This is a genomic window from Roseovarius sp. EC-HK134, assembly GCF_902498815.1.
Classification (GTDB): domain Bacteria; phylum Pseudomonadota; class Alphaproteobacteria; order Rhodobacterales; family Rhodobacteraceae; genus Roseovarius; species Roseovarius mucosus_A.
Genome location: NZ_LR701544.1, coordinates 2364161 through 2420809, shown reverse-complemented (window position 1 = coordinate 2420809; position 56649 = coordinate 2364161). Strand labels below are relative to the sequence as shown.

Annotated in this window: 54 protein-coding genes, 2 tRNA genes, 1 pseudogene and 2 riboswitches (1 of these 59 running past the window's edge); of the genes and pseudogenes, 29 read left to right on the top strand and 28 right to left on the bottom strand. The window is 61.2% G+C overall.

Going from position 1 to position 56649, the window contains the following annotated elements; translation table 11 throughout:
* The 5 genes and pseudogenes from GC127_RS15585 to accC form a co-directional block, all read left to right on the top strand.
* Positions 1-184 carry the final stretch of a DMT family transporter gene (locus GC127_RS15585; RefSeq protein ID WP_151978929.1) on the top strand. 845 nt of this gene lie to the left of the window's left edge, so the window shows 184 of its 1029 coding nt (coding positions 846-1029); its start codon lies off the left edge, out of view; its stop codon occupies positions 182-184.
* Complete coding sequence (locus GC127_RS15580; protein WP_151978928.1) at positions 181-1086, top strand: DMT family transporter; 906 nt, start codon at positions 181-183, stop codon at positions 1084-1086. Before GC127_RS15585 ends, GC127_RS15580 begins: the two co-directional genes overlap by 4 nt.
* Before the next feature lie 103 nt (positions 1087-1189).
* Positions 1190-1456 (top strand): glycine zipper 2TM domain-containing protein, encoded by a 267-nt coding sequence (locus GC127_RS15575; RefSeq protein WP_081508319.1) that lies wholly within the window; start codon positions 1190-1192, stop codon positions 1454-1456.
* Between the two features lie 111 nt (positions 1457-1567).
* A pseudogene (locus GC127_RS15570) lies at positions 1568-1846 on the top strand (acetyl-CoA carboxylase biotin carboxyl carrier protein subunit); the annotation flags it as partial.
* An 11-nt stretch (positions 1847-1857) separates the two neighbouring features.
* Entirely contained in the window at positions 1858-3207 is a 1350-nt protein-coding gene (accC, locus tag GC127_RS15565) for an acetyl-CoA carboxylase biotin carboxylase subunit (protein ID WP_151978927.1), read from the top strand.
* A 111-nt stretch (positions 3208-3318) separates the two neighbouring features.
* Here accC and GC127_RS15560 read toward each other — a convergent pair whose 3' ends face one another.
* Complete coding sequence (locus GC127_RS15560) at positions 3319-4521, bottom strand: alanine--glyoxylate aminotransferase family protein (protein WP_151978926.1); 1203 nt, start codon at positions 4519-4521, stop codon at positions 3319-3321.
* A 167-nt stretch (positions 4522-4688) separates the two neighbouring features.
* Positions 4689-5372 carry a TIGR04283 family arsenosugar biosynthesis glycosyltransferase gene (locus GC127_RS15555; RefSeq protein ID WP_151978925.1) on the bottom strand — a complete coding sequence of 228 codons (684 nt, stop codon included), beginning with the start codon at positions 5370-5372 and terminating at the stop codon, positions 4689-4691.
* Between the two features lie 64 nt (positions 5373-5436).
* On the opposite strand from GC127_RS15555, the gene GC127_RS15550 reads away from it, so the two are divergent.
* Positions 5437-6183: a folate-binding protein YgfZ gene (locus tag GC127_RS15550; protein WP_151978924.1), complete on the top strand. Its 747-nt coding sequence runs from the start codon at positions 5437-5439 to the stop codon at positions 6181-6183.
* A 51-nt stretch (positions 6184-6234) separates the two neighbouring features.
* Here the strand turns inward: GC127_RS15550 and GC127_RS15545 are convergent.
* The 3 genes from GC127_RS15545 to lepA all read right to left on the bottom strand — a co-directional run bounded on the left by GC127_RS15545 (position 6235) and on the right by lepA (position 8748).
* Positions 6235-6309: transfer RNA gene (locus GC127_RS15545), tRNA-Val, on the bottom strand.
* Between the two features lie 19 nt (positions 6310-6328).
* On the bottom strand, positions 6329-6856 hold the full coding sequence (locus GC127_RS15540) for an HU family DNA-binding protein (RefSeq protein WP_151978923.1): 528 nt from the start codon (positions 6854-6856) through the stop codon (positions 6329-6331).
* A gap of 92 nt (positions 6857-6948) precedes the next feature.
* Positions 6949-8748: a translation elongation factor 4 gene (gene lepA, locus GC127_RS15535; protein WP_008281952.1), complete on the bottom strand. Its 1800-nt coding sequence runs from the start codon at positions 8746-8748 to the stop codon at positions 6949-6951.
* A gap of 164 nt (positions 8749-8912) precedes the next feature.
* Here lepA and GC127_RS15530 point away from each other — a divergent pair, with 164 nt between their 5' ends.
* Entirely contained in the window at positions 8913-9422 is a 510-nt protein-coding gene (locus GC127_RS15530) for an alkylphosphonate utilization protein (RefSeq protein ID WP_081508297.1), read from the top strand.
* A gap of 3 nt (positions 9423-9425) precedes the next feature.
* On the opposite strand, the gene GC127_RS15525 is transcribed toward GC127_RS15530, so the two are convergent.
* On the bottom strand, positions 9426-10214 hold the full coding sequence (locus GC127_RS15525) for a crotonase/enoyl-CoA hydratase family protein (protein ID WP_151978922.1): 789 nt from the start codon (positions 10212-10214) through the stop codon (positions 9426-9428).
* A 108-nt stretch (positions 10215-10322) separates the two neighbouring features.
* On the opposite strand from GC127_RS15525, the gene GC127_RS15520 reads away from it, so the two are divergent.
* Positions 10323-11435, top strand: a complete 1113-nt coding sequence (locus tag GC127_RS15520) for a pyridoxal phosphate-dependent aminotransferase (RefSeq protein ID WP_151978921.1) — start codon at positions 10323-10325, stop codon at positions 11433-11435.
* 15 nt (positions 11436-11450) lie between these two features.
* On the opposite strand, the gene GC127_RS15515 is transcribed toward GC127_RS15520, so the two are convergent.
* From GC127_RS15515 to GC127_RS15500, 4 genes are read right to left on the bottom strand one after another with little or no spacing between them, the layout of a single operon-like run.
* Positions 11451-12107 carry a DUF3726 domain-containing protein gene (locus GC127_RS15515; RefSeq protein WP_151978920.1) on the bottom strand — a complete coding sequence of 219 codons (657 nt, stop codon included), beginning with the start codon at positions 12105-12107 and terminating at the stop codon, positions 11451-11453.
* Entirely contained in the window at positions 12104-13759 is a 1656-nt protein-coding gene (locus GC127_RS15510; protein WP_151979797.1) for a hypothetical protein, read from the bottom strand. The genes GC127_RS15515 and GC127_RS15510 overlap by 4 nt, the downstream gene beginning before the upstream one ends.
* Positions 13760-13779: 20 nt before the next feature.
* Complete coding sequence (locus tag GC127_RS15505) at positions 13780-14769, bottom strand: membrane dipeptidase (RefSeq protein WP_151978919.1); 990 nt, start codon at positions 14767-14769, stop codon at positions 13780-13782.
* Entirely contained in the window at positions 14766-16220 is a 1455-nt protein-coding gene (locus tag GC127_RS15500; protein ID WP_151979791.1) for an aldehyde dehydrogenase family protein, read from the bottom strand. Before GC127_RS15500 ends, GC127_RS15505 begins: the two co-directional genes overlap by 4 nt.
* Positions 16221-16359: 139 nt before the next feature.
* Here GC127_RS15500 and GC127_RS15495 point away from each other — a divergent pair, with 139 nt between their 5' ends.
* Positions 16360-17265, top strand: a complete 906-nt coding sequence (locus GC127_RS15495; RefSeq protein ID WP_151978918.1) for a LysR family transcriptional regulator — start codon at positions 16360-16362, stop codon at positions 17263-17265.
* Positions 17266-17276: 11 nt separating this feature from the next.
* Here GC127_RS15495 and GC127_RS15490 read toward each other — a convergent pair whose 3' ends face one another.
* Positions 17277-17963, bottom strand: coding sequence for an arylesterase (locus GC127_RS15490; RefSeq protein ID WP_081508291.1), 687 nt, complete (start codon positions 17961-17963; stop codon positions 17277-17279).
* Here GC127_RS15490 and GC127_RS15485 point away from each other — a divergent pair.
* The 4 genes from GC127_RS15485 (at position 17962) to GC127_RS15470 (ending at position 24042) form a co-directional block, all read left to right on the top strand.
* Positions 17962-18639, top strand: a complete 678-nt coding sequence (locus tag GC127_RS15485) for an ABC transporter ATP-binding protein (protein WP_008281941.1) — start codon at positions 17962-17964, stop codon at positions 18637-18639. The genes GC127_RS15490 and GC127_RS15485 overlap by 2 nt on opposite strands.
* Positions 18636-21158: an ABC transporter permease gene (locus GC127_RS15480; RefSeq protein WP_151978917.1), complete on the top strand. Its 2523-nt coding sequence runs from the start codon at positions 18636-18638 to the stop codon at positions 21156-21158. Before GC127_RS15485 ends, GC127_RS15480 begins: the two co-directional genes overlap by 4 nt.
* A gap of 137 nt (positions 21159-21295) precedes the next feature.
* Positions 21296-22162, top strand: coding sequence for an inositol monophosphatase (locus tag GC127_RS15475; RefSeq protein ID WP_151978916.1), 867 nt, complete (start codon positions 21296-21298; stop codon positions 22160-22162).
* Positions 22163-22254: 92 nt separating this feature from the next.
* Positions 22255-24042: a LuxR C-terminal-related transcriptional regulator gene (locus GC127_RS15470; protein WP_008281938.1), complete on the top strand. Its 1788-nt coding sequence runs from the start codon at positions 22255-22257 to the stop codon at positions 24040-24042.
* A 231-nt stretch (positions 24043-24273) separates the two neighbouring features.
* On the opposite strand, the gene gcvP is transcribed toward GC127_RS15470, so the two are convergent.
* The 4 genes from gcvP to GC127_RS15450 all read right to left on the bottom strand — a co-directional run bounded on the left by gcvP (position 24274) and on the right by GC127_RS15450 (position 29487).
* A complete protein-coding gene (gene gcvP / locus GC127_RS15465) occupies positions 24274-27123 on the bottom strand; it encodes an aminomethyl-transferring glycine dehydrogenase (RefSeq protein ID WP_151978915.1) in 2850 nt (949 codons plus the stop codon).
* Positions 27124-27245: 122 nt separating this feature from the next.
* Entirely contained in the window at positions 27246-27605 is a 360-nt protein-coding gene (gene gcvH / locus GC127_RS15460; RefSeq protein WP_008281921.1) for a glycine cleavage system protein GcvH, read from the bottom strand.
* Between the two features lie 20 nt (positions 27606-27625).
* The gene (gene gcvT / locus GC127_RS15455; protein ID WP_151978914.1) at positions 27626-28750 is read right to left on the bottom strand and encodes a glycine cleavage system aminomethyltransferase GcvT; all 1125 of its coding nucleotides are present in this window, start codon (positions 28748-28750) and stop codon (positions 27626-27628) included.
* 166 nt (positions 28751-28916) lie between these two features.
* A riboswitch (glycine riboswitch) is annotated at positions 28917-29003 on the bottom strand.
* 31 nt (positions 29004-29034) lie between these two features.
* Positions 29035-29487 (bottom strand): Rrf2 family transcriptional regulator, encoded by a 453-nt coding sequence (locus GC127_RS15450; RefSeq protein ID WP_008281919.1) that lies wholly within the window; start codon positions 29485-29487, stop codon positions 29035-29037.
* 89 nt (positions 29488-29576) lie between these two features.
* Between GC127_RS15450 and GC127_RS15445 the strand changes: the two genes are divergently transcribed.
* Together GC127_RS15445 and GC127_RS15440 are read left to right on the top strand one after the other, a co-directional pair.
* Positions 29577-30149, top strand: a complete 573-nt coding sequence (locus GC127_RS15445; RefSeq protein WP_254700244.1) for a gamma-glutamylcyclotransferase family protein — start codon at positions 29577-29579, stop codon at positions 30147-30149.
* A 13-nt stretch (positions 30150-30162) separates the two neighbouring features.
* Positions 30163-31425: a DUF2254 domain-containing protein gene (locus GC127_RS15440; RefSeq protein ID WP_151978912.1), complete on the top strand. Its 1263-nt coding sequence runs from the start codon at positions 30163-30165 to the stop codon at positions 31423-31425.
* Here the strand turns inward: GC127_RS15440 and gltX are convergent.
* On the bottom strand, positions 31409-32734 hold the full coding sequence (gltX, locus tag GC127_RS15435; RefSeq protein ID WP_151978911.1) for a glutamate--tRNA ligase: 1326 nt from the start codon (positions 32732-32734) through the stop codon (positions 31409-31411). The two genes, GC127_RS15440 and gltX, sit on opposite strands and share 17 nt — an antisense overlap.
* A 262-nt stretch (positions 32735-32996) precedes the next feature.
* Here gltX and GC127_RS15430 point away from each other — a divergent pair, with 262 nt between their 5' ends.
* Together GC127_RS15430 and GC127_RS15425 are read left to right on the top strand one after the other, a co-directional pair.
* Positions 32997-33917 (top strand): MBL fold metallo-hydrolase, encoded by a 921-nt coding sequence (locus GC127_RS15430; RefSeq protein WP_151978910.1) that lies wholly within the window; start codon positions 32997-32999, stop codon positions 33915-33917.
* A 54-nt stretch (positions 33918-33971) separates the two neighbouring features.
* On the top strand, positions 33972-34367 hold the full coding sequence (locus GC127_RS15425) for a metallopeptidase family protein (protein WP_081508281.1): 396 nt from the start codon (positions 33972-33974) through the stop codon (positions 34365-34367).
* Between the two features lie 226 nt (positions 34368-34593).
* Here GC127_RS15425 and GC127_RS15420 read toward each other — a convergent pair.
* Positions 34594-34680 (bottom strand) — tRNA-Leu (locus tag GC127_RS15420).
* Positions 34681-34780: 100 nt separating this feature from the next.
* Positions 34781-36124, bottom strand: a complete 1344-nt coding sequence (locus tag GC127_RS15415; RefSeq protein WP_151978909.1) for a peptidoglycan-binding domain-containing protein — start codon at positions 36122-36124, stop codon at positions 34781-34783.
* Positions 36125-36205: 81 nt separating this feature from the next.
* Here GC127_RS15415 and lipB point away from each other — a divergent pair, with 81 nt between their 5' ends.
* Both lipB and GC127_RS15405 read left to right on the top strand, forming a co-directional pair.
* A complete protein-coding gene (lipB, locus tag GC127_RS15410) occupies positions 36206-36889 on the top strand; it encodes a lipoyl(octanoyl) transferase LipB (RefSeq protein ID WP_008281912.1) in 684 nt (227 codons plus the stop codon).
* A gap of 96 nt (positions 36890-36985) precedes the next feature.
* Entirely contained in the window at positions 36986-37375 is a 390-nt protein-coding gene (locus GC127_RS15405) for a cytochrome c family protein (RefSeq protein WP_008281911.1), read from the top strand.
* Positions 37376-37440: 65 nt separating this feature from the next.
* Here GC127_RS15405 and arsB read toward each other — a convergent pair whose 3' ends face one another.
* From arsB to GC127_RS15385, 4 genes are read right to left on the bottom strand one after another with little or no spacing between them, the layout of a single operon-like run.
* Positions 37441-38448, bottom strand: a complete 1008-nt coding sequence (arsB, locus tag GC127_RS15400) for an ACR3 family arsenite efflux transporter (RefSeq protein WP_081508279.1) — start codon at positions 38446-38448, stop codon at positions 37441-37443.
* Positions 38445-39707 (bottom strand): organoarsenical effux MFS transporter ArsJ, encoded by a 1263-nt coding sequence (arsJ, locus tag GC127_RS15395; RefSeq protein ID WP_151978908.1) that lies wholly within the window; start codon positions 39705-39707, stop codon positions 38445-38447. The genes arsB and arsJ overlap by 4 nt, the downstream gene beginning before the upstream one ends.
* Positions 39704-40702, bottom strand: coding sequence for an ArsJ-associated glyceraldehyde-3-phosphate dehydrogenase (locus tag GC127_RS15390; protein ID WP_151978907.1), 999 nt, complete (start codon positions 40700-40702; stop codon positions 39704-39706). The genes arsJ and GC127_RS15390 overlap by 4 nt, the downstream gene beginning before the upstream one ends.
* Positions 40699-41538, bottom strand: coding sequence for a helix-turn-helix domain-containing protein (locus GC127_RS15385; protein WP_151978906.1), 840 nt, complete (start codon positions 41536-41538; stop codon positions 40699-40701). The genes GC127_RS15390 and GC127_RS15385 overlap by 4 nt, the downstream gene beginning before the upstream one ends.
* Before the next feature lie 248 nt (positions 41539-41786).
* Here GC127_RS15385 and GC127_RS23255 point away from each other — a divergent pair, with 248 nt between their 5' ends.
* The 4 genes from GC127_RS23255 (at position 41787) to GC127_RS15365 (ending at position 44491) form a co-directional block, all read left to right on the top strand.
* The gene (locus GC127_RS23255) at positions 41787-42056 is read left to right on the top strand and encodes a toxin-activating lysine-acyltransferase (RefSeq protein WP_254700132.1); all 270 of its coding nucleotides are present in this window, start codon (positions 41787-41789) and stop codon (positions 42054-42056) included.
* A gap of 524 nt (positions 42057-42580) precedes the next feature.
* Positions 42581-43435, top strand: a complete 855-nt coding sequence (locus GC127_RS15375) for a hypothetical protein (protein WP_151978905.1) — start codon at positions 42581-42583, stop codon at positions 43433-43435.
* A 238-nt stretch (positions 43436-43673) separates the two neighbouring features.
* A complete protein-coding gene (locus tag GC127_RS15370) occupies positions 43674-44084 on the top strand; it encodes a toxin-activating lysine-acyltransferase (protein WP_151978904.1) in 411 nt (136 codons plus the stop codon).
* The gene (locus GC127_RS15365) at positions 44081-44491 is read left to right on the top strand and encodes a hypothetical protein (RefSeq protein ID WP_151978903.1); all 411 of its coding nucleotides are present in this window, start codon (positions 44081-44083) and stop codon (positions 44489-44491) included. Before GC127_RS15370 ends, GC127_RS15365 begins: the two co-directional genes overlap by 4 nt.
* 184 nt (positions 44492-44675) lie before the next feature.
* Here the strand turns inward: GC127_RS15365 and ettA are convergent, their stop codons facing one another.
* Positions 44676-46331, bottom strand: a complete 1656-nt coding sequence (gene ettA, locus GC127_RS15360; RefSeq protein WP_008280334.1) for an energy-dependent translational throttle protein EttA — start codon at positions 46329-46331, stop codon at positions 44676-44678.
* A 151-nt stretch (positions 46332-46482) separates the two neighbouring features.
* On the opposite strand from ettA, the gene GC127_RS15355 reads away from it, so the two are divergent.
* Both GC127_RS15355 and dacB read left to right on the top strand, forming a co-directional pair.
* Positions 46483-47094, top strand: a complete 612-nt coding sequence (locus tag GC127_RS15355) for a nicotinate-nucleotide adenylyltransferase (protein ID WP_151978902.1) — start codon at positions 46483-46485, stop codon at positions 47092-47094.
* 58 nt (positions 47095-47152) lie between these two features.
* Positions 47153-48652 carry a D-alanyl-D-alanine carboxypeptidase/D-alanyl-D-alanine-endopeptidase gene (gene dacB, locus GC127_RS15350; protein ID WP_151978901.1) on the top strand — a complete coding sequence of 500 codons (1500 nt, stop codon included), beginning with the start codon at positions 47153-47155 and terminating at the stop codon, positions 48650-48652.
* 5 nt (positions 48653-48657) lie between these two features.
* Here the strand turns inward: dacB and GC127_RS15345 are convergent, their stop codons facing one another.
* Together GC127_RS15345 and GC127_RS15340 are read right to left on the bottom strand one after the other, a co-directional pair.
* On the bottom strand, positions 48658-49317 hold the full coding sequence (locus tag GC127_RS15345; protein WP_151978900.1) for a glutathione S-transferase N-terminal domain-containing protein: 660 nt from the start codon (positions 49315-49317) through the stop codon (positions 48658-48660).
* A gap of 28 nt (positions 49318-49345) precedes the next feature.
* Positions 49346-50287 (bottom strand): alpha/beta hydrolase, encoded by a 942-nt coding sequence (locus GC127_RS15340; RefSeq protein ID WP_151978899.1) that lies wholly within the window; start codon positions 50285-50287, stop codon positions 49346-49348.
* A 113-nt stretch (positions 50288-50400) separates the two neighbouring features.
* A riboswitch (SAM riboswitch) is annotated at positions 50401-50477 on the top strand.
* A 56-nt stretch (positions 50478-50533) separates the two neighbouring features.
* Here GC127_RS15340 and metZ point away from each other — a divergent pair.
* The 4 genes from metZ to GC127_RS15320 all read left to right on the top strand — a co-directional run bounded on the left by metZ (position 50534) and on the right by GC127_RS15320 (position 54065).
* Positions 50534-51718 (top strand): O-succinylhomoserine sulfhydrylase, encoded by a 1185-nt coding sequence (gene metZ / locus GC127_RS15335; RefSeq protein WP_008280329.1) that lies wholly within the window; start codon positions 50534-50536, stop codon positions 51716-51718.
* A 138-nt stretch (positions 51719-51856) separates the two neighbouring features.
* Positions 51857-52957: a GTP cyclohydrolase FolE2 gene (folE2, locus tag GC127_RS15330; protein WP_008280328.1), complete on the top strand. Its 1101-nt coding sequence runs from the start codon at positions 51857-51859 to the stop codon at positions 52955-52957.
* A 167-nt stretch (positions 52958-53124) separates the two neighbouring features.
* Complete coding sequence (locus tag GC127_RS15325) at positions 53125-53721, top strand: hypothetical protein (protein ID WP_008280327.1); 597 nt, start codon at positions 53125-53127, stop codon at positions 53719-53721.
* Between the two features lie 122 nt (positions 53722-53843).
* Complete coding sequence (locus tag GC127_RS15320; RefSeq protein ID WP_008280326.1) at positions 53844-54065, top strand: hypothetical protein; 222 nt, start codon at positions 53844-53846, stop codon at positions 54063-54065.
* A 34-nt stretch (positions 54066-54099) separates the two neighbouring features.
* Here GC127_RS15320 and GC127_RS15315 read toward each other — a convergent pair whose 3' ends face one another.
* From GC127_RS15315 to ftsY, 3 genes are all read right to left on the bottom strand, one after another.
* Positions 54100-54711: an inner membrane-spanning protein YciB gene (locus GC127_RS15315; protein ID WP_081508268.1), complete on the bottom strand. Its 612-nt coding sequence runs from the start codon at positions 54709-54711 to the stop codon at positions 54100-54102.
* Positions 54712-54752: 41 nt separating this feature from the next.
* Positions 54753-55655: an EamA family transporter gene (locus GC127_RS15310; RefSeq protein ID WP_081508267.1), complete on the bottom strand. Its 903-nt coding sequence runs from the start codon at positions 55653-55655 to the stop codon at positions 54753-54755.
* A gap of 76 nt (positions 55656-55731) precedes the next feature.
* Positions 55732-56649, bottom strand: a 918-nt coding sequence (gene ftsY / locus GC127_RS15305) for a signal recognition particle-docking protein FtsY (protein WP_151992579.1), incomplete at its 5' end; no start/stop codon positions are given.

Genomic DNA, 56649 nt, shown 5'->3' with positions numbered 1-56649 from the left:
TGAAGTGCCCGCGCTGAATACGCTGGCAGGCATGGTGATCATCACCGCCTCTGGTCTGTACCTTGGATGGCGCGAACTACGAGCCTCGCGTCATAGTGATGCCACGCCGGTCACGGCCGAGGCGATCTTTGCGCCCGGCAGCCCTCTGCCGCCACAGATTCCCGAGGAAGAAACCAGCCGATGACCACTGTCACGATCCAACCTGAACGCGATATGCGTGGCTATGTCCTTGTTTTTCTTGCAGGGCTGGTCTGGTCTACCGTTGGCTTGGGCATTCGCTTGATTGACGAAGCACAGGTCTGGCAAATTCTGTTTTACCGCTCCGCGTCGATGACCCTGCTGCTCTATGTGGTGATCCGATTGCGCACCGGGCAAGATGCACTGCGTCTTGCGCTACAGATGGGCTGGCCGGGGGTGATTGGTGGGCTGTCGCTGGTGGCGGCCTATACCGGCGCAATCTTTGCCATTCAGACCACCTCTGTCGCCAATGCGATGATGCTCTTTGCCTGCTCGCCGCTTTTGGCTGCGATCCTCGGGCGGGTGGTCCTGCGCGAATATGTGCGCCCGCAAACTTGGGTGGCTATCGTGGTGGCGGCCTGTGGCATTGCGGTCATGGTTTGGGACAAGTTCGGGGGAGCGGCGCTTGTGGGCAATCTGGCCGCCATCGGATCGGCAGTAGGGTTTGCGACCTTCACCATCACCCTGCGGTGGGGCAAGGCAACCGAGATGATGCCGGCGATCTTTCTCTCGGGGCTTTTCGGCATGGCGCTCATGGCGGCGATTTGTTTCTGGCTGGGGTTATCGCTGCGGATATCCAGTGCGGATACGGCGCTTTCACTGGGTATGGGGGTGTTTCAGGTGGGGCTGGGGCTGATCCTTTACACGATTGGCTCGCGCACAGTGCCTGCCGCTGAACTCACGCTTTTGTCGCTGGCCGAGGTGGTGCTGGGGCCGGTCTGGGTCTGGCTGATACTGGGCGAGACGGCGACAACCAACACTTTGATCGGTGGAACGATCCTTTTGGGGGCGATTGCGGGCAATGCCTTGTCCGGGGCGCGGTGCAGGCCGCCGCCACCCATGCTCTGATCGGCAATCCGCTGCCGATACGGGTTCGTCTGATGGAACAAAACCCATCCCCCTGCGTTATCTTGGACAATGTGTTTGAACCAAGAACGGAAAGGGAAAGAACATGAACCGCAGTCTCATTCTTGCCAGCGTCACCAGCCTTGCCTTGGCAGGCTGCATGGAGGGCGTCAGTGACCGCGAACTGGTCGGCGGTGCCGCAGGTGCCGCTGGTGGTGCCTTGCTCGCCTCGGCCTTTGATGCCGATTCCGGCTGGACTGTCGTCTCGGCGCTCGCTGGGGCGGCGGCGGGCACGTTGGTGGCGCGCAACACCGCGCGCAATCAATGCGCCTATTCCAACGGCGATGGCACCTATCGCACCGTACCGTGTTAACAACCGAGGCGGCGGGCGTTCTGCCCCCGCGTAGAGATTGTGACGCCTGACCGGTGTCACATCGCCCCGGCCCCCCGCGCCGGGGCGATGTGACACCGGTCAGGCGCTACCGCCCCGGCCGCGGCCGCCCCCGCCGCCGAAGACCCGGCAAGCCACCCCGGCGCAGTCACCTCGCCGATGGTTGGGACGGTCTATATGCAGGCTGAACCGGGTGCCCCCGCCTTTGTCAGCGTAGGCACGCAGGTGTCCGAGGGCGACACGCTCTTGATCATCGAGGCGATGAAGACGATGAACCATATTCCCGCCCCGCGCGGCGGCACCGTCAAACGCATCCTAATCGAAGACGGCGCAGCGGTCGAATATGGCGCGCCTCTGATGATCATCGAATAAGGCCGCGTGCAATGTTCGAGAAAATCCTGATCGCCAACCGGGGCGAAATTGCCCTTCGCGTGATCCGCGCCGCCCGTGAGATGGGGATCAAGACCGTCGCCGTGCATTCCACCGCCGACGCCGACGCCATGCATGTGCGCATGGCAGATGAATCCGTCTGCATCGGCCCGCCCGCCTCTTCCGAAAGTTATTTGTCGATTCCGTCGATTATTGCCGCCTGTGAGGTGACGGGGGCGCAAGCGATCCATCCGGGCTATGGCTTTTTGTCAGAGAACGCCAATTTCGTGCAGATTGTCGAGGATCACGGCCTGACCTTCATCGGCCCATCTGCTGAACATATCCGCATCATGGGCGACAAGATCACCGCCAAGGATACGATGAAGGCGCTTGGCGTGCCCTGCGTGCCCGGCTCTGAGGGCGGTGTTGCCAATCTCAAGCAAGCGCAGGCGCTCTGCGCCGAGATCGGTTTTCCGGTCATCGTCAAGGCCACAGCCGGTGGCGGCGGGCGTGGCATGAAGGTGGCGCAAAGCGCCGCCGAGTTGGAAAAGGCCTTTCTCACAGCACGTTCCGAGGCAAAGGCAGCCTTTGGCAATGACGAGGTCTATATCGAGAAATACCTGACCACGCCGCGCCATATCGAAATTCAGGTGTTCGGCGATGGCAAGGGCGGCGCAGTGCATCTGGGAGAGCGCGACTGCTCGTTGCAGCGTCGGCACCAAAAGGTGCTGGAAGAAGCCCCCGGCCCCTGTATCACCGCCGAGGAGCGCGCCCGTATCGGCAAAATCTGTGCCGATGCCTGCGCGAATATCCAGTATCGCGGTGCAGGCACTATCGAGTTTCTCTATGAAAAGGGTGAGTTCTTCTTCATCGAAATGAATACGCGGTTGCAGGTCGAACATCCCGTGACCGAGGCGATCTTTGGCGTGGACCTTGTGCAGGAACAAATTCGCGTGGCCGAAGGCATGCCGATGTCCTTTACTCAGGACGATCTGATCATCAACGGCCACGCCATAGAGGTGCGTATCAACGCTGAGAAGCTACCTGATTTCGCACCGCGTCCGGGCCGGATCACCCAATTTCACGCGCCCGGCGGTTTGGGCGTGCGGATGGATTCGGCGCTCTACGATGGCTACAAGATACCGCCCTATTACGACAGCTTGATTGCCAAGCTGATCGTGCATGGCAAGGACCGGCACAGCGCCTTGCGCCGTCTGGCCCGGGCGCTTGGCGAGTTGATCGTGGATGGCGTCGACACTACCGTTCCGCTCTTTCACGCGCTACTGCAAGAAGATGATATCCAGTCCGGAAATTACAATATCCATTGGCTGGAACATTGGCTGGAAACAAATCTGAGGGATTGAGGGCGCGGCACGCGCCGCCGCGCAACGCACATCCGCCCCCTCGGGCGGGCGCTGCGCGGCTCATCGTTTGGGGCCAAACTCAGCGCAAGACCTGCCGCTGCGAACCGCCCCCTAGCTCTTCCCTGAAATCACCCGTGCTGCCGCCTCAAGTCCGCCCGCGCCATGCGGAATATCAAGCGCAGTCAATCCTGCCTCGATTGAACCCAACGCACCCAAAACCATATGGGCGTTCACGTGTCCCATATGGCCTATGCGAAAAAATCCATGCCACGCCGGATCACCCGGTTCTGCCATTCCAAGGCCAATCCCAAGCGTTACGCCTGCATAGTCTTGGACCCAAGACCGCAGGCGTGACCCATGCGGTGCCCCGATCCGAAGCGCTGTCACGGCGCGGCTGCGCAGAGCGGGATCACTGATGTTAAGCTCAAGCGGCCCGCTCTGCCCCCATGTCTCACAGGCGGCCCAGATGGCACGGGCCAGCGTTTCATGGCGGGCCCAAACCGCCTCGATGCCGCCCTCAGCCGCGATCAAGTCAAGCGCCGCGCGCAGGCCGTAAAGATGATGCGTCGGGGCTGTGCCGCCGAAGTATTGATAGAACATCTGCGGATCGGCGCGATGGGTCCAATCCCAATAGCGACTGACCAGCGGCAACCGCTTTCGCGCCTCCGCCGCCTTGTCCGAGAAGAACACAAACGCCAGACCGGGCGGCACCATCAGCCCCTTTTGGCTGCCTGCTACCATCACGTCGACGCCCCATGCGTCCATCTCGAACCGGTCACAGGCGAGAGAAGCAATACAATCAGCCATGAGGAGCGCAGGATGCCCAGCCGCATCCAGGGCCGCCCGCACTCCGGCGATGTCATTGAGCACCGAGGTCGAGGTATCGACATGGGTCGCCAGAACCGCCTTGATTTCGTGACGCGCATCGGTGCGCAGCGCCTCTTCCAGACGGTTAAGATCAATGGGTGAGCGCTTGCCGAAATCGAGCATGTCGACGGCGATGCCCTGCCCCTGCGCCACCTCGGCCCAGCCATGCCCAAACCGCCCCGTGGCCGGCACAAGCACGCGGTCGCCGGGGTGCAGCGTATTGGCCAATGCCGCCTCCCACGCCCCATGCCCGTTTGAGATATAGATCGTCGCATGTTGGCGCGTCCGCGCCACGGCACGCAGATCCGGAATAAGACTCGCCGTCATCTCAATCAGATCGCCCTCGTAGATATTCGGGGCAGCACGATGCATGGCCCGCAACACCTCTTCGGGCATGACCGAGGGACCGGGAATGGCCAGATAGGCGCGACCGTGGGCGAGGCTCATTTGGGGGGATCTCCTGCTTCTTCGCGCCGCACCTTACGCCCTTGGCACGCGGCGTCAATCGCGGCAACGCTTGCTTGGCCCTGTGCGGCGGCGGCGTTTCAACGCCCCACCTCAGCAAGAAAATCCAAAATTTCTTGTATGTGGGAAACTATAGATTTCCTGCGCGTCTAGCGCTTGCGCCGATACGCCTTGGCCAGCTGCACGGGGTCCGTCCCGCAGAGATAGCGGATCAGCGTCCAGAGATTGCGCGCCCCCCGCCGCACCCACCCCTCGCGCCGATACCGCGCCGAAGAGGTTGTCACAGCCAAGGGCATCACCGAGATGCGCCCTTTCAGTGCGCGCGCCATGGCCACATCCTCCATCAGCGGTATATCTGCGTATCCGCCTGCCACGTCATAGGTCGCGCGCGGGATCAACAGCGCCTGATCTCCGTAGGGCAGGCCCAACACCCGGCTGCGCAGATTGGCCCAGCCAGCAACCAGCTGAGGCATAGGCCCGGTTGCATCGAACGACAGCCGAAAGGCAGCGGGCCCGCCTTGTTCAAATTGCGCGCTGACGGCATTTGCCCATCCGGCAGGCAAGACCGTATCGGCATGCAAGAACAGCAACCAGCCCCCACCGGCCAAGTGTGCCCCGCGGCGCAATTGGCCGCCGCGGGATGCGGCCCCCTTCACGACAACCGCCCCGGTGGCCTCGGCAATTTGCAACGTGGCATCGTCCGATCCGCCATCACTGATAATCAACTCTCGGATCAAGCCCGCCTCAAGCCCTTCCATCAGCGCGGCAAGGCACGCAGGTAGAACCGAAGCAGCGTTGAGTGTCGGAATCACCACCGAGAGTGCTGCGCGCATGATGACCCCTGTTGTGTCTGTTCTCGTGACCTATATTACAGGCGTACAACACGGGGGAAGAGGCATGACGCGCCGTATTCTGGAGATCACCGGCAAAGACGCCCTGCAATTTTTGCAGGGCCTTGTCACAAACGACCTGCAAAAATTGGATCATGGGCTCGTCTATGCTGCGATCCTGACACCGCAGGGCAAATATCTGGCGGATTTTTTGCTGTCGCGTCACGACGATGCGATCCGGCTTGATGTTGACGCAAGCCTTGCCCCGATGCTTTTGCAGCGGTTGACGATGTATAAACTGCGCGCCGACGTGACGATTAAAGAAACCGATCTCAAGGTGCGGCGGGGCACAGGCCCGGCTCCGCTTGGCGCACTCGTAGACCCGCGCCATGCCGATTTGGGGTGGCGTCTTTATGGCGAAACCGGCGGCGACGATGGCAGCGATTTCGACAGAATTCGCGTGGCGCATTGTATTCCCGAAACCGGGATTGAGCTGACCCCCGACACCTTTATTCTAGAGGCCGGGTTTGAACGCCTCAATGGTGTGGATTTCCGCAAGGGCTGCTACGTCGGTCAAGAGGTCACGGCCCGGATGAAACACAAGACAGAATTGCGCAAGGGTCTGACACTTGTGGCGGTGCATGGCGCGGCCCCTATTGGGAGCGAAATCTTCACCCCTGAAGGCAAGGCTGCAGGCACGCTTTATACACAGTCGGGCGGTCGCGGCATCGCCTATCTACGCCTCGACCGTGCAGCGGCAGGAATGACCTCTGGCGAGGCGCGCGTTGATCCCTTGTCGATCCCTATGCAATAGGGCCGGGGATCACCGCCAACACCCTGTTTCACATCACAAAATAGGAGATAATGGTGGGTGATAAGGGATTTGAACCCCTGACATCTTCGATGTGAACGAAGCGCTCTACCACTGAGCTAATCACCCGCCGTGGGGGCTTTTAGCGTCACTCTTCGCCCTGTGCAACACCCTCTTTCATATCTTCGTCACTGTCGTCGTCGTCAGCTTCGGTGTCGGGTCCGGCACCGGGTTTCGCTTGTCGGATTTTGGCGATGATGATGCGGGCATTGGCCATGTCACGCACCCGGTTGATTTTGATCTTGCCCAGGGGCGGCAGGTTGATTTCGCGGCCCTCCGCCAGAACTTCGCCCAAGACTTCTAGCACCGCCTCGACCACGGGCTTGGCATTCTTTTTCTTGATGTCACCCTTGGCCAGAACCTTGTCGATCAGTTCCTGCTTTTTCAACTCCGGCCCGCTGTCTGCCGGGATAGCCTCGGCGACGGCCAAGGTGATGACATTTCCGGTGTCGGTCCCGGCGCTCACAGTCTCGGCCACAACCGCGATCTCCGCCTCGGGCGCAACCTCCTGAGGTGGGGCGACCTTTCGGGCAGTCCGGGGTTTGGCCGCACCAGTCTTGGTCGTGGTTCGGGTCGTCGTCTTGCGCGGGCTCTTGGTTTTGGCCTTGGTCGTCATGATGCGCCTCTATTGTTTCGCTGCTGGAAACACGCTAGCGCGCGGCGCGGCGTAACGCCAGTAAGAGTTGCACCGCGTCGCAGATAGCCTGCTTAGCTGTCCATCTTGAGTGCGGAAATGAACGCCTCTTGCGGGATGTCCACCTTGCCGAATTGGCGCATCTTCTTTTTGCCGGCCTTCTGCTTTTCCAAGAGCTTCTTTTTCCGCGTGGCGTCGCCACCATAGCATTTGGCGGTCACATCCTTGCGCAACGCCGAGAGCGTCTCGCGGGCGATCACCTTGCCGCCGATGGCCGCCTGTATGGGGATCTTGAACATGTGGCGCGGGATCAGATCCTTGAGCTTTTCGCACATCGCCCGCCCGCGCATTTCAGCGCGGTCACGGTGGACCATCATCGAGAGGGCATCCACAGGTTCGTCATTCACGAGAACCTGCATCTTGACCAGACTATCCTCACGATACCCTTCAAGGTGATAGTCAAAGGATGCATAGCCCTTGGTCACGGATTTCAGCCGGTCGTAAAAATCAAACACGACCTCGTTGAGCGGCAAGTCATAGACAACCATCGCCCGCGCCCCGGCATAGGTCAGATCCATCTGGATACCGCGCCGGTCCTGACAAAGTTTAAGCACATCGCCAAGGTATTCATCCGGCACCAGAATCGTCGCCTTGATGCGCGGCTCTTCGATATGACCCACATAGGTCAGATCGGGCATATCGGCAGGGTTATGCAGATCGCGCCGCGATCCGTCCTTCATGTAGAGGTGATAGATCACGGACGGGGCCGTGGTGATCAACTCGATATTGTATTCCCGCTCGATCCGGTCGCGGATCACTTCGAGGTGCAAGAGCCCGAGAAAGCCACAGCGAAACCCAAAGCCAAGCGCCGCCGATGTTTCCATCTCGTAGCTGAAGGAGGCGTCATTCAGCGCCAGCTTCTCGATTGCGTCGCGCAGATCCTCGAACTCGTTGGAATCTACAGGGAAAAGCCCGCAGAACACCACCGGCACAGAGGGCTTGAACCCCGGCAAGGCCTTGTCGCACGGGCGTTTTTCATGGGTGATGGTATCGCCCACCTTGGTATCGCGCACCTGCTTGATCGACGCGGTGATAAAGCCGATTTCGCCGGGTCCAAGGCTCTCGACCTTTTCCATCTGCGGGCGGAATACGCCGATCCGCTCGACATTATAGGTGGCCTCGGTCTGTATCATATGGATACGGTCGCCGCGTTTCATGCGTCCGTCCATGATCCGCACCAGAACGACCACGCCCAGATAGGCATCATACCAGCTATCCACCAGCATCGCCTTCAACGGTGCATTCTCATCGCCTTTCGGCGCGGGCAGATGTTTGACGATAGCCTCGAGCGTTTCAGCGATGCCAACACCAGTTTTTGCCGACACGCGAATGGCGCCGCTTGCGTCAATGCCAATCACATCCTCGATCTGCTCGGCCACCCGGTCGCACTCGGACGCAGGCAAGTCGATCTTGTTGAGAATGGGGACAATTTCGTGACCTGCGTCAATCGCCTGATAGACGTTCGCCAGCGTCTGTGCCTCGACGCCTTGCGTGCTGTCCACCACCAAAAGACTGCCCTCGACCGCGCGCATGCTGCGGCTGACCTCATAGGCGAAATCCACATGTCCGGGCGTGTCGATCAGATTGAGCACATAAAGCTCGCCATTCTGCGCCTTGTAGTCGATGCGCACCGTATTGGCCTTGATCGTGATCCCCCGCTCGCGCTCGATGTCCATGGCATCCAGCATCTGCGCCTTCATATCACGGTCCTGCACCGTGCCGGTCGATTGGATCAACCGGTCAGCAAGGGTGGATTTGCCGTGGTCGATATGGGCCACGATCGAAAAATTGCGGATGTGAGCAAGGTCTGTCATAGCTTTGGCATATGTATGGGAATAGGCGTTTGGTCAAGGTGGGATGATGTGCCCAAACACGCGCAAATGCAGCCCCGCAACAGCGACGGTGCAGTCTAGGCTTTTTTCCCGTCAGTTCGGGGGCTAAGGGATCACAGCCCTCTCTTGAACCGGAGTTTCCCGTTATGCCTTGCGCCCTTTGTGCCGCCGATGCCCCGCTTCGTCCTTATGCCGTGTCGGGCGGGCCTGAGGCGGCCAGTGTCGATCTCTGCGCTCTTTGCGCCGATCAGATCGACGGCACGCTTGAGCCCGAGCATTGGCGCTGTCTTGCCTCGTCGATGTGGTCCGAGGATACCCCGGTTCAAGTTCTCGCGGCGCGCATCTTGGCCCGCCTCTCTGATCACGATTGGGCGCGGGATTTGGTCGATCAACTTTGGCTTGATGAGGACACCCGCGCATGGGTGGACAACCTGCCCCAAGATAGCGGGCATCGCGACAGTAACGGCGTGCCATTGGCGCAGGGCGATACCGTTGTTCTGATCAAGGATCTGCCGGTCAAGGGGGCCAATTTCACCGCCAAACGCGGCACGGCAGTGCGCGGCATTTCCCTTGTTCTTGACAACCCGGCCCATATCGAAGGCCGGGTCGAAGGGCAGCGTATCGTGATCCTGACCGAGTTCGTGAAGAAGCGCTGAGCGCTACCCCCGAAACACAGGCGCGCGCGCCGCCAGATTGGCCGAAATCTGCTCCATCTGATCCGGCTTGCCAATCAGGGCCGCCTGCTCGCGGCTCTCAGCCATCAGAATTGCGGCCTCATCGGCCCCGCTCTCGGCCACACCGATCAGGCGCTTTGCGGCGCGAATAGCCGAGGGGCTGCGGCCCGCAATCTCAGTTGCCAGATCTTGCGCCGCCGCCAGCGGATCGTCCGCCAGTTCCGTGACCAGCCCCCAGGCCAAAGCCTGCGTCGCCGAAATCGGCCGCGCCGTATAGGTCATGCGCCGGATCACATCAGAGCCGGTCAAGTGCGGAAGGAGCGCCATGCCGCCCATATCGGGGATCAGTCCCCATTTCATCTCCATGATCGCAAGCTCTGTATCGGGTGCCGCAATCCGGATATCCGCCCCAAGCGCAAGCTGAAAGCCCGCGCCAAAAACAACCCCATGCAACGCCGCGATAACCGGCACCGGCACCTGCCGCCAGACCATCGCCACCGCTTGAAAGAGATTGCCCGTGCCATGGCTGCGCGGCAGGATCAGCCCCTCTGGATCCCCCGCCGCCAATTGCGCAAAGCTCATCACATCAAGGCCGGCACAAAATGCCTTGCCCTCGCCGGACAACACCACGGCACGAATATCTGCCTCAATCAGCGCCTGCCCTGCGGCCACGATTGCCTCGGCCATGGCAGGATCAAGCGCATTGCGTTTATCCGCGCGGGTCAGCGTCACATGTGCGATGTGATCCCTGATCTCGGTCGTGACTCGGACCATGGCCATTCCTCCCTTTTGCGCCATGAAACACCACTCCCCTTGCTCAGACCAGCACTACGTCGCGGCACACCCTTGCAAGGCGGCGCGGCATCCCTTTAACTGCACGCCATGACATATCCGCGCTATACCCCCTTGATCGAGAGCCTGCCCGCATCTGTCCCCTTTGTCGGGCCAGAGGAACAGGAACGCCAACGCGGCGCGCCATTTGCCGCGCGCCTCGGGGCCAATGAAAATCTCTTTGGCCCCTCACCCCATGCGCTCACCGCGATCCGGGCCGAGGCCGAGAATGTTTGGAAATATGGCGACCCCACCAGCCATGATCTGCGCGCAGCGCTTGCCGATCACATGGGCGTAGCGCTTGAGAACGTGCTGGTGGGCGAGGGCATAGACGGTCTTTTGGGCAATCTCGTGCGCCTGCTGATTGGCCCCGGCGATGCGGTCGTCACCTCTGACGGGGCTTATCCCACCTTCAACTACCATGTGACTGGGTTTGGCGGGGCGCTGCACAAAGTGCCCTACCGCGATGATCACGAAGATTTACCCGCGTTGATCGCCCGCGCGCATGAGGTCGGAGCGAAATTGATCTATTTCGCCAATCCCGACAATCCGATGGGCACTTGGGTGCCGGGTGCGGATGTGACCGCAGCGCTCGACACCCTGCCCGACGGCTGCATTCTGTGCCTGGACGAGGCCTATGTTGAATTCGCACCCGAAGGCACGGCAGCCGATATTGCCCCCGACGATCCCCGCGTCATCCGCATGCGGACATTCTCCAAGGCCTATGGCATGGCCGGGGCCCGCATCGGCTATGCGGTAGCGGCGGCTGCGCTGATCAAAAGCTTTGATAAGATCCGCAATCATTTCGGCATGAACCGTATGGCACAGGTCGGGGCTTTGGCCGCTCTCCACGACACCGGCTGGCTTGCGCATGTGCAGGCCGAGGTGCGGCGCTCTCGGGACAGTATTGCGCAGGTCGCCAAAGAAAACGGGCTAAGCGCGCTGCCCTCTGCCACCAATTTCGTCACGGTCGATTGTGGCCGCGACGGGGCCTATGCCCGCCGTGTTCTGGCCGGGCTGGTGGCACGTGGTGTGTTTGTGCGCATGCCCTTTGTCGCGCCGCAGGATCGCTGCATCCGCATCAGTTGCGGTCGGGCAGAGGAGATGGAGGTTTTGGCCAAAACCCTGCCAGAGGCGCTGCGCGACGCAGATCAAACCGGCTGATCTAAGGCGCGGCCCTCAGTCATTGTCGCTCGATTGCGCCCCGGCACGTTGCCGGGACACATCCGATGCGGGAACGGTTGTCAAAAGCGCCAAACCATCCAGTGTTGTCCACACATCCCGGTCAATGCGGCCGTCGAACTGGCCCGGCGCAGCCGCTGCGCTGGATTTTGCCAAACTGATCGTCACCTCTGCCCCAGAGCGGTCGCCCGCCTCGCGCATCGCGGACAAATCCGGCACCGGCTCTGACCCAGTCAGACAGATCGTTTGTGACCCAAGGTCCAAATCAACCGGCGCACCCAATCGCTCGGCCACCCGTGCCAAGAAGGGCACAAGCAGCAATGGCTCGACCACATCCTGAAGCGTTACCGGCAGCGCACATGGCCCCTCTGGCAATCCGGCATGGTCCATCAGTACGATGCCCTTCAGCAAGGGACAGGTGGCATCGCGCCGTTCCAGAACCCGCAACAGCATCGCTGTCCCCGGCAAGCCAGCCCGCGCAAGCCAGCCGCAGGCCCAGCCCGCCTCTTCCGCCTCACCCCAGCTTAGCCCCGCACCGCGCGCCGCCTTGGTCGCGAGTGCCGTAATTTCGGACAGGGAGAGTTGCATCACCTCCCTTGCCCAGTCTGGCGGCTCTGAGCCCGCGCGCGTCGGGTCTTGGGCGCACTCGGTCATAGGTTTGCCCCCATCGCCATATCCTGCGGATAGGGCGCACCCTGAAAGAGACTGATCCGCACCCAGCGATCCGAGCGGGGATCGAACCGCGTCGCGCCAAAGAACGCCAGCTTGCAGCGCAAAAGATCAATCGGCAGTACATCGGCGGCAATCAGATTGTCGCGCACCTCGGCCAAGGGGCGTGTCGCCGCCATCTGCACGCGGCGCAGCATAAGCCTATGCTCTGGCGCAGCCAGCAAGACCTTTGCAATCGGCGCGTCCTCGGGCCAATCCAAGAGTGCCCGCGCCAAGGCCGCCGCCTGCCGCGAGATATCCAGTGGCAATTCGCGCTCTGCGCCCGGCTCTGCCGCCCGTTCGCCCAAACGCGGCTCGAGCTTTTCCTCGGAGACATACCAAAACCGCGCGCAGCCCTCGGGCGTGTCATGATCCAGCGCCATTGCCCAGCCATACCGTTCAGACAAAATCGCCCGCGCCCGCGCCACCGTCATCGCACCGTCGATGCCAAAGGCGCTGTCTTCGTCGGCGGCCATGCAGTCGGCCAGACCATCCACCAGATCACCATGCGGTTCTATCATCGCGGCGGCCAGCGCCTCTTGCGCCTCAAGCGGTAGCAGCCCCTCGGCCCAGCGCCAGAGCGCATCCCACGGATGATCGCCGTGGGGGTCCCAACCCGCGCGCAGATGCGCGCAGACCGTAGCCAATCCGTCGCGCAACTCCAGCAACCGCGCCTGTTGCACCGGGTGTCCGCTCTGCCAGCCTTGCGCATTCACCTGCGCGGCCTGCAGCGCCACCTCGAATCCTGCCAAAGTCTCGGGTGTGGCCGTCGCTTGGGCGCGCACCCGCGCCAAAGCTTCTTCCCGCGCCATCATCCAGTTGTTGAGCAAGACCGGATGCCGCACCAAAAAGGGGGCCATCCCAAGGCCGGTAGAATTACCTACGCCCAGCATGCGCCGCAGCTCCGGGGCCAATGGCACCGCAAGCGCGCCGCCCCGCACCCGAGCCAGATGCTCGACCAGATCAACCGTGTAGGCCCGCGTCAGCCAGACCGACAGCATTTCGGCCTGAAACGGTGCGCGCATTTCGGGGCGCCCGGCAATCCGTGCGCGATCCGCAGCGCCGAACTTGCCCGAGCCATAGACCGCAGTTGTGCGCATCAAATAGCCGGTCTCGGTCAGCTCTGCTGCGTCAGGCTGCTGCCCCGCCGCCAACCGTGCGACCACATGGTCAAAGAGGCGAACAGACTTGTTTGCACGGCTCAGGCTCAACTCACGCGGACTGACGCGCCCCGCCTCTTGCACAGGCACATTCAACGCCAGCCGCTCCAAATCCTCGGCATCAGGTGTTCCATCAAAGAGTGTGAAGGTCGCGTCCCACGCCGTCGCGATCACCCGATCCGAGCGCATCTCGTCCGGCAAGTCATGCCCAAAGGCCACAAGACTATAGGTCCTCTCAGGACCAATAGCGCGGTAGACCGCCCGCCCCTGCCCACGCGCGTCAAATTCCCAGACCGGGCGGTCAAACTGCCAGCCCTCTTGCTGCACGCGCCGCAACATCTGGCGCAGAAAGGACAGCCGCGTAGGATGCGCAGCCCCCATCCGTGCCAGACGCATCACAACATCCGGGCTTCGCCGATACTGCGCCGCCTCGGGCATCGGATTGAGCGCGCCGCAAGTCACAGCGCGGCCCCGTTCGGCCCAAAACTCTCGCGAAAGAACCGCAGCCAATTGCCACCCATGATGGCCTCGACTTCTGCAGTGTTCATTCCTACGGCGCGCAATCCGTCAGAGATCGCGCCGAAATGCCGGTTATCCTGAAACCACTCTGGCATCGGCGGAAATCCGGGAGCGTCAGCGCTGCCCTCGCCGTAATCGACCGCCTTGGTCCAACGCCCCGACCGCATCCAGTCCACCACCGAGTCGGGCTGATCCTGACAGAGGTCGCTCCCGATTCCGAGCCGCTCGACCCCCATCCGCTCGGCCGTGCGCGCCATCATCTCGCAAAAGGATGACACGGTGCAGCCCCCGCCACCCTGCAAGTGATGTGGATAGAGCGAGAAGCCCAGCATGCCACCCGATTCCGCCAAGGCACCCAGCACGCGGTCAGATTTGTTGCGCCGCGCAGCATGCCACGTCGCGGGATTGGCATGGGTGATCGCAATCGGGCGGGTTGAGTGGGCAATCGCCTCAAGTGTAGAGCGCTCGCTCGAATGGCTCATATCGACCACCAGACCGACGCGGTTCATCTCTGCCACCACCTCGCGCCCCATCCGGGTCAAACCCGTATCCTCTGCCTCATAGCAACCCGTCGCCAGCAGGGACTGATTGTTATAGGTCAATTGCATGAACCGAAGTCCCAGCCGGTGCAGAACCTCGACCAGCCCGATATCATCCTCGATACAGCTTGGGTTCTGGGCACCAAAGAAAATCGCCGTGCGCCCGGTCTCTTTTGCACGGGTCACGTCCTCGGCCCCAAACCCCTGAAAGATCAGATCCGGAAACCGCTCGAACTGCCGGTTCCATGCCTCGATGTTCAGGACTGTTTCGCGAAAACTCTCATGATAGGTGATGGTGACATGCACCGCATCCACGCCACCCGCGCGCATCTGGCGGAATATCTTTTCCGACCAATTGGCATATTGCAGCCCGTCGATCACCACGCTCATTCCGGCAGCCCCCGTGCCACATAGGCGGTCTTGACGGTCGTGTAGAACTCGGCGGCATATTGCCCCTGTTCGCGCGATCCAAAACTGGACGCGCCGCGCCCGCCAAAGGGCACGTGGTAATCCGTGCCCGCCGTGGGCAAGTTCACCATCACCGTGCCCGCCCGCATATTGGCACGAAAGTGGTTGGCGCGCGCCAAGCTGCGGGTCATGATTCCAGCGGTCAGACCGAATTCGCTGTCATTGGCGATGCTCAGCGCCTCGTCATAACTGGCGGCTTTGATCACACAGGTGATTGGCGCGAACATTTCTTCGCGGTTAATCGCCATATCGTTGCGCGTGCCCGCAAAGACCGCCGGCGCCATGTAATATCCATCGGTCGCGCGTTCCAACCGTTCTCCGCCACACAAAAGCTCTGCCCCCTCTGCCTTACCCTTTTCGATATAGGCCAGATTTTGCGCGAGTTGGTCGGCGCTGACAACTGGTCCGATCTGTGTGCCTGCGTCCAACGCATGCCCAACCTGAAGCGCCCGTGCCGCATCCGCCAGCCGCGCCACGAATTCATCATGCACCGCCGCATGCACGATCAATCTTGAGGCGGCCGTGCATTTCTGCCCCGTGCCGCCAAAGGCCGCCCCCGCCGCATGGGCAACCGCCATATCGAGATCGGCATCATCCAGGATCAGCATCGGGTTCTTTGATCCCATCTCCATCTGCAGCTTGGTCATGTTGGGCAAGGCAGCCGCGGCAATGCCCCGCCCGACGTTGACCGAACCGGTAAAGCTGATGGCGTCAATGCCGGGATGCGATACCAGCGCTTCGCCCACCGCGCGCCCCGGCCCCATCACAAGGTTGAAAAGACCGCGTGGCATATCCTGTCGCGCAATGATCTCGGCCAGCGCCACCGCGCTTGCCGGCGTCAGATTGGCCGGTTTCCACACCACCGCATTGCCAAAGGCCAAAGCGGGCGCGATTTTCCACGCAGGCGTCGCCACCGGGAAATTCCACGGGCTGACAATCGCCACGACGCCCACAGGTTCGCGGCGCACATCAATATCAATCTCGGGGCGCACACTCTGGGCGAAATCCCCCATCTGGCGCAGCACTTCGGCGGCGTAGTAGCAAAAGAACTGCCCGGCACGATAGACCTCGCCCGCACCCTCGGTACGCGGCTTGCCCTCTTCTCGGGCGACCATGCCACCAATCTCAGGGCTGCGGGCCATCAACTCGGTGCCAATGGCCATCAACACATCATGCCGCTTTTGTATGCCAGCCGCCCACCAGGCAGGCTGCGCCGCCCGCGCCGCTGCAATCGCCTCGTCCAGATCGGCGCGGTCGGCCTGTGCATAGGTGCCGATCAAATCCGATACGTCCGACGGGTTGCGGTTCTCGATCCGCGTGTCTGACCCGCGCCAATCGCCTGCAATGAAATTTCCGGTCTGTGGCACCGTCATACGCTCGTCCCTTTCCGTCGATCCGTCACTTTGCGGGGCTTCGCCCGCCTCGGCAGACGATCCGCGATTGACCGAATTAAGGCAAACAAATATAACTGCACCCAACTTCAGTTTCCCTGAAACATCCAACAGGCCAGCCATGATCCGGACCGAAGCCCTGCGCGCCTTTGTCACCGTCACCGAACATGGCAATATCCGCGATGCTGCGGAAATCCTTTGCCGAACGCAGTCGGCGGTCTCGATGACCCTCAAGCAGCTTGAGGCGGAATTAGGGGGGCCGCTGTTTGAAAGCGACCGCAAAAGCAAACTGACAGACCTCGGAACCTTCGTGCTCGATGTTGTGGGGCCCTTGTTGCGCGACCATGACCGTGCGCTAGAGCTGATCACCGGCTATGCGCGGGGGTACTCGGGCCGTCTGCGGATTGCGGCGGTGCCCTCGGTGGCGGCGCTGATCCTGCCCGCCATTCTCAAGACCTTTGTAGAGGCCCGCCCCGAGGCCGAAATTGATCTTTACGACACCGACAGCGCCAGCGTCCGCGAGATGCTCTTGCGCGGGGACACCGATCTTGGTCTGGCCAGCCCCGCAGCAGAGCCCGACGGGCTGCGCGCGATTCCTCTTTTCACCGATGCCTTGGTCTTTGTGTGCAACGCGGCACATCCGCTGGCAGCCGAGACGCGCCCGCTTGCGTGGCATCAACTGAGCGGCGAGCGCTTGATTTTGAACGAAACCCTCAGCGCACTATCGACGCTCGAGTTCAAAACCCTCGCGGCGCGTGCGCGCCTCTCGGTGCGCAACCTGACATCGCTTTTGGCGATGGTGCAGGCCGACGCAGGCGACACGATCCTGCCCGGGCTGGCCACCCGCGCCTTGCCCGACGGCGTTGTAACGCGACCGCTGGCCGATGCCGCCTGTCTGCGGCGCGTCAGCCTGCTGGTGCGCGACGGACGCACACCTAGCCCGGTCGCGGCTGCCTTCATCGACATGCTCTGCGACGCACTGCCCGATATGGCGCAGCGCTTTGGCCTGCGCGAACCCTGGAGCTAGGGGCGTCGGCATTACTCCGCCTGCGCCGCCTCGATCAAGGCGCGCAGGTGCGGCCCCAAGCCCTCGACGATGCGCGCCACACCCTCGGCATTTGGATGAATGCCATCCGCCTGAAACCATTGCTGCAAAGCCGCAGGATCGCCGCCGCCCAGCCCCGCAAAGAAATCCGGTGCATAGAACGCGCCATAAGCCTCTGACAGTTCCGGATAAATCGCATCAAAGGAAGATTTATACTCGGCCCCGTAATTGCCCGGAGCCGAGAGGCCAACCAGCAAAACCTCGACCTCATTCGCCTGCGCTATTCTCAGGATACTCTCGAGATTGCGGCGACTGACCGCCGGATCAATGCCGCGCAAAAGATCATTGCCACCCAAGGTAACAATCATCGCATCCACCTCGGGCGTTAGGCTCCACTCCACCCGCGCCGCCCCGCCCGCCGTGGTATCGCCGGACACGCCCGCATTGATCAATTCCGCCTCAACCCCTTGATCCTCCAACCATTTCCGCATCTGCGGGACCAACCCATCCTGCTCTGGCAGGCCGTAACCTTGGGTCAAACTGTCGCCAAGGGCCAGAACCGTGACCGGCTCTGCCGCCATCACGGGGCTGACAAGGCAGAGAAACGCCGCTACCACCTTGCCCAAGGGCCGCGCGGCCCCATATGTCAGAAAACCTTTGTAAATCAGGCGCAAACGCATGAGTTCTCCTATCCTGTCCCTCACCGACGTCACGCTGTCACTGGAGGGGAATGCCGGTCTCGTGCGCATACTTCACGGGATTTCACTCGATGTCCACAAGGGCGAGACCTTGGGCCTGATCGGGCCCTCCGGCTCTGGCAAATCTTCGCTATTGATGCTCATGGGCGGATTGGAGCGCGCCACCTCTGGGCGCATCACGGCCTTGGGCCAAGACCTTTCGGCGATGAACGAAGATCAACTCGCGCGCTTGCGACGTGAGAATTTTGGCGTGGTGTTCCAGTCTTTTCACCTTATTCCAACGATGACAGCGCTCGAAAATGTAGCAACTCCCCTCGAACTTTCGGGCGTTGCAGATGCCCATGGCCGCGCGCAAGAGGAACTGTCAACCGTAGGGCTTGCGGCGCGCGCAGGCCATTACCCCTCGCAGCTATCGGGTGGCGAGCAACAGCGCGTGGCCCTTGCCCGCGCCGCAGCACCCCGCCCGGCCATCATCCTCGCGGATGAGCCGACCGGCAATCTCGACAGCACGACAGGGGCGAGCATCATCGACCTGCTCTTTGGCCTGCGTGACCGGCATGGGGCGACACTGGTGCTTGTCACCCATGACCCCGAGCTTGCGGCACGCTGCGACCGCGTGATCAGCCTGCGCGATGGCCGCGTCGAGGCCGCCGCATGAGCCTGCGCATCGCGGCCCGCCTTGCCCGGCGCGAATTGCGCGGCGGCCTGCGTGGCTTTCGCATCTTTCTGGCGTGCGTGATCTTGGGCGTGGCGGCAATCGCCGCAGTGGGCACCCTGCGCGAGAGCATCCGCGCAGGCATGAGCGAACAGGGCGCAGCCATTCTCGGCGGTGACGCGGAACTGGAACTGACCTACCGTTTTGCCAGCGAAGACGAATACGCGTGGATGGCCCGCAACGCCGATGCCGTCTCGGAAATTGCGGATTTCCGCTCTATGGCGATTGCCCCTGACGGACGCCGCGAACTGACACAGTTGAAAGCCGTGGATCACGCGTATCCATTGGTGGGCACTGTGGTTCTATCCCCCGACATGCCACTGGATGTGGCATTTGGTGGCGCGGGCGGTGTGCCCGGCGCAGTGATGCAGCCGATTTTGGCGGCCCGGTTGGGCATTACGGTGGGCGATACCTTTCGCTTGGGCGAACGCGAGTTTCGACTGATGGCTGAACTTGTGAAAGAGCCGGATCAAACCCGCGCAGGATTTGGCCTTGGCCCCCGGACTATTGTCAGCCGCGCCAATTTGGACGGCTCTGGCCTGCTCAGCGCAGGCTCGTTGTTCACAACCAAATATCGCCTCGATCTTCCAGAGGGCACTGATCTGGCGGCATTTGAAGCGCGCGCGCTGCAAGAGCTTGATGGCTCCGGCTTTCGCTGGTCGGATGCCCGAAACGCCAGCCCGCGTGTCGCAGAATTCGTGACCCGCCTTGGGGCGTTCCTGGTTCTTGTCGGGCTCTCCGGGCTTGCGGTCGGGGGGGTTGGCATCTCGGCAGCGCTGCGCGCCTATCTTGCAGGCAAAGTGCAGGTCATCGCCACATTGCGCACCCTTGGGGCCGATCAACGGACGATTTTCCTGACCTATTTCATTCAGGTCGGCGTGCTGGCGCTGCTTGGCATTATTGGCGGCCTGATCCTCGGCGTGGGGCTGCCGGTACTCCTCGGGCCTGTGATCGCGGCGCGGCTACCCGTGCCTGCCATCTTCGCCCCCTATGCCGCCCCCATGGCAGAGGCCGCGCTCTATAGCGTGCTCAGCGTGCTGATCTTTACACTCTGGCCCCTTGCGCGCGCGCGAAACATCCGCGCGGCCGCCCTCTACCGTGAAGCGGCGGGCGCAACACGTCGCTGGCCCGGTTGGCCTTGGATCGCCACAACCCTTGGGCTGATCGCGCTGCTTCTTTTGGCTGCAATGCTATTTTCTGGCAACACCCCGCTCACCCTATGGACAGCGGGCGGTATCGGTGCTGCGCTCTTGGTTCTCACCTTGGCGGCCATGCTTGTCCAACGGCTGGCCCGCAGCCTGCGCCCGCGCCTGCGCGGTCGACCTGCCCTTGGCTGGGCGCTTGGCGCAATTGGCGGGCCGGGTACAACTGCAGGGCCAGTGATGCTCTCGCTTGGCCTTGGTCTGGCTGTTCTGGCAGCCGTGGGGCAAATCGACGGCAACCTGCGCCGCGCCATCGCCGCCGACCTGCCAGAGCGCGCGCCCTCCTTTTTCTTTGTCGACCTGCAAAAGGATCAGATGGACTGGTTCCTGGACCGGCTAGAGACCGACCAAGCCGTCAGCCGCATCGACAATGCGCCGATGCTGCGAGGCATCATCAGCCGTATCAATGGCCGCCCCGCAACAGAGGTGGCACCGGGGCATTGGGTGGTCGAGGGCGACCGCGCCGTGAGCTACGCCGATGCCCTGCCCGCCCGCACCACAATCACCGCCGGCACGTGGTGGGGTGAAGGCTATAGCGGTGCACCGCAACTCAGTTTTGCCGCTGAAGAGGCGATGGAAATGGGCATCGGCATTGGTGATGAAATCACCGTCAACATTCTGGGCCGCGATATCACAGCCCCCATCACCTCGCTGCGAGAGGTGGATTTTTCCAGCGTCGGGATGGGCTTTGTCCTTTTGATGAACCCGGCGGCGGTGGCCGGCGCGCCACATACCTTCATCGCCACAGTCTATGCCGATGACCAAGAAACCGAGGAAAACATCCTGCGCGACGTGACCGACCGGTTCCCCAATGTGACCGCGATCAACGTTCGCGATGCGCTAAGCCAAGTGACCGACCTCTTGGCGGGTCTGGCCTCGGCCACCTCGTGGGGGGCGTCAATCACACTGCTTACCGGTTTTCTGGTGCTCATTGGCGCGGCAGCGGCCGATCAGCGCGCGCGCACCTATGAGGCAGCCATCCTCAAGACCCTCGGGGCCACGCGCGGTCGGATCCTCACCAGCCTCGTCTTGCGAGCCCTTATCCTTGGGGGTGCCGCCGGGGGGGTGGCCTTGGGCGCTGGCATCGGTGGTGGTTGGGCTGTCAGCCATTTCGTGATGGACACCTCATTTACCGTGATCTGGCCCTCTGCCATAGGGATCATCTTTGGCGGCATGTTGGTCACGCTATTAGCGGGGCTGGTCTTTGCCTTGGGCCCGCTGCGCGCGCGTCCGGCACGGACCCTGCGCGCGCGCGAATAAGCCCGCGACGAGCAGGTTTCTTTTTGGCTAAAATACTCTGGGGGTCCGGGGGTGAAACCCCCGGTCTTTAAGGCCAATGCCGCGTTGATTTCAGTCCCCAAGGCTGGCACTCCACCAGAGCCCCGACAGGAGATGACATGACCGATTCGCTGCCTATCCCGCTTTCTGCTCCGCTCACGCCAGCGCAACAGACCATGCTGGTCAATCTCGTGCGCCGCGCCGCACGGGCCGAAATCATGCCACGGTTTCGCACGGTGACACGGGCCGACGCCAGCACCAAATCCGGGCCGCATGATCTAGTGACCGAGGCCGATCATCAGGCCGAGGCGATGCTGGCGCGGGGGCTGCAACGGATGTTTCCCCATGCGCTGATCGTTGGCGAAGAGGCGGTGGCAGCCAAGCCGGCCCTGCGCGAGGATGTGTCCGATGCAGAACTGGCCTTTATCATCGACCCGGTGGACGGCACCTGGAACTTCGTGCACGGCCTGCCGCTCTTTGGTGTGATCATCGCCGTCACCCGCTTTGGCCGCCCGGTGCTGGGTCTGCTGTATGACCCTGTCTCGGATGACTGGGTTATCGCCGATGAGGCTACGCCTGCGAGAATGGCGACGGTTCAGGGTGCAGAGCGTCTTGTGCGCGTGTCAGGCGGCGGAGCTTTGGCAGAATTGCAAGGTTATATGCACTTCTCTCTTATGCCGAAGGACCGGCAAGAAAAGCTGGCCCCCCTGTTACCCGCGCTCGGACGGTGTAACGCCCTGCGCTGTTCTTGCCATGAATACCGTCTTTTGGCGCAAGGGGCCGTCGATTTCGTCATGTCAGAGGTTCTCAACCCCTGGGATCATGCGGCGGGCGTGCTCATCTGTCAGCAGGCCGGCGGCGTGGCGCGGATGCTGGATGGCCGCGATTACAATACTTCAATCACCCAGGGAACTCTCCTGAGTGCTGCAAATGAGGCAACTTGGCTCAGTTTAAAGGATCATTTCGCCTGTCTTTTGGAAAGCTGAAGCCAGAAAATCTTTTCATTTGCCTTTGATACGCCATTTCTGCATGACTTAATGGTGGCTTCGGCCAGTTTTAATCTCATCGGATTTCAGGCATGACATCGAACCGGCACACGGCGGATAAAGTCGACGTTGTCACCCTGTCCGACGCGGACCGGGCGGCGACCCTCGACCGTCTTTATGATGTCGCGCTCGATCCCGTGCGCTACGAGGCGCTTCTCGACCATTGGGAAAGCGCGATTGGGCCTCTTCGTGCGCAAGTCGATTTGGATGCGCCGCGTCTGTTGGACGAACCCCAGATTTCAGAACATTTTCGCCGCGCCACCGCATTTCTTGATCGCCTTGCGCCTGAAGACGCGGATCATGATGGGCTCGACGCCATGCTGGCCCCGTTTGACCGTGTACCTGCCCTCTTGCTGGATCGCTGCCGTCACATCCGAGCCGCAAATCCCGCCGCGCATCAGGCCATGGCCCTGCCTGAAAACGCGCGCCTGTTCGATCTGCCGATCCATGAGGCTGATATGGACGCGCTCGCGGGTGCCCTCGACATTCTTTTCGACAGCCGGGAAAAAGATACCGCCGTGCTTCGGGTGCGTTCGGTGCAGGCGGGTCATCTGATCGTATTCCGGTTGCAGCGCTGTGTTGCCCCCGATGGCGCGGTTCTGGTTCTCGCCGCCTCGAATGAAATAAGCATGCCCCCCGGGTTTTGTGAGATTTTGATCGAAGCCTTCGATCTGACCCAGACCGAGGCGGATATCCTGTGCCATTTGGTGGATTGTCGCGGCGTCAATGAGATTGCCGCCGAGCGCGGACGCTCGGTGGATACGATCCGGGCGCAAATCAAGTCGCTGCTCGCCAAGACTGAGACCCACTCACAATTAGAACTGGTGCGTCTCGCGCTCTCGATGATCGACATGACCGCAATGACCGTGCGCGCGGCACCGGGCCCACGCGTGGTCAGCCGCGGTTATGCAGCGCTTTCAGAGCGGGATTTCAAATCACTGGTCATGCCCGACGGGCGGCGCGTGGATTATCTCATCCTTGGGGCACCAAGGGGGCGGCCAGTGCTTTACCTCCCCTTGGATTTTGGGTTGGTCCGGTGGCCTGCTTCGGCCGAAGCCTGCGCCACGTTACGTGGCCTCAAAATCATCGTGCCGCTGCGCCCGGGATATGGCCTGTCGGATATGGTCGCGCAGGGGGCGGATTATGATGCGGCGCTCTACGATGACACCATGCGCGTCCTGCGCGCCGAAAAGGTGACGCGCTGTCCCATCCTTTGCCTGAGTGGCGATGCCTATTACGCGGTGAAGCTGGCCCGCTTGAATCCTTTGGCCTTCAGTGGGATCGTGGCCTGCTCTGGCATGTTGCCCCTTACCCGCCGCGAACAGTTCGAGCGTATGCACAAATGGCATCGCTTCATCATGGCTGGTGCAAAGTATACACCGCATCTCTTGCCCTTCATGGTCAAGGCGGGATTTCTGCTCGCGCGCAAGATCGGCAAGCGCAACTTTCTGCACGCGGTTTATGGCAATTCGATCGCCGATGTCGCGACGATCGAAGACCCGGAAGCGTTCGAGGCGCTTGCCACCGGGTCCGAAGTCGCCCTTTCCGACAACCATTCAGCGCATGCGGCGTTCTCGCGACAGCTTGTGTCTGGCCAACTCGATGATTGGAGCGCAGACGTCGAGGCTTTGCGTGGCGAGCTGCCGCTCGTGTTCATGAACGGCGCGCAAGACCCGCAGGTGCCGCTGGCCACATTCGAGGAATTTCGCCGGGATTACCCTTGGATCGAATTCCATCTGCTTGAGGATGCGGGGCAACTGGCGTTTTTCCGGCATTGGCGCCCGGTTCTGGATCGGCTCACATTACTGCTCGCCGATTAGTTGCTGGCCGATTAATCGCGGCCTTTACCCCATTTGGGGTATGACAGACTCAAGACACTCACATTAGCGTGAAGTTAAGTGATAAGGGCGGCTCGTGTGAGTGATGGCGCATCCGTTTCTGTCGCTTGTCCGCTTTCCTTTCTTAGGGGCGGATAATTTAAAAAGAGTAATTTTAGCAGGACAAAAGGCGGCCTTTACAGGCCGTCTTTTTCTTCTTGCTGCCAAAGGCGGTTATTCTGCGGCCTCGGCGTAGTCCTCCAGCGGTGGACAGGTGCAGATCAGATGTCGGTCACCATAAACATTGTCCACCCGGTTGACCGGCGGCCAATATTTATCCACCCGAAAGGCCCCCGGCGGGAAACAGCCCTGTTCGCGGCTATAGGGACGGTCCCAATCCTTGACGAGATCCTCCATCGTGTGCGGGGCGTTCTTGAGCGGGTTGTTTTCCGCATCAATCCGACCCTCCTCGATGTCGCGGATCTCTTCGCGGATGGCCAGCATCGCGTCGCAGAACCGATCCAACTCGGCCTTGGTTTCGGATTCAGTCGGTTCCACCATCAAGGTGCCCGCCACCGGCCAGCTCATCGTCGGCGCATGGAAACCACAGTCGATCAGCCGCTTGGCGATGTCATCCACGGTCACGCCCGCGCTCTCGGCAAAGGGGCGCACATCAAGAATGCACTCATGCGCCACCCGACCACCCCGGCCCTTGTAGAGCACCGGAAACGCCCCTTCGAGCCGCTTGGCGATGTAATTGGCGTTGAGGATCGCCACCCGCGTCGCCTGCGTCAGCCCGGCACCCCCCATCATCAGGCAATAGGCCCATGAAATCGGCAAGAGCGAGGGCGACCCAAAAGGTGCAGCACTGACCGGCCCCTGAGATCCGCCCGTTTCGGGATGCCCCGGCAGATGCGGCACTAGATGCGCCTTGACCCCAATTGGCCCCATGCCAGGCCCGCCACCGCCATGCGGAATGCAGAACGTCTTGTGCAGGTTAAGGTGGCTCACATCGCCCCCCAAATCACCGGGGCGCGAGAGACCGACCATGGCATTCATATTGGCCCCGTCGATATAGACTTGGCCGCCATGGGCGTGAGTGATCTCACAGACCTCGCGCACCGTTTCCTCGAACACACCATGGGTGGACGGATAGGTAATCATGCAGCCGGCAAGGTTATCCGCATGCTTTTCCGCCTTGGCCCGGAAATCCTCGACATCAATATCGCCATTCTCGGCGGATTTGACGACGACCACATCCCAGCCCACCATCTGCGCGCTCGCCGGATTGGTGCCATGCGCGCTGACCGGGATCAGACAGACGCGGCGATGCCCCTGCCCCTGCGCCCGGTGATAGGCGGCAATGGTCAAAAGCCCCGCATATTCCCCCTGCGCGCCAGAATTGGGCTGCATCGAAATCGCAGCATATCCGGTGATATCGCAGAGCTTGGCGCTCAGATCGTCGATCATCTCTTTGTAGCCCAGCGCCTGATCAGCGGGCACAAAGGGATGCAAAAGCGAAAACTCGCGCCAACTGACCGGCATCATCTCGGCTGCGGAATTCAGCTTCATCGTGCAGGACCCCAGCGGGATCATCGCCCGATCCAGCGCCAGATCACGATCCGCCAGCCGCCGCATATAGCGCATCATCTCCGTCTCGGCGCGGTTCATGTGGAAAATCGGATGGGTCAGATAGTCGCTCTCGCGCTGCAACCCATCGGGGATGCGGTATTCGGGTGTGAAATCGGCATCCTCCATGATGATGCCAAAGGCGCGCCAGACCGATTCAATCGTCGCGGTGCGGCTGCGCTCATCGAGCGTGATCCCGATCCGTGTCTCGCCCACGCGGCGCAGGTTGATCCCCTCGCGGACCGCCGATTGCAGCACGCCGCGCTGCAAAAGACCAACATCGACCGTGATCGTGTCAAAGAAATCGCCCGGTTCCACATGGAAGCCCGCCGCCTCCAGACCCTTGGCCAGACGCACCGTCTTGCGGTGGATGCGCTGTGCGATGGCGCGCAGCCCCTTGGGGCCGTGAAAAACGGCATACATCGACGCCATGACCGCCAAAAGCGCCTGCGCGGTGCAGACATTCGACGTGGCCTTTTCGCGGCGGATATGCTGCTCGCGGGTTTGCAGGCTCAGGCGATAGGCGCGGTTGCCATGGCTGTCGATCGACACACCCACGATCCGCCCCGGCATGGCGCGTTTATAGGCATCCTTGGTCGCCATATAGGCGGCATGCGGCCCACCATAGCCCACCGGCACGCCAAAGCGCTGCGTCGAGCCAACAGCGATATCCGCGCCCATGGCCCCCGGCTCTTTGAGCAGCGTCAGTGCCAGAGGATCGGCAATCACGATCCCAAGCGCGCCGCGCTCGTGCAGGGCTGCAATCTCGGGGGTGAAATCGCGCAGCGTCCCATAGGTGCCGGGATACTGGAAAATCGCGGCAAAGACCTTGTCCGCCTCCAGATCATCCGGGCTGCCCACGATCACCTCGATATCCAAGGGCGCGGCGCGGGTCTGGATCACGGCGATATTCTGCGGATGACAATTCTCATCGACGAAAAACGCCTTGGCCTTGGATTTGGCCACGCGCTGCGCCATGGTCATCGCCTCTGCTGCCGCCGTCGCCTCGTCCAGAAGCGAGGCATTGGCAATCTCGAGGCCCGTCAGATCGCTGACCATGGTCTGAAAGTTCAACAGCGCCTCAAGCCGCCCTTGGCTGATTTCCGGCTGATAGGGGGTATAGGCGGTATACCACGCGGGGTTTTCAAAGATGTTCCGCTGGATCGCGGGCGGCGTCACCGTGCCGTGATAGCCCTGCCCAATGAGCGAGGTCAGGACCTTGTTCTTGGACGCGGTCTGCCACATGTGGAACTGTAGTTCCTGCTCGGACTTCGGCTTGCCGAAATCGAGCGGCTTTTCCTGACGGATGGATTTCGGCACCGTCTCGTCAATCAGGGCCTCAAGAGACCCGACGCCCAGCACCTTGAACATCTCGGTCATTTCCTCGGGTGAGGGGCCAATATGGCGGCGATTTGCGAAATCATAGGGCAGATAATCGGTCGCATTGAACGACATGGGTTTGTCCTCATCAGATCGCGCAGGTGGCATCACGCCGACCCGCGGCTTCTTTTTGGCAAAAATACTCCCGCCGGAGGCCCAAAACTCTTTGGGGGCGTCCGCGCCTCCGGCGGGCGGATTCAGGCGATATGGGCCTGATAGGCGGCCTCATCCATGTAATCATCCATCTGGCTGGGATCGGCGGGCTTGATCTTGAAGAACCAGGCATCGCCCATCGGATCTTCGTTGACCTTGCCGGGATTGTCGATCAGCGCATCGTTGACCTCGACGATCTCGCCGTCAATCGGGGCAAGGATATCCGAAGCCGCCTTGACGCTCTCGATCACCACCACCTCGTCATCCTTGCTAACCTCGGTGCCCACTTCGGGCAGGTCGACAAAGACCACATCGCCAAGTTGCTCGCTGGCGTGTTCGGTAATGCCCACGACCACGACGTCATCCTCGACGCGCAGCCATTCATGTTCTTCGGTGAATTTCATCGCTTTCCGGCTCCTGTTGCTCAGCGTTTGAAAGTTGCGGGGGTAAAGGGCAGCTTGGCCACCCGGACAGGCATGCGCTTGCCGCGCACCTCACCGTATAGCTCTGTGCCCTCGGCGGCCAAGCCCTGCGGGACATAGCCCATCGACATTGGCGACTCTATGGTCGGACCAAAGGCACCGGAGGTGACATGGCCGACGGCCTCGCCACCCTCGGCGGCGGCGAAAAGCGGTGTGCCCTCGCGCATCGGCGCACGGCCTTCGGGGCGAAGGCCCACACGGGCGCGCGAGGCACCTTCGTGCAATTCTTTTAAAATACGGTCCTCTCCGGGAAATCCGCCCGCACGTGCGCCGCCTGCACGACGAACTTTCTGGATGGCCCAACTCAGGCTGGCCTCGACAGGGGTCGTGCCGGTGTCGATGTCATGGCCGTAAAGGCACAGACCCGCCTCAAGCCGCAGGCTGTCGCGCGCGCCCAATCCAATCGGTGCCACATCTTCGTGGGCCAGCAGGCACCGTGCCAATGACACGGCCTGATCCTCGATCACGGAAATCTCATAGCCATCCTCGCCCGTGTATCCCGAGCGTGAAATCCACAACTCGCCAAATTCCGACGCGAAAACGCCTACGTCCATAAAGCGCATCGCAGCGACATCTGGAACTATGGCGGCCAGCACCGTCTCTGCTGCCGGCCCTTGCAGAGCCAAAAGCGCGCGGTCGGTGATTTCCTCGACCTCGACCCCCATCAGCCCGGCGCGCATATGCGCTATATCCGCAGCCTTGCAGGCCGCGTTGACCACGACGAACATGTGATCGCCCCGGTTGGCCAGCATCAGATCATCCAGAATACCGCCCGCGTCATTTGTGAACATGCCATAGCGTTGCCGCATCACACCCAGACCCAAAAGGTCTACGGGCACCATCGCCTCCATCGCCTCGGCCACGGCGGCATACCCGCCCGGCGCGCGCAGGATCACCTGCCCCATATGGCTCACATCGAACAGGCCCGCTTTGGCGCGGCACTGCAGGTGTTCCTTCATCACGCCCATGGGATATTGCACCGGCATGTCATAGCCTGCGAAGGGCACCATCTTGGCCCCCAACTCGCGGTGCAACGCATTCAATGGCGTTATTTGCAGATCAGACATCCGCATCCTTCCCTTTTTCATGGGTCCGGATCAACTGTCGATCAGTCCGGCACCGCCTATGCGCAAGCCCATTACAAGCTGCGCCACGATGCCCCCTCTGTCCTTTTGCCTGAGATCGCTATCCCGTCGGCGGCCCGGTCAAAGCCAGGCTCTCTCCAGAGTTTCGAGGATCGGGCAGGTCCTTGCGCCTGAGAGTTTCCGGGGCGGTTGCTCCTTCGGCACTGGCTTGCGCCAGTTCTCCCTATCCGATCTAATGTGCACGCTAGTATACAGCAGCCCTCATTTCAAGCCTGTTTGAGACAGGGAACCGTTGAAAAAATCGCGAAGAGCGCGTCGTTGTTACAGACGAGGGCATCAAGGGTCACCTCATCCAAATGCGCGTAAAAGGCCTCGACCGCATCGACAAGCGCCACCCGCAAGCGGCAGGCCTTGGTCAAAGGACAGGTGTTGTCCACATCGGCAAAGCATTCTGCGACGGGCGTGTGCTGCTCCAACTGGCGAAACACGTCACCGACAGTGATTTGAGACATGGGACGCCCCAGACGTACCCCGCCGGTGCGCCCACGTTGGGTATAGAGAAAGCCCAGCTGCGACAGACGATTTATCACCTGCGCCAGATGGCTTTCAGAAATGTTGCAGCGCTCGGCAATCTCGGCCTTGGTGACGAGACGGTCGCTGTTGGCAGCACAAAACATCAAGAGCCGGATGGCAATATTGGTGCGTTTGGTAATCCGCATAACAGTCATTCCCCTCATTGAGTGGATCAAGTCTTGCGGTGAAACAGCCGCGCGGCCATGATCCAGATCAAGACAGGGGCAAAACAGTGATTGGGAATTCATATTTCTTTGGCTACGGCAGCCTTGTGAACCGCGCCAGCCACAGTTTTGAGGCGGCCATACCTGCGCAATTGACCGGCTGGCGGCGGATCTGGAGACACACCACTCTGCGACCGGTGGCCTATCTGACGGTGGTGCCAGACCCGGAGGCAGAGATTGACGGGCTGATTGCCCCGGTCCCCGATGCCGATTGGCCTGCACTTGACGCGCGTGAGGCGGCCTATATCCGCGCACCCGCCGCGCATCAGGTCCGCCACCCCCTGCCCCATGCCCCCGAGATCGCCGTCTATACCATTCCCGACGGGCTGCATGCGGCCCCGAGCCACGCGCATCCGATCCTGCTCAGTTATCTCGATGTCGTGGTGCAGGGCTATTTCCGCGAATTCGGCGTGGCGGGCGTGCAGCGTTTCTTTGATACGACGCAGGGCTGGGATGCCCCCCTGCTTGATGATCGCAGCGCGCCCAGATATCCCCGCCACCAACCCCTCACGGCAGTCGAGCGGGCGCTGACTGACCAGCATCTTGAACGGCTTGGCGTGTCGATCCTCGCCAGAGACAGGTAACCAAGGCGCGCGCGTGAAAATCCACATCCTCTCAACCACAGCCCTCTCGCTCCTGCGTCTCAGCCGCAAGCTTTGGTTGCGCGTGACGCTGTTTGCCCTTCTGGCGATCCTGGCCTCGGGCGCAGCAATCTTGCTTGAGGACCAGATCCCGAACAGTCTCAAAGCGCGCTTTACGCCAGATGCCGTCATGCCGATCCTGACGATCCTTGCTTCGGGGATGCTTGCGGTCAGTACATTCTCGCTCAATGTCATGGTCACGGCGCATAACGCCGCTGCCGGTCAAACCACGCCGCGTGTGCATGCGATCCTGCTGGCGGATACGACCACGCATACGGTTCTGGCGACTTTCATAGGCGCCTTTGTCTATGCGCTAAGTGCGATCATCCTCTTTCAAGCGGGGTTTTATCCCGAAGGGGCCAGCGTGCTCGTGTTGGTCTTTACCGTGGCGGTTGTTGTGTTGGTGGTGGTGGCGCTTTTGCGCTGGATTCACCATCTCAGCGATTTGGGCAGCATGGATGCCACTTTGTTTGCGGTCGAACAGGCGGCACGCGACAGCCTCATTCGCGACCGCAGCCTCCCCTCCCTTGGGGCGCAGCGCCTGTCCGAAGATACAGTTTTACCGGATGAGGCCCGCCCGTTGACGGCACCCCAAACAGGGTATCTGCAACTTATCGACATGCACGCCATCAGCGAGAAGCTGGGTACGGATCAAACCCGTGTCTATTTCTATGTCCGGCCCGGTGCCTATCTGGTTCGGGGCCAGACCATCGGCCATGCGAGCGGGCTGGCCGAGGATGAGCGGCGCGCCATCTGCCAGAACCTGGCCATCGCCGCCACTCGCAGCTTTGAGCAGGATGCAAGCTATGGGTTGTTGGTGCTCTCGGAAACGGCCTCGCGCGCGCTGTCGCCGGGGATCAACGATCCGGGCACCGCAATTGCCGTTCTTTGCCGACAGGAAAAGCTCTTGCTCGACTGGGCCTATGCCACGCATGCCGAGGATAGCCCGCGCTTTCCCCGTCTCTTCCTGCCAGAGACATCGCGCGTGGCGATGATCGACACGGCCTTTGCCAGCGTCGCCCGTGACGGCGCGGGACAGATCGAAGTGGCGTTGCGCCTGCAACAGGTTTTGGCGCGGCTCGCGTCTGTACCGGATGCCACTCTTGCCCAAGCGGCGCGGGAGATGTCGCAACATGCCCGCGAATATGCTGAAACGGCCCTTACCGTTGAGCGCGACAAGACCCGATTGCGCGCGGCGGTGCTTAGCCCCTCGCCCTGATCACCTGCAAGAGCGGCAGCACCTGCGCCATTTCCGGCCCATGCGCTTGACCCGTCAGCGCCTTGCGCAGCGGCATGAAGAGGCCCTTGCCCTTGCGGCCCGTGGCCTCCTTGACGGCACTCGTCCACGTGCCCCAGGTCCCGGCATCATGCGGCCCCTCAGGCAAAAGCGCCATCGCCTGCGCCACAAACTCCCGGTCCTCGTCCTCGATCACCGGGTCCGCGCCGTCCCGGAACAGCGCCCACCACCCGTCAAGATCCTTGAGCGTGGTGATATTTTCGCGCGCGACCTCCCAGAATTGCGCGGCCAATGACGCAGGCACGCCAATGTCTGCGATCTTGCTTGCGACCGCCGAAAACGGCAGCGCGGCCAGATGCCGCGCAGTCAGCGGAAATAGGTCATTCTCGTCGAACTTGGTCGGTGCCGAGCCAAAGCGCTCGATATCAAAGCCCTCGATCAACTCGGCCATCTCTGTGCGCAGCTCCACCGGATCAGCCGACCCTAACCGCGCCATCAGGCTCAAAAGCGCCATCGGTTCGACGCCCTGCGCACGCAGGTCCCGCAACGACAGCGCGCCCAGACGTTTCGACAGCGCCTCACCCTGCGGCCCTGTCAAAAGCGAGTGATGCGCGAATTGCGGCGGGTTGGCCCCCAAGGCCTCGATGATCTGAATTTGGGTGGCGGTATTGGTTACGTGATCCGAGCCGCGCACGATATGCGTGACGCCCATTTCGACATCATCCACAACAGAGGCCAACGTATAAAGAATCTGACCATCACCACGAATAAGCACCGGATCACTGACCGAGGCAGCATCGATTGAAATATCGCCAAGGATACCGTCGTGCCATTCAATCCGTTCTTGGATCAGTTTGAACCGCCAGACACCATTGCCCCGCTCGGCGCGCAGCTTGTCTTTATCCGCCTCACTCAGCGCCAGTGCAGCACGGTCATAGACCGGCGGGCGGCCCATGTTGAGCTGCTTCTTGCGCTTGAGATCGAGTTCAGTCGGCGTCTCGAACGCCTCATAAAAGCGCTCCATGCTGCGCAGCTTGTCCGCCGCTTCGGCGTAGCGATCCAGCCGCAGCGATTGCCGCTCGATCCGGTCCCAATGCAGGCCCAGCCACTCCAAATCCTGCTTGAGCGCGTCGACATAGGCCTCTTTCGAGCGCTCGGCATCGGTATCGTCAATCCGCAGGATAAACGTGCCCCCCGCGCGCCGGGCAATGAGATAGTTCATCAGCGCGGTGCGCAGATTGCCGACATGGATATAGCCGGTGGGCGACGGGGCAAAGCGGGTGGTGATCATGGGCGTCTCCTGACTCTGCCGCGGGCTTTGTCACAGGTGCGCGCGTTTGTCCAGATTGCGGCCCCTCGCCATGGGCGGGTGAGGCGGGCGGCTTTGCGATTTTCAAAGGGGTGCACAGGCGCGGCGGCTATCCGCAGTCGCCCGCGCAGGGCATAAAGCCTTTCGTTGCGGGCCAAACCACTCTCAATTTTCCGTGAGCACGATGCGCACTATATAGAAGCGCGCTACCCTGACGCGAGCATCAACAAACCAGGAGGAAACCATGTCCAGACCCACGCTGACCCGTCGCGCAATCCTCGGCTCTGCCGCCGCTCTGCCCCTTGCGGCGATGACCACGCCTGCCCGCGCGGCAGCCCCAATGCTTGGGGCATCCACCACGCGGTATAACCGGGTGACACTGGGCGACTTCGAGGTGACGACCTTGCTTGTTGCGACCACGGCGCGACCGGACCCACAGACGATCTTTGGCCTCAATGTCAGCGCCGAAGAATTCGCAGCCGTTTCAGCAGCCAACAATATTCCAACGGATCAGGCGCAGTTTTTCTTTACGCCCACGGTAATCAACACCGGCGCGGAACTTGTGCTTTTTGATACCGGCCTCAACCCGGATGCCATCACCAGTGCGCTTGCCGCCGCGGGATACACGCCCGATCAGGTTGATGTCGTCGTTCTCACCCATATGCACGGCGACCATATCGGCGGTCTGATGGGCGAGAGCGGGGCGACGTTTCCCAATGCCCGCTACGTGACCGCGAGCGCCGAATACGACCATTGGGCCGCTGCCGGAAACGAAGGATTTGACAGCAAGATGCGTCCCTTGGCGGAAAAGACCGAAATGATCGGTGACGGGGCAAGCGTTGCCTCTGGCATTACCGCCATGTCTGCCGCAGGGCACACGCCCGGCCATACCGCCTACATGATCGAGAGCGGCGGCAAATCGCTGGTTATCGCCGCCGATTTCGCGAACCACTATGTCTGGTCGCTCGGGTATCCCGACTGGGAGGTGACATTCGACATGGACAAAGCGCAGGCCGCCGCAACCCGACGCAAGGTTTTGGGCATGTTGGCCGCCGATAAGGTGCCGTTCATCGGCTATCATATGCCCTTCCCTGCCGTGGGCTATGTCGAGACGCGCGGCGACGGGTTCCAGTATGTGCCCGCCAGCTATCAGTTGATGCTCTGATCCGGCACGCGGGGGCGGATTTACATTTCCGCCCCCGCGCCCCATATGCCGGGAATGACCACGCCCGACCCCGATCTTGCAAGCTTTGAGGACATGGCCCGCGCTGCGTTTGCCGCGCTTCCCCCGGCCTTTTCCCCTGCGGCGCAGAGCGTGGTGTTGATCGTCGAAGACTGGCCATCCGCAACACTGCTTCACGAGATGGGGATCGACGATCCGCTTGATCTGACTGGTCTCTACGAGGGCATCCCCCTCACCGAGAAATCGCATTTCGATCAACCTCTTGGCCCTGATACGATCTGGATTTTCCGCGAGCCTATCCTTGAGGAATGGCGCGACAGGGGCGATATTGATCTGGCCGATCTGGTCACGCATGTGGTGGTGCATGAGCTTGCCCATCACTTCGGCTGGTCGGATGAGGATATCGCGCGCATTGACCGCTGGTGGGAGTGACCGGGTTCAAAGTGACCACTGCGCAGAAAGCAGCCTCTGCACAGCCTATCCTGCAGCGCCCTGCCCTCGCGCCCCTGCTCAAAGCGGTGCCGACCCCAAGAAACCCATGCCGTGCAGTCTGGTTTTGAGGGACGCAAAACCAACTCAGATCACCGCCAAAATTGGCGTGAAAAATTTGCCCGTTCTGGAAATTCTCTTGATCAACACTCCACCCTCTGGGGTGAAATGGTGCGGTCGAGAGGACTCGAACCTCCACGGGAGTTACCCCACAGCGACCTCAACGCTGCGCGTCTACCAATTCCGCCACGACCGCACGTGATCAGGTAGGTTCGGGCCGTATATGCAAACTCATCCGGCTTGTGAAGGGGCAAAACACATCGCCCCTTCGGTTTTTCAAACGCAGGTCTTGATATCTATTCAAGCTTGAACGTCGGCAGGGTTGCCACCGGCTGCACGGCCTCGGCGGTGCCTGTCTGCGCGCTCTGAGTATGGAACGCCGCCTTGCGCAAAAGTGCAGTGCGCCCGGTGTTTCCGGGGGCAAAAACGGGCTCTACCCCGCGCTCTACGGCCTCAACGGCGGTTTGGTACCACGCAAGCGCAAGATCAGGGCGGCGGGTCGTACCAAAGCCTTCGTTCAGGTGATGGCCCATCAACTCGCCATAGGGCTCTTCGCCCAAGGCTGTCAGCAACAGGCCCGATCCCAGCGCCACGTTCATGTTATCGATTCGATAACCAACCGAGAGGCATATTTTGGCGGTTCCCGCCAATTGCGCCGGGGATTGCCCGGATTGCAGAACAAAACTGCGGACTTGCTGAACGACCTCATCACGCGGATTGAGCGAGAGCGCCGCCACATGATCCCGCATCGCAGGCTCAAAGGCGCGGCACTGTTCTTCAAGTTGCGCCGCCGTGACGCCCTTTAGAGAGGCCGCCATCGTCTCGCCTTCGGCAATCGCATAGGTGCGCGCAAGGCAAAACTGTTCGTTGAGCGCGATGCGCCCATCGTTGAGCGATGCCTCGGTGACAAAACCACCGTTGGAATTGGTGATAAGGCTAACCTGATTGCAATGCGACGCAAGAGACGGCCCCTCTCCGCCAGAGGCCATCAGATTTGGCAGCGCGGCAAATCCCACGGCGGCAGGTGCAGTCTCGGCAGTTGGAGCGGAAACCTGCGCGGATTGCGGAATGGCCGCCATTACCGGCGACGGCGCCGTTGGGGCCTGCACGGGTGCTGCCGCATATGTTGGCACACCTACCGCCTCGTCTCGATAGGCCAGCAGCAGGCCGCGCGTGCCCTGACCACGTTGCGCGATCAACTGCGCTGTGGCCGCCCCGCTGCTTTGTGCCCGGTAGTACGAGCTAATAAGAAACTGCCGCTCATAATCCGCAAGATAGCCGGTTGGCGGATATCCCATATGCGCCTGAAACTGCGCGGCGGCGTCCCGCGTGTTGCGGCCACGCACACCGTCGGGGGTGCCGGCGGGAAAGCCGAAGTAATTGAGCGCCGATTGTTCCTCTCGCACTTGCTGGCGTTGCACCGAGTTCACTGGTGCGGGTGCCTGATACACCCGTCGTGTTGTCGTTGTCGTCTGTTGCTTGCGTTCCCGCGCCTTCGCGCTTTCATTGACGATGATGCCGCTGACTGCGCCACCAACAAGGCCACCAACAAGCCCATCCTTGAAATCCGCCTGTGCCACGCCGACCGGCAACGCGACCGAAGCCGCCAAAGCCATCATCAGAATTCGTTTTGAAAACATCGTTCATCTCCCCTAAGCAGGTGCAAAACTTAATAAGACAACCTACCACAAGTTTCCCTCATACGTGAACAGAGTCAAACCTTGCGCCTCAAAACCCCCTTCGCCATCGACCAATCCGGCGTGGAATGGCATATCTCGACCGATCTTGTCCCCTATCCCGAGGCGGTAGCGGCAATGGAGGAGCGCGTAGCGCGAATCGCCGAAGGCAGCGCCGCCGAGGCAATCTGGCTGTTGGAGCACCCGCCGCTTTACACCGCTGGCACCTCGGCCAAACCGGCGGATTTGACCGATCCTGACCGTTTCCCGGTATATGAGGCGAAACGCGGTGGGCAGTACACCTATCATGGTCCCGGTCAGCGTGTCGTCTACATCATGCTGGATGTGGGCAAGCGCGGGCGCGATGTGCGGTGCTTTGTGCGCCAGCTGGAAAAGTGGGTGATTGCAACACTCGCCGAATTCAACGTCACCGGCGAAATCCGCGCAGGTCGCGTTGGTGTTTGGGTAACGCGCCCCGATAAACCACTGACCGCAACGGGCCAACAAGCCGAGGATAAGGTCGCCGCCATTGGCATACGCCTGCGCAAATGGATCAGCTTTCACGGCATCTCGATCAATGTAGAGCCGGATTTGGAGCACTTCTCGGGCATCGTGCCCTGCGGCATTTCAGAGCATGGGGTGACCAGCCTCGTGGATCTTGGCCTACCTGTCAGCATGGATGACCTTGATGTCGCCCTGCGCCGATGCTTTTCAAAGGCATTTGACTGAGGCAAACCGCCGCCTGCACCAAAGTTGGAGGTTGCAAGCCGGGGCAGTCGGGCTATGGTTACATCCGGAATGCAACCAACCCTAATGAGGTAGCTCATGAAGACCCTTCTCGCCGCGTCTGCCACTCTTGTGGCTCTTTCCTTTCCCGCTTTTGCCGCAGGCGACGCCGCCAAAGGCGAAAAAGAATTCAACAAATGCAAAGCCTGCCACATGATCGCCTCGGAGAGCGAGACCATCGTGAAGGGTGGCAAGACCGGCCCGAACCTTTATGGCGTGATCGGCCGTACAGCAGGCAGCGTAGAAGGTTTTAGCTATTCCGATGGTCTGGCCGCAAAAGGCGCTGAAGGTTTGGTATGGGACGAAGCGGAATTGGCCGCATACGTGGCTGACCCCAATGAATATCTTGGTAGCCGCTCGAAGATGACCTTCAAGCTGGCCAAAGGTGCCGAGGACGTGGCGGCCTATCTCGCGACCTTCTCGCAGTAAGCGATCCAAAAGCCGCAAGGCAGATAGCCCCGTGCAAAACAGCGCGGGGCTTTTTCATGCGCAGTTCAGGCAAACCGCGCGCGCGTTTTGTTGGCCAGTGCCACCAGCGACAACATCACCGGCACCTCGACCAACACGCCCACCACCGTCGCCAATGCCGCGCCCGAGTTTAGGCCAAAGAGCGAAATCGCCACGGCGACCGCGAGTTCAAAGAAATTCGACGTGCCGATCAGCGCACAGGGGGCTGCGATCCGGTGTGGCACCTTGAGCAGCCATGCCGCCGCATAGGCCAGCGCAAAGATGCCATAGCTTTGCAGGATGATGGGCACCGCAATCAACCCGATCACCATGGGCCGCTCGACAATGACCCGGCCTTGAAGGCCAAAAAGGATCATCACCGTCGCGATCAGCCCAAGGATCGACCAGGGTTTCACCCGCGCCTGGAACGCCGCAATCCGCACCTCTGACCCCAGCCTGCGCCGCGTGAGCAACCCCGCCACCAGCGGCAGCGCCACAAAGAGCAGCACCGACAAAACCAGCGTTTCCCACGGCACGACGATATCCGTGACGCCCAACAGAAACGCCACAAGCGGCGCAAAGGCAAAGACCATGACCACATCGTTGACCGAGACCTGCAACAGCGTATAGCTCTCGTCGCCCTTGGTCAGCTGCGACCAGACAAAGACCATCGCCGTGCAGGGGGCCGCCCCCAAAAGGATCAGCCCGGCGATATATTGCTGCGCATCGGCGGGGGCGATCAGATCGGCAAAGACACCTTCAAAGAACAGCACCGCCAAAGCCGCCATGCTAAAGGGCTTGATCAGCCAGTTCACCACCAGTGTGATTGCCAGCCCCTTGGGTTGGCGCGCCACTTGCCCAAGGCTTGACGGGTCGACACCGATCATCATCGGATAGACCATGGCCCAGATCAGCGCCGCCACGATCAGATTGACCCGCGCCACCTCTGCCGCCGCAATCGCCGCGATAAGGCCCGGCGCGATCAGGCCTAGGATCACGCCCGCCGCCATTGCCAATCCAACCCAGACAGTCAGATAGCGCTCAAACCCGCTCATGCCTCTGCCCTTTCCTGTGGGGTCAACTTTCCGGCGGCCAGCGCCGACAACGCGACCATCGCTGTGGCAATGCCCAGCATCAAGGGTAACCCCCCCAATTGATAGGTCAGCCCCGAGAGCAGCGTGCCCAAGAGCCGCCCGCCGGCATTGGCCATGTAATAGAACCCTACATCCATTGTCACCCGTTCGGCACGGGTAAAGGCAAGGATGAGATAGGAATGCAGTGCCGAATTCACTGCAAAAACAGCGCCGAAGACCAGCAAGCCCGCCACAAGTGCACCTGTGAGCCAAGCCTGCGCCCCCCCCGCCAGCAGCGCCAGTGCGGTCAAAACCGCAGGCACCAGACAGAGCGCAGTGGCCCAGCCCCGCGCCGCCGAGATCAAGGCCGCTTCTGGCCGTGTCTTGGCGCGCAGAATTTTGGGGGCCGAGGCCTGCACCGCGCCATAAAGGATGATCCAGCCTGCCATGAACGTGCCGATAAGGAAAAAGGCTGCGCGATTGCCAGCCTCGGACCCATCCGACAAGACGCCATAGAAATAGATCGGGATGCCCACCACAAACCACACATCACGCGCGCCAAAAAGAAACACGCGCGCCGCGCTCAGCCAGTTCACATTGGCGGATTTCGAGAAGACTTCCGAGAATTTCGCGCCCTTGCGCCCGCGTGGCAGGCCCGGCGGCATGGCCCAGGCCACGGCCACAAGGATTGCGGCCAACACGCCCGCCATGGCCCAGACCGCGCCCACGAACCCAATCCCCGCCAAAAGCGCAGCCCCCAAGAGAAAGCCAAGGCCCTTGACCGCATTCTTGGACCCGGTGAGCACCGCCACCCAGCGAAAAAGCCCGCCCTCCTCGGAAGGGGCCAGCAACTTGACGGCGGATTTCGACGACATCTTGGCCAGATCCTTGGCCACGCCAGAGACCCCTTGAACGCCCATCACGAAAGCCACCGAGAGCGCGATGCTCCATGTCGGATCAAGTTGCGCCAGCGCAATCAACGCCACCACTTGTAGGCTTAGCCCGGCATAAAGCGTGGCCGTCAGCCCAAACCGAGCGGCAATCCAGCCCGCCGACAGGTTCGTCACCATGCCTGCGACTTCGTAAAGAACAAAGAGATAAGCCAGTTGCACCGGGCTGAAGCCCAGCGTGTGAAAATGCAAAAGCACCAGCATCCGAAGCGCGCCGTCGCTGAGCATGAAGGCCCAATAGGCGGCTGTGACGGCGATATAAGCGCTCAATCCCTCAGGTCTTGCGGTCACAGGCTGTCCCCGACCATGCAGGCCACATCGACCAACCGATGCGCATAGCCCATCTCGTTGTCATACCAGACATAGACCTTCACCTGCGTGCCATTGACCACCATCGTAGAGGGGGCATCAACGATACCAGAGCGGGTGTCATTGGTGTAATCCGCGCTGACAAGCGGGCGGGTTTCATAACCCAGAATACCCGCAAGCGGGCCCTCAGAGGCTGCCTGAAACAACGCGTTGACCTCCTCCACCGTGGTCTCACGCATCATTTCAAACACACAATCGGTGATCGACGCATTCAGCAGCGGCACGCGCACGGCGTGGCCGTTCAAACGCCCCTTGAGTTCAGGGTAGATCAGGGTGATCGCCGTGGCGCTGCCCGTGGTCGTCGGGATCAGAGAGTTGAGCGCAGAGCGCGCGCGGCGCAGGTCCTTGGCGGGGCGATCCACGATGGTCTGTGTATTGGTCACGTCATGGATCGTGGTGATCGACCCATGCTTGATGCCGATGCTCTCGTGCAGCACCTTGACCACCGGAGCAAGGCAATTGGTGGTGCAGCTTGCCGCCGTCACGATGCGGTGGCGAGCGGGCTCATAAACCGGATGGTTGACGCCGTAAACGATATTGGCGGCATCGCCATCCTTGACCGGGGCCGAGACCACGACCTTTTTGATACCTGCGTCAAAATAGGGGGCAAGTTTGGTCTCGGTCTTGTAGACGCCGGTGCAGTCGATCACCACGTCAACGCCCGCCAAGGGCAGGTTGCTCAGGTCTCGCGCGCCGATAAACGGCAGGCGCAGGCCGTCGATGATCACCGCGCCCTCGTCATGGTCAAAACTGGCGTCCCAACGCCCATGCACCGTGTCGAATTCCAGCAGGTGGGCGTGCATAGCGGCATCGCCCACCGCGTCATTGATCCAGGCGATCTTGGCCCCCCGCGCGATCAGCGGCTTGAGGATCAGCTTGCCGATCCGGCCCAGACCGTTGATAGCATAGACGGTCATGTGCCCTGCCCCACATCCCGCCGCGCGATGTCATCGACCGCGGCTTGCAGGCTGACGCGATCCAAGGTCGAAATCGGCAACGCCGCAAAGGCCGTGATCCGGTTGCGGAGCGCGCCGTAAGCCTGTTGAAAAGCAAGGCTTTTCTGTGCCTCCGTGCCTTCGACCTTGACCGGATCGGGCATGCCCCAATGGGCGCTGACCGACTGGCCTTCCCATGCCGGGCATTCCTCATTTGCGGCCGTGTCACAGACGGTAAAGACAAAGTCGAGCGCGGGGGCATCGGGACCGGTGAACTCTGACACATTCTTCGCGCGCAGCGGCGTCACGTCATGACCCTTGGCGCGCAAGACCTCCAGAGCGAAGGGATTAAGCTCGGAATAGGGGCGCGTGCCGGCGGAAAAAACAGTAAAGCGGTCGCCCGCCAGATCGCGCAGGATGGTTTCGGCAAAGATCGAGCGGGCGGAATTGCCAACGCAGATGAAAAGCACGGAGTATGTGCGATGGGCCATATCGGGGCCTCCTTTGAGGGTGGGAAAGGGGGCGCAGATGTCAGGTCGCCCGCGACAGCAATCGTTGAACAGGTAATCAAAGGTGCGTCGCACCTCTGTCATGTCGATGGAATATCTGAGCGAGGTGCCCGCCCGTTCTTGGCGCACCAACCCCGCCTGCATCAGCGCCGCAAGATAGGCAGAGAGGGTCGAGGGTTTGAGGTGCAGAATCTCGGCCAATTCACCCGCCGGGATACGGTCTGGGTAGCGGCGCATGAGCAGCCGAAAGATCGCCAGCCGCTGCGGGTGACCAAGGGTTGCGAGGCGGGTTGGAGCCAATGTTTCCATATTTCTGGAATATAAGAAATATAGAGAATATCAAGTGAAGGTTTTGTGACGAGGGCCGGGACGGGCGGGCACCCCGTAGGGTGCGCATTCATTGCACATCGTGGGACAGGCGGCTGGGGTACATTGGTGCGCAATGAATGCGCACCCTACGGCGGGTTATTTGTAAATCGCATAGATGAAATGATGTTGACGCGACCAGTTGATGCTGGTTTCTATTTTTACGAGAGTGAGTGCAACGGTAGCGCGGATTGGGTGTAGCGAATGACGTCCGGACAGACCGAAGGCAAAAGAGGGCGACTGTCGGCGTCGATGCCAGAACCTTCGGCTCCGCGCTCGGACAGGCCGTCTGGCTGGTGACCATGGACAAGCGCTATCGCGACCGTCCGATACGCGAGATTGAGGCGCTGGTCGCCACCCCGATCTTTCTGCGACAGTTCAAGATCTATTCGAAAGGCAAATCGCCGGTCGCGTTTCTGAGCTGGGCCAGCGTGTCGGACGCGGTAAAGACCAGGGCCTAAGCGGGCGCGCCGCTGGCGCTGGAGGACTGGCGGTCGGACGCGAGCCTCGTGGTGGTCGATGTGGTGTCGCCCTTTGAGGAGGCAGAGGGGGTGCAGAGGTTCATGAACGCGCTGCCAAAAAAGTGAATGAACCTAGCGGAGCAGAAGATCCAGGGCAAACAGTGGTGGGAAAAAAAAGAAATCATAGAATCCCCGTGCTGATCAGGCGCGGCACCTGGGGATCCTTGATCGCTCAACTCTTGGTTGTTGCCATTATGAGCAACTGGCTCTTTAGCGATCACCCGGTTCACCAGCGTTTTTTCTACGGGAATATATTGGTCATACTCTACCTCATTCACAACATTATCAGGGACTTGGTGGCTTTACGAAAGGGGGGGGGGAAAGGATGAGTGACGAAAACGAAAGCCAGCCGTAGGGTGCGCATTCATTGCGCACCGTGGCGCGGATAGGTGCCGGTGATAGGTGCGCAATGAAACGCGCACCCTACGACTCCCACTCATGTGACTCAGCCGTTGGAGATGTAATTGATTGAGCGTAATTCTAGTAGCAAGTTTCAATTCATCAACCTTGCAAAAAACTGGACAAATGGGCTTGTAGGCCGCATTGGTCAGGTCAGATCGACAGCCGCAGCACTTTCTTTTCTGGCTTTTTCAATTCCACAAGCCTCTCTGTCAGACGAAAACTTGGGAAGTGGAATTTTGTCGAGGTTAGAGAAATTTGTTGGATACCAAGGCCCTGAATGTCACATGTTCTGGCCAGATTCGAAAATCACGAACATGCAGGCGTCGCAATTCAGGGGCTTTGGTTGGTGTGATTCCAGAAAAACCTTGAAAATTGAAAAGACACTTGAAAATACGTTCATGTTGCATGCGGCTTATCTAGGTGTCGCACAGGAGGGTTCAGTTCAGCTGAGCCCCATTTTGTCTGAGTATTCAATCGCTACCGCTGCTGACGTTAGGTCTCAAGAATTCTTGGCTTCGATCTTAAAGCAACTTGACCGCTGCAGTCCCGGAGAGGCCTGTTTTGAATCTGTTGCCAGAGAGCGCTCGTCTCTAAGCATCGAACAGACCCAAAGTTACTTTGAAAAATTCGCCAAACTTTTAACGTCGGATGAGATTGACCTGAAGGAATATGAATTTGTTGTCCTGAGGCGCCTTACGAAATCATACATGGAGTGTCTCATTGATGCCTGGCGGGGGGAGATTGCAACTACCCCGTGCGATCCGGGGCGTAACAGTCAAATGCACGATGTCGGAGATGCGATGATCCTGTTGCATGAAGATCATTTGCTCTTGGTGCATCATTTGTCAGTCATCGCCGATAACCCAGAAAGCGATGTATTCGACTTCGCACTCATACAAGCAACTCACGATGAGTAAACGGCAGCCTGCAGGAATAACGCCATGCACGTTTCCATTATTTGAGCCATAGCTGAAAGCCAGCCGTAGGGTGCGCATTCATTGCGCACCGTGGCGCGCATAGGTGCCGGTGATAGGTGCGCAATGAATGCGCACCCTACGGGAGGCTGTTTGGAAATCGAATAGATGAAATGATGTTGACGCGACCAGTTGATGCTGGTTTCTATTTTTACGAGAGTGAGTGCAACGGTAGCGCGGATTGGGTGTAGCGAATGACGTCCGGACAGACCGAAGGCAAAAGGGGGCGACTGTCGGCATCGACGCCAGCACCTTCTTCTCCGCACTTGGACAGGCCGTCTGGCTGGTGACCATGGACAAGCGCTATCGCGACCGTCCGATCCGCGAGATTGAGGCGCTGGTCGCCACCCCGATCCTGCTGCGTCAGTTCGAGATCTATTCGAAAGGCAAATCGCCGGTCGCGTTCCTGAGCTGGGCCAGCGTGTCGGACGCGGTAAAGGCCAGGGCCGAAGCGGGCGCGCCGCTGGCGCTGGAGGACTGGCGGTCGGGCGCGAGCCTCGTGGTGGTCGATGTGGTGTCGCCCTTTGCGGAGGCGGAGGGGGTGCGGGAGAGGTTCTTGGCGGGGGCAAAGCACGCAGAGGGAAAAGAGTGAAACGGCGCAGCCGCAGAAGATGGCTCTATTTCAGGATCGCGGCGGTGTTGCTCGGGGTTTTGCTGGTTGCCGACATCATCCTGGCATCCGTGGCCAATCAGCGCATTCGTGATGCGGATTACTTCTTTGAGGAGCATTTGCGACAGGCTGACCTTGGGCCGGAACCCTCAAAGTTGATTGATTGCGTTTATGGTACGGAATTGGTGATTTATAGGTACGCTACGTGCTTTTGGCGCGTGACAACACGTGGGTACGACAAGTGGTTGTACGAATTTCATTATGCACGTCCTTATCCAGTGCTTCTTGGTGGGCGGGATATCGACAGCTATCGATTCAAAATGATTGCAGCAGGAGCACCTTTGCGGCGGGTGGCCCATGATGGAACAGTAGAGAAGGTGCTAAAGTAATAACAAACACGACAACGTTGGCTGAGCTTTCTCGTCAGGTTCATTCACCCATCGCAAATAGCCACCCGTAGGGTGCGCATTCATTGCGCACCGTGGCGCGCATTGGTGCCGGTGATAGGTGCGCAATGAATGCGCACCCTACGGGCTGTGACAGGCCCCGGGTAGGGCCCGGGGCGTCACAGGATTACCTCACGAACTTCTTGTGCTTTACCCGCTTCGGCTCGAGCGCATCCGGGCCCAACCGCCGCTTCTTGTCTTCCTCATAAGCCGAGAAATCGCCCTCGAACCATTCGACATGCGCATCCCCCTCAAAGGCCAGAATATGCGTGCAGATGCGGTCGAGGAAGAACCGGTCGTGCGAGATGACCACGGCGCAGCCTGCGAAATCCATCAGCGCATCTTCCAGCGCGCGCAGGGTTTCGACGTCGAGATCGTTGGTCGGTTCGTCAAGGAGCAGCACATTGCCGCCTTCTTTCAGGAGCCGCGCCATATGCACGCGGTTGCGCTCGCCCCCCGAAAGCAACGACACTTTCTTTTGCTGATCGCCGCCCTTGAAGTTGAACGCCCCGCAATAGGCACGGCTGTTGATCTGGGCGTCACCCAGCACAATCACCTCGGCCCCGCCCGAGATGGCCTCCCAAACGTTATCCTCGGGCTTAAGATCATCGCGCGACTGATCGACATAAGAGAGCTGCACCGTATCGCCCAGCTCAATCTTGCCCTCGTCGGGCTGTTCCTGCCCGGTCAGCATCTTGAAGAGTGTGGATTTGCCGGCGCCGTTGGGGCCGATGACGCCCACAATGCCGCCGGGCGGCAGCGAAAAGCTGAGATCCTCGATCAGGAGCTTGTCGCCCATGTGTTTTTTCAGCCCCTCAACCTCGATCACCTTGTTGCCAAGGCGCTGACCATTGGGGATGACGATCTGGGCACGGCTGATGCGCTCGCGCTCGGATTGACCGGCCAGCTCGTTATAGGCGTTGATCCGGGCCTTTTGCTTGGCTTGCCGCGCCTTGGCCCCTTGGCGCATCCATTCGAGTTCGCGCTCCAGCGTCTTTTGCTTGGATTTATCCTCGCGCGCCTCTTGCAACAGGCGCTTGGCCTTTTGCTCGAGCCAAGCGGAATAATTGCCCTCATAGGGGATACCCCGGCCCCGGTCCAACTCGAGAATCCAGCTGGTGATGTCATCAAGGAAATAGCGATCGTGGGTAACGATCAGGATCGTGCCCTTGTAGGCGATAAGGTGCTGTTGCAGCCAGGCGATGGTTTCTGCGTCAAGGTGGTTGGTCGGTTCGTCAAGCAGCAGCATGTCGGGCGCTTCGAGCAAGAGCTTGCAAAGCGCCACGCGGCGGCGTTCACCGCCCGAGAGGGACGCAACGGATGCATCATCGGGCGGGCAGCGCAGCGCCTCCATCGAGATATCGACCTGACTGTCGAGATCCCAGAGGTTCTGGCTGTCGATCTCGTCCTGCAACTGCGCCATCTCGTCGGCGGTCTCGTCGCTATAGTTCATCGCCAATTCGTTGAAACGGTCGAGCTTGGCCTTCTTCTCGGCCACGCCCAGCATCACATTGCCGCGCACATCAAGGCTGTCGTCGAGATGCGGTTCCTGCGGCAGATAGCCCACGCGCGCGCCCTCGGCGGCCCAAGCCTCGCCGGTGAAATCCTTGTCCATCCCGGCCATGATGCGCATCAGGGTGGATTTACCCGAGCCGTTCACGCCCACAACGCCGATTTTCACCCCCGGCAGAAAGTTGAGGTGGATGTTCTCAAAGCATTTCTTGCCGCCGGGATAGGCCTTGGAGACGCCCTGCATGTGATAGACATATTGATACGCTGCCATGATGTGCCGCTCCGTTCCGCTTGGGTGAGTTCTAATTCAGCCCGCGTGATACCCGTATGGGCGTGCGGGGGCAATGGTCTGTGCATCTGCGGATCAGAGGGCACCCCGGATTTCGCTTTACACCGCCCGCGCCGCTGGCAATGAAAGGGCGATGACACATGCCCTGCCCCATTCCCGCCCCGGTCAGGTGATCGGCCTTTTGGGTGGATCGTTTGATCCGCCGCATGCGGGGCATCTGCATATCAGCCGCGAGGCGCTGCGGCGGTTCGGGCTGGATCGGCTGTGGTGGCTGGTCAGCCCCGGCAACCCGCTCAAGGCGCATGGCCCCGCGCCGCTCGCGCAGCGCATGGCGGCGGCGCAGGCGCTGGTGGATCATCCGCGTATCGACGTGACTGATATTGAGGCGTGGACCGGCACGCGCCATACCGCTGCCACGCTGCGCGCGCTGCGCAGGATTTGCCCCGGTGTGCGGTTTGTCTGGCTGATGGGGGCGGATAACCTGGCGCAATTCCATCTTTGGCAAGACTGGCGCGAGATTCTGGATACGGTGCCGGTGGGGGTGCTGGCGCGGCCCGGTCAGCGCATTTCGGCGCGGCTGTCACCCGCCGCACGCATCTATGCCCACGCCCGCCTGCCCGATTATGACAGTCAGGCATTGGGGCGGCGCGACGCGCCGGCGTGGTGCTTTGTCAATGTGCCGATGATGGATATTTCCTCGACCCGGCTCAGAGAGGCGGGCAGTTGGACAGGGGCGCAAAAGTGAGTGCGCGGCGGGCAAATCGTGATTGCGTGCAACACTGGCCTAAGGTTAACTCTGCGTCATGAGCACAGGCATTTCACGGCGGTATTTTCTGGGCACGGCGCTGGCGGCGCTCGGCAGTTCGGCTATGGCTGGCGCGCCTGCGGTATCGCTCAGGCCGGTGGCGCGGCCCGACGGGGGGGCACGGCGCGCCGTGCAGCGCGCCCCAGCCGCTGAGGCGCTGATTTCTCAGGCCAATCTATCGGGCCGGGTGGGCTATGCGGTGGCCGATGCGCGCACGGGGCAATTGCTTGAGTCGGGCGATGCCACAACCGGCCTGCCGCCCGCGAGTGTCACCAAGGCAGTGACCGCGCTTTATGCGCTTGACGCCTTGGGGCCGGAGCATCGCTTTGGCACGCGGCTGATCGCGACCGGGCCGATTTCGGGCGGTGTGCTGAATGGCGATCTGATCCTTGCAGGCGGCGGAGATCCGACGCTCGAGACCGATGGGCTGGCCAGCCTTGCGGCCAATCTGGCCAAGACCGGGCTGCGCGAGGTGCGCGGGAGGTTCCTTGTCTGGGGTGGGGCGGTGCCATTTACCCGCGCCATCGACGAAACACAGCCAGAGCATGCGGGCTACAACCCGGCTCTTTCGGGCCTCAACCTCAATTACAACCGCGTGCATTTCGAGTGGAGGCGCGCGAATGGCAAATATGCCATCACCATGGATGCACGGTCAGACCGCTATCGCCCCGATGTGACCATGGCGCGGATGCGAATCGCGGATCGCAACGTGCCGGTCTATAGCTACAAGGACGCGGGCAGCTATGACGACTGGACCGTGGCGCTGGGCGCGCTGGGCACGGGCGGCGCGCGCTGGTTGCCGGTGCGCAAACCCGAGCTTTACGCGGGCGAGGTTTTTGCCACCTTTGCGCGGTCCCAAGGGATCAAGACCGGCGCGCCGCAGGTCATCGACCGCCTGCCCGGCGGCACCGCGATTGTGACCCATGCCAGCGCGCCACTTGCCACCATCCTGCGCGACATGCTGAAATTCTCGACCAATCTCACGGCGGAAATGGTGGGGCTTGCCGCCTCGGCCAAGCGGCGCGGGGCGGTGGTGGCGCTGGATCAATCGGCGCAGGATATGAATGCTTGGGCGGCGCAGGCGCTGGGCATGACCGGCGCGGCGCTGAGGGATCATTCCGGCCTCAGCGACCGCTCGCGCCTGTCGGCAGCGGCGATGGCGCAGGCCTTGGCGCGGGCACATCATGCGGGGCTTTTGCGGCCGCTATTGCGCACGGTCGAATTGCGCGATGCGCAGGGGCGCCCCAATCGCAACCATCCGCTAAAAGTGGCGGCCAAGACCGGAACGCTGCATTTCGTGAGCGCGCTGGCGGGCTATGTGACGACGCCGCAAGGGGCCGATCTGGCCTTTGCGATTTTCACCGCAAGCGACAGTCTGCGCGCGCGCATCGACCCCTCGCAGGATGACAGCCCGCCCGGTGCGCGAAGCTGGAACTCGCGCTCAAAGCAGTTGCAACAGGCCTTGATCGAGCGATGGGGCGCGGTTTACGGGGGCTGAGGCCCCTATTTCCGTGCGGTTGGATCGCGACGTTTGTCAGCGTGAAGCGCGCGGCCCCGTTGCACCCCGTCCCGCGCACCCAAAGTGTCGAGCCAGCGCGCGAAATGCGGTTTATCCTCTAGCGTTTGTTGCTGCCCCTCCCAGAGAGAGCACCACCCCCAAAGCGCCATATCGGCGATGGAATAGAAATCGCCCGCGACAAATTCAGATTGCGCCAATTGCCGGTCGAGCACGCCGTAGAGGCGGCCCACCTCAGAGCGGTAGCGATCCTTGGCATAGGGGATGTCTTGGGGTGCGTATTTGAGGAAATGATGCGCTTGGCCAGCCATGGGGCCAACACCGCCCATCTGCCACATGAGCCACTGATCGACCGCGATATGATCGCGCGCGGTATTGCCATAGAACTGCCCGGTCTTGCGCGCCAGATATTGCAGGATCGCCCCGGATTCAAAGATGTGGATCGGCGCGCCGTCCGGCCCCTCGGGGTCGGTGATGGCGGGGATGCGGTTGTTGGGCGAGATTTTCAGATAGTCGGGGGCATGTTGATCGCCTGCGCCAATGTCGATCAGGTGGCAGCGATAGGGCAGGCCCATTTCTTCGAGGGCGATGGATATTTTCCAGCCATTCGGTGTGGGCCAATAATAGAGATCAATCGGGGCGGGCATGGGGCAGGCTCCTGAGCATGGGTCGCGCTCAGAATGACGGTTTACGGCCCATTGGCAAGGGCAGGCGTAGCTCTGGCAGGGTCAAGAGGCGCGACCAACGCGGCTCGGCTACGCAAGGCAGCGCCGCCCGGAATGCGCAGAGCGGCAGATCAGGGCCCCGGCGCAGAAGGCTGCTGTAGAGCGGAAAGACACCGGGGCGCGTGTAGGGCGACCAGTGACAGATGCGCGCGGCGGGCGGTGCGATGGCAAAGCCCAGACGCGCCAGCACCGCAAGCGTGCCGGGATGATCCATTTGAAGGTTGAGCACATTGGGTCCAGCGGGCAGCGCCAGCCCAAGGCTGCGGTCGCCGCGCCGGGGGGCCGGGATCAGGCATTCGAGGAGGAAATCGTAAAAATCATTCTCACGGCTGGTGATATTGATCAGCTCGACGCCGCGTCCCGCCGGGGTATCGAGCGCTGCGGCGGCGCGCTGACCGAATTCGGCACCGGCCAAAAGGATCAGCCGGCGCAGGGCGCCCTTGGGCAGATGTGCCAGCGCCGAAAGAACCACGCGCGCGCCCAGCGAATGCGCGACCGCGTGGATCGGGCGATCCGGGCAGACAGCCCGAATCATGGTGATCAATTGCGCCAATTGCGCCCCCGCCTTGGCCGCCTCGGCATAGGCGCGCCAGATGTTGCCGCGCGCAGGCCAGCCAAAGGCGATGCCAAGCCCCTCATCTGCTGCGCCGGTGCCAAAGCCAAGCCCGGCGGGCCAACTGCGCACCTTGAAACACCTGCGTTCCGGCGCGAGAGAGAAAATGTGATCATGCGGACATTCGGTGGCATGGTGGGGCGCGTATTTGAACCCGTGGACCATCAGGATCACGGGCCCCCTGCCCCGCAGCAGGCCGGGAAGCGCCAGCGCCAGATCACCGGCCCCGTCATGCAGCACCGGGCCGGTCGGCCCTGTATTCACATGGATCAGCGGCATGTCCCTCACCCCACCAGATGTTGTGGTTGAGAGCTACGCGGTGCAGACGTCGCTTTGGTGACGCTTGCGTGAAACCTGCGTGACAGAGTTGACGATCCGCGCGCGCGGGAGTAAGTCGCAACCGTGGCGATTTGTTACCGGATTGCGGGCCACGTTAAACAAACCGCTAAAAGGTCAGGATGAAAGGCCCCTTTCGCTTGACCGCGTCGGGGCTTTTTTCGTGGGCAGGCGGCCCGGAGGTTGGATATGAGCGAGACTTGGCAAAAACGGACCAAACTGGTGCATGGCGGCACGCGGCGCAGCCAGTATAACGAAGTGAGCGAGGCGATTTTCCTCACCCAAGGGTTTGTCTATGACAGCGCCGAGGCGGCAGAGGCGCGGTTCATCAAGGCGGGCGCGGATGAGTTCATCTATGCCCGCTATGGCAACCCCACCGTCGCGATGTTCGAGGACCGGATTGCCGCCCTTGAGGGGGCCGAGGATGCCTTTGCCACGGCAAGCGGCATGGCGGCAGTCTCGGGGGCGCTGACATCCCTGCTGCGGGCCGGGGATCACGTGGTCTCGGCGCGGGCGCTCTTTGGCTCTTGTCTTTATGTGCTCGAAGAGATCCTGACCCGGTTCGGGGTCGAGGTGACATTCGTCGATGGCACCGATCTAGAGCAGTGGCGTGCGGCGATCCGGCCCGGCACCAAGGCCGTCTTCTTTGAGACGATTTCAAATCCCACACTCGACGTGGTCGATATTCGCAGCGTGGCAGAGTTGGCGCATGCAGCGGGGGCGCTCGTGCTGGTGGATAATGTGTTTGCCACGCCTGTATTTTCGCGCGCGATTGAACAGGGCGCGGATGTGGTGATCTATTCGGCGACCAAACATATCGACGGCCAGGGCCGCACGCTGGGCGGGGTTATCCTTGGCACGCGCGATTTCATCCGTGGCACCGTTGAACCCTATATGAAACATACCGGCGGCTCGATGTCGCCCTTTACCGCTTGGGTCATGCTCAAGGGGCTTGAGACCATTGATCTGCGGGTGCGGGCGCAGACTGCGAGTGCGCAGGCGATTGCCGAGGCGTTGCACGGCGATGCGCGGCTGGCGCGGGTAATTTATCCGGGGCTGAGCAGCCATCCGCAGCACGATCTGGTGCGCGCGCAGATGGGCGAAGGTGGCACGGTTCTAGCGCTCGATCTCAAGGGCGGCCAAGAGGCGGCGTTCCGCTTTCTCAATGCGCTGGAAATTGTGGTGATCTCGAACAATCTGGGGGATGCGAAATCCATCGTGACCCATCCCGCCACCACCACCCATCAACGCCTGCCCGCCGCGCAGAAGGCGGCGCTTGGCATCACGCCGGGGCTGGTGCGGCTGAGCGTGGGGCTGGAGGATTGCGGCGACCTGATCCGCGACATTCAGAACGCGCTGGAGGCAGCATTCTGAGGCTGAGAGGTTTTTCAGTAATTTCCGGGGTTTGAATGATCCGCTTTGCCGCATTTGACGTAAATCCCTACGATAATGGCAATTCCTGCGGAAACCCTGTATGTAAGGGTTTGGCAGAGCGGATAGGGAAGTTTTGCGATGAATGTGCATCCGTCTGAGATGAAGCCTGCACCGGACCGGGACGAGGCCAAAGAAGCGCTGGCGCTGCTGCGGTCTTGGGCGCGCGCCGCGTCGCCAGAAGAAGTGGCCGATCTTGATCCGGCGATTGCCCGGCTTTTACCCTCGGGCGAGGTGGCGAATTATCCGCTGCTGGCGCGGGAATATCCCGAGAGCTTTGCGACGAGTGCCGCCTATCTGGCAAGCCTGCCCGACCTGCAGAATGGTCCGGCCTCGCTTATTCGGGGCACGCGGCAACAGTTGCAGCATGTGGGCATTTCCAATTTCCGTCTGCCGATCCGCTATCATACCCGTGAGAATGGCGATCTGACGCTTGAGACCTCGGTCACGGGCACTGTCAGTCTTGATGCAGGCAAGAAGGGCATCAACATGTCCCGGATCATGCGCAGCTTTTACAAGCACGCGGAAAAGACATTCAGCGCCGATGTGATGGAGGCCGCACTTTCGGATTACATCACCGACCTCGACTCGGTCGATGCGCGGTTGCAGATGCGCCTGTCTTATCCGGCGCGGGTGCGGTCGCTGCGGTCGGGGCTGGAAGGCTACCAATATTATGACATTGCGATGGAGTTGGTGAAGAACGCCGGCGTCACGCGCAAGTTCATGCATCTCGATTACGTCTATTCGTCGACCTGCCCTTGTTCGCTGGAATTGAGCGAACATGCGCGGTCCGCGCGCGGACAACTGGCCACACCGCATTCGCAGCGCTCTGTTGCGCGGATTTCGGTGGAACTGGTCGAGGACGATTGCCTGTGGTTCGAGGACCTGATCGAGTTGGCGCGGCGCGCGGTGCCCACCGAGACGCAAGTCATGGTCAAGCGCGAGGATGAACAGGCCTTTGCTGAGTTGAACGCCGCCAACCCGATCTTTGTCGAGGATGCCGCGCGGCTCTTTTGCGAGCAGCTGCTGGCCGACCCGCGCATTGGTGATTTTCGCGTCGTGGCCAGCCATCAAGAAAGCCTGCACAGCCATGACGCGGTCAGCGTTTTGACCGAAGGAGAGACCTTTGCGGCGCAGAGCCTTGATCCCCGGTTGTTCCAGACCCTGATTCATGGGCGCTAAGCCCGGAAAATCGGCAAAATGGCCAAATATTAAGCAGGAATCCGCGTAACGCTGCGAAAGTCGTTTGACCTATGGTCAAATTGCTGCAACGCAGCGTGGCGCGCGTTATATTCTTGTGATCCGCTTGCGTTAAACGTAAGCGCGCACCTGCTGAAAAGGACGAACTCATGCTTTCACCCGAAATTCCGCTGAAACTGTCCGCCGCCGGAATCCGGTTGACCGGATTTATGGTCGAAAACCAGTTGCGCGTGGCGCAGGTTTATTGCGAGGCGTTTCTGAAAACAGGGATATGGTCGCGCAGCCTGACGGCAAAGGCGGCTGTGCCAGCGACGCCAGTCAAGACGAAGGCGGCGCCTAAGCCGAAGGTGGCGGATGCCAACGCCAAACCGCGCCGTGCCGCGCGCGCCGCTGTGGCCCCGGTCGCCCCGGCCACACCGGCCAAAGCTGCTGCCCCGGTGACACCCCCCGTGCAGCAGGTCGCAGCACCTGCGGCCCCTGCCGTTGCTGCAAAACCCGCCCCGCTGACCGAGGTGAAGCCTGCCGTGCAACCAGTGCCAATGGCCGCGCCCAAGCCCGCACCCGTGGCTGAGGCGGCCCTCGCACCAAAGCCGGTAGCACCCGCGACAAGCGCGGCACCAACCGCGGCACAGACCACTTCGCAACCCACTGCGCGTGTGATCCCGGTTGACGCAGGCGCGCCCAAGCGTCAGCCTTCACCGCCCCCGGCGATGCCGCAAGGCACACCCAAGGCCAAGGCGAAGTAAGATACAAGGCCGGGATGCAGAAGCTGCAACCCGGCCATTCCATTTCCGCGCTGGTCACGTCAATCTGACTGACCTATCTAGGGTGCAGGGAGGAAACCAAACCACGTAAAGTGAGGTTTCCAATGGCTAATATTACAACGAATGTGTCTGCTTCTCCTCTGCGCGAGGGGTGGAAACGCTTTGTCGCGGCACTGGTGCGTGGGCTGGAAAAACAGGCCTCTGTCACCGCGCGACGCAACCGGATCGAAGCGCTAGAAGCGAAATCCGACGCGGAATTGGCCCGAATGGGGCTGCGCCGCGAAGACATCGTCTATCACGTCTTCAAGGACCTGTTCTACGCCTGAGACGACAGGGGGGCGGGCATGATAGCCCGCCCTGTCAGGTGCCTTTGGTGTCTGTTTCTTCGGTCGAATGATCGCGAAACAGGGCCCCTTGCGCCATGAAGAACACAAAGATTGCAGCCGTCAGACCGAAAGTCTTGAAATAGACCCAGATTTCTTCTGTCTGGGTGCGCCAGATCGCCTCGTTCAGCAGGGCGAGACCGAAGAAGAACAGCATCAAGCGCCGGGTGAGAATCATCCACCCCGCATCGGTCAGGGGCATCACCCCATCCATGACATATTGCAGATACGAGCGCCCACGCATCAGGCCGTATCCCAGCACACCGCCAAACAGCAGATAGATCATCGTCGGCTTCATTTTGAAGAAGCGGGGATCGTTGAACCAGACGCTGAGCCCGCCAAAGACCACGATAAGAACTGCCGTGACCACCTGCATCCGGCTGAGATGACCGGTGAGCCGCCACAAAAGGCCCATCGAGATCAGAAACACCGGGATGAATCCGGCGGTGACGACGATAAAACCCTCATATTCGGTGCCGCCGATGGTAAAGACCCGATCCTTGAGCCAGAGATAGGCGGCGAAAAAGCCCAGCACGGGGCCGAATTCCAGAACCGGCTTGGCCCATTTGGGTGGCTGCGTGTCATCCATAGTCTCAGGTTTCCTTATCGCTTAGGCTGCTTGTGGCGCATTCAGCCGCCAATCTCAACTATGACCGCCCCGGCCGCGATCAAGGACATGAGCGCAATTCGTCGCGGCCCCACCGTTTCCTTGAGCACAAGCCAGCCAATGAGGGCGGCAAAAACTGTGGATGTCTCGCGCAGCACCGCCGCCTCGCCTACCTTGTCAAGGCGGGTGGCCAGCATGATCGAGCCGAAGGAGAAGAAGGCCACCACCCCGCCCGTCACCCCGCGCAGCATCAAGGCGCCGACGGCGGGCCGCTCTGGCATGTTGCGCCAGCGCAGATAGGCGAACGGCGGGATCGTCAGCCCATCGAGAAAGAAAAACCACGCGAGAAACGTAAAGGGATCTGCGGTGGCGCGGATGCCGTAGGCGTCATAGGTGGTGTAAAGCGCCACAAAGAGCCCCGTTGCCACCGCCAGCCCCAGCGCCAGCGGCATGGTATCGCGGTTGAGCGTGAGCGTGCGCAGATTATAGACCGCAAGCCCGTAGATACCGCACAGAAGCACGCCCACCCCGAGCCATTGCACCGGCGTGAACACTTCTCCGAAAATCGCATAGGCCCCGATCACGGTGAACAGCGGCCCGGTGCCACGCACCACGGGGTAGACCACGGTATAGGCACCGCGCGTATAGGCCATGGCCTGCAACACCTTATAGCCGATATGGATCACCACAGCGCCGGCAAAGATGGGCCACATATGCGCCTCGGGCCAGGGCACGACGAAGAGGGCAAAGGGTGCGGCCATGGTGGCATAGCTCGCATCTATCACCCCGCGGCTGAGCCAAGGATCGTGCCGCCCCTTTTGCAACGCCCCAAAGATTGCATGCAAGAGCGCCGCCAAGAGGGCAAGGGCCATGGCAAGTTGATGCCCCGCCTCGGTGCCCTCGAGCGAAATCAGCCAAGCGCTCATTCAGAGGCAATGGCCTTGGGGGGCCAGCCCCCCAAACCCCCCGAGGTATTTGACGCCAGATGAAAGGCGCAACCGATCATTTCCCCTCAAGCCCGGTAAGGGCGGCGGCGAAATCTTGCGGATCGAAGGGGGCCAGATCGTCGATCTGTTCGCCCACGCCGATGGCATGGATCGGCAGGCCAAATTTATCCGCCAGCGCCACCAGCACACCGCCACGCGCGGTGCCATCGAGCTTGGTCATCACAAGGCCCGAGACATCGGCGAGTTTCTGGAAGGTTGCAACCTGGCTCAGGGCGTTTTGTCCCGTGGTGGCATCGAGAACCAGAAGGGTGTTATGCGGCGCTGAGGGATCTTTCTTGCGGATGACGCGCACGATCTTGGCCAGCTCTTCCATCAGGTCCGCGCGGTTCTGCAAGCGCCCGGCAGTGTCGATCATCAAGAGGTCCGCTCCCTCGGCCTCGGCGCGGGTCATGGCGTCATAGGCAAGGCTGGCAGGGTCCGAGCCTTCGGGCGCGGTCATCACTGGCACACCGGCGCGCTGCCCCCAGACCTGCAACTGTTCGACAGCGGCGGCGCGAAACGTATCCCCGGCGGCGATCACCACGGATTTGCCTGCCCCCTTGAACTGGGCCGCGAGCTTGCCGATGGTTGTGGTCTTGCCCGAGCCGTTGACGCCCACAACCAGCACCACCTGCGGACGTTTGGCATACATCGGCATAGGCCGCGCCACGGGTTCCATGATGCGGGCGATTTCCTGCGCCAAAAGTTCCTTGATCTCTTGGGTTGAAAGGCGTTTGCCCATGCGCCCTTCGGCCATATTGGCGGTGACGCGCAGCGCCGTGTCCACGCCCATATCTGCCGCGATCAGCAATTCCTCAAGGCTTTCAAGCATCGCGTCGTCGAGCACGCGGCGCGGGGCGCTGTCAGGCGCGGTGCGGCCAAGAAGACGGCCAAGGATGCCGGAACGCGGGGCAGCGGCGGGCAAATCCTGCGG

Excerpts from the sequence above, each read along its gene's own strand:
- GC127_RS15310 (WP_081508267.1), bottom strand. The coding sequence starts at position 55,655 with ATGAGCGCTTGGCTGATTTCGCTCGAGGGCACCGAGGCGGGGCATCAA.
- metZ (WP_008280329.1), top strand. The coding sequence starts at position 50,534 with ATGAGCGAGACTTGGCAAAAACGGACCAAACTGGTGCATGGCGGCACG.
- GC127_RS15480 (WP_151978917.1), top strand. The coding sequence starts at position 18,636 with ATGAGCCTGCGCATCGCGGCCCGCCTTGCCCGGCGCGAATTGCGCGGC.
- GC127_RS15510 (WP_151979797.1), bottom strand. The coding sequence starts at position 13,759 with ATGCCCGAGGCGGCGCAGTATCGGCGAAGCCCGGATGTTGTGATGCGT.
- GC127_RS15340 (WP_151978899.1), bottom strand. The coding sequence starts at position 50,287 with ATGCCGCTGATCCATGTGAATACAGGGCCGACCGGCCCGGTGCTGCAT.
- accC (WP_151978927.1), top strand. The coding sequence starts at position 1,858 with ATGTTCGAGAAAATCCTGATCGCCAACCGGGGCGAAATTGCCCTTCGC.
- GC127_RS15580 (WP_151978928.1), top strand. The coding sequence starts at position 181 with ATGACCACTGTCACGATCCAACCTGAACGCGATATGCGTGGCTATGTC.
- GC127_RS15525 (WP_151978922.1), bottom strand. The coding sequence starts at position 10,214 with ATGGTCCGAGTCACGACCGAGATCAGGGATCACATCGCACATGTGACG.
- GC127_RS15555 (WP_151978925.1), bottom strand. The coding sequence starts at position 5,372 with ATGCGCGCAGCACTCTCGGTGGTGATTCCGACACTCAACGCTGCTTCG.
- GC127_RS15530 (WP_081508297.1), top strand. The coding sequence starts at position 8,913 with ATGCCTTGCGCCCTTTGTGCCGCCGATGCCCCGCTTCGTCCTTATGCC.
- dacB (WP_151978901.1), top strand. The coding sequence starts at position 47,153 with ATGAGCACAGGCATTTCACGGCGGTATTTTCTGGGCACGGCGCTGGCG.
- GC127_RS15495 (WP_151978918.1), top strand. The coding sequence starts at position 16,360 with ATGATCCGGACCGAAGCCCTGCGCGCCTTTGTCACCGTCACCGAACAT.
- GC127_RS15475 (WP_151978916.1), top strand. The coding sequence starts at position 21,296 with ATGACCGATTCGCTGCCTATCCCGCTTTCTGCTCCGCTCACGCCAGCG.
- gcvH (WP_008281921.1), bottom strand. The coding sequence starts at position 27,605 with ATGAAATTCACCGAAGAACATGAATGGCTGCGCGTCGAGGATGACGTC.
- GC127_RS15355 (WP_151978902.1), top strand. The coding sequence starts at position 46,483 with ATGACACATGCCCTGCCCCATTCCCGCCCCGGTCAGGTGATCGGCCTT.
- GC127_RS15520 (WP_151978921.1), top strand. The coding sequence starts at position 10,323 with ATGACATATCCGCGCTATACCCCCTTGATCGAGAGCCTGCCCGCATCT.
- arsB (WP_081508279.1), bottom strand. The coding sequence starts at position 38,448 with ATGAGCGGGTTTGAGCGCTATCTGACTGTCTGGGTTGGATTGGCAATG.
- GC127_RS15515 (WP_151978920.1), bottom strand. The coding sequence starts at position 12,107 with ATGACCGAGTGCGCCCAAGACCCGACGCGCGCGGGCTCAGAGCCGCCA.
- GC127_RS15385 (WP_151978906.1), bottom strand. The coding sequence starts at position 41,538 with ATGGAAACATTGGCTCCAACCCGCCTCGCAACCCTTGGTCACCCGCAG.
- GC127_RS15315 (WP_081508268.1), bottom strand. The coding sequence starts at position 54,711 with ATGGATGACACGCAGCCACCCAAATGGGCCAAGCCGGTTCTGGAATTC.
- gltX (WP_151978911.1), bottom strand. The coding sequence starts at position 32,734 with ATGATCACCACCCGCTTTGCCCCGTCGCCCACCGGCTATATCCATGTC.
- GC127_RS15390 (WP_151978907.1), bottom strand. The coding sequence starts at position 40,702 with ATGACCGTCTATGCTATCAACGGTCTGGGCCGGATCGGCAAGCTGATC.
- GC127_RS15575 (WP_081508319.1), top strand. The coding sequence starts at position 1,190 with ATGAACCGCAGTCTCATTCTTGCCAGCGTCACCAGCCTTGCCTTGGCA.
- GC127_RS15415 (WP_151978909.1), bottom strand. The coding sequence starts at position 36,124 with ATGTTTTCAAAACGAATTCTGATGATGGCTTTGGCGGCTTCGGTCGCG.
- GC127_RS15320 (WP_008280326.1), top strand. The coding sequence starts at position 53,844 with ATGGCTAATATTACAACGAATGTGTCTGCTTCTCCTCTGCGCGAGGGG.
- gcvT (WP_151978914.1), bottom strand. The coding sequence starts at position 28,750 with ATGTCTGATCTGCAAATAACGCCATTGAATGCGTTGCACCGCGAGTTG.
- lepA (WP_008281952.1), bottom strand. The coding sequence starts at position 8,748 with ATGACAGACCTTGCTCACATCCGCAATTTTTCGATCGTGGCCCATATC.
- GC127_RS15345 (WP_151978900.1), bottom strand. The coding sequence starts at position 49,317 with ATGCCCGCCCCGATTGATCTCTATTATTGGCCCACACCGAATGGCTGG.
- GC127_RS15485 (WP_008281941.1), top strand. The coding sequence starts at position 17,962 with ATGAGTTCTCCTATCCTGTCCCTCACCGACGTCACGCTGTCACTGGAG.
- GC127_RS15550 (WP_151978924.1), top strand. The coding sequence starts at position 5,437 with ATGACGCGCCGTATTCTGGAGATCACCGGCAAAGACGCCCTGCAATTT.
- GC127_RS15470 (WP_008281938.1), top strand. The coding sequence starts at position 22,255 with ATGACATCGAACCGGCACACGGCGGATAAAGTCGACGTTGTCACCCTG.
- GC127_RS15505 (WP_151978919.1), bottom strand. The coding sequence starts at position 14,769 with ATGAGCGTGGTGATCGACGGGCTGCAATATGCCAATTGGTCGGAAAAG.
- ettA (WP_008280334.1), bottom strand. The coding sequence starts at position 46,331 with ATGGCAGCGTATCAATATGTCTATCACATGCAGGGCGTCTCCAAGGCC.
- gcvP (WP_151978915.1), bottom strand. The coding sequence starts at position 27,123 with ATGTCGTTCAATGCGACCGATTATCTGCCCTATGATTTCGCAAATCGC.
- GC127_RS15325 (WP_008280327.1), top strand. The coding sequence starts at position 53,125 with ATGCTTTCACCCGAAATTCCGCTGAAACTGTCCGCCGCCGGAATCCGG.
- GC127_RS15450 (WP_008281919.1), bottom strand. The coding sequence starts at position 29,487 with ATGCGGATTACCAAACGCACCAATATTGCCATCCGGCTCTTGATGTTT.
- GC127_RS15560 (WP_151978926.1), bottom strand. The coding sequence starts at position 4,521 with ATGAGCCTCGCCCACGGTCGCGCCTATCTGGCCATTCCCGGTCCCTCG.
- GC127_RS15405 (WP_008281911.1), top strand. The coding sequence starts at position 36,986 with ATGAAGACCCTTCTCGCCGCGTCTGCCACTCTTGTGGCTCTTTCCTTT.
- GC127_RS15430 (WP_151978910.1), top strand. The coding sequence starts at position 32,997 with ATGTCCAGACCCACGCTGACCCGTCGCGCAATCCTCGGCTCTGCCGCC.
- GC127_RS15490 (WP_081508291.1), bottom strand. The coding sequence starts at position 17,963 with ATGCGTTTGCGCCTGATTTACAAAGGTTTTCTGACATATGGGGCCGCG.
- GC127_RS15540 (WP_151978923.1), bottom strand. The coding sequence starts at position 6,856 with ATGACGACCAAGGCCAAAACCAAGAGCCCGCGCAAGACGACGACCCGA.
- GC127_RS15425 (WP_081508281.1), top strand. The coding sequence starts at position 33,972 with ATGACCACGCCCGACCCCGATCTTGCAAGCTTTGAGGACATGGCCCGC.
- folE2 (WP_008280328.1), top strand. The coding sequence starts at position 51,857 with ATGAATGTGCATCCGTCTGAGATGAAGCCTGCACCGGACCGGGACGAG.
- GC127_RS15500 (WP_151979791.1), bottom strand. The coding sequence starts at position 16,220 with ATGACGGTGCCACAGACCGGAAATTTCATTGCAGGCGATTGGCGCGGG.